Below are 56,690 nucleotides of genomic sequence, written 5' to 3' on the forward strand. Positions count from 1 at the left end.
AGCCTGATCGACGATCTCATCCGCGCACCGTGGACGGGCGAAGTCCGCGCGGTTTTATCCGGCTATCTCGGCGCCGCCCATCAGGCCGAAGGCGTTGCGCGGCTGGTCGAGGCGCTGCGGCAGAAAAACCCCGATCTTTTCTATGCCTGCGATCCGGTGATGGGCGATGCCGGCGGCCTTTATGTGCCGGAGGCCACCGCGATTGCGATGCGCGACCGGCTGTTGCCGCTCGCCTCGCTTGCCACGCCCAACCGGTTCGAGCTGTCCTGGCTCTGCGGCGCGGCGCTCGACAGCAATGCCGCCATTCTCGAAGCCGCCCTGTCGCTCGGACCGGCGCGCATGCTGGTGACCTCGGCCATCCCGATGATGCATGGCAGCATCGGCAATCTCTATCTGTCCGGCAATCACGCGCTTCTTGCCGAGCATCGGCTGATCGACAATCCGCCCAACGGCACCGGTGATCTTCTGGCGGCGCTGTTCGTCGCGCGGCTTCTGGAAGGGTTGAACGAGGAGCGGGCGTTGCAATTGGCAACGGCGAGCGTCTTCGAGATCATCGCCCGCACCGGCAAGCGCGGTGCCGATGAACTGACGCTGGAGCGCGACGCATCGAGCCTGGCGACGCCGATGGCCATGGTCCAGATGCGCCGGCTGATGCACCCCAGCCAGAAGCGACGATCCTGATCCTGATGCGGATCCTGTGCGGCACCGCATATCCTGCTTGCCACCCCCTGCCTTCAGCGCATAAACCGTTTGGCATTACGCAACAGGGATGAGTTCTTCACGGATGTCACCGGCGGCGCGGGCTGCCGTAAATTTGCATGCGCGCAGCTTGCAAAGGCTGTATGCCCTGACCGGCGGCCATGCCAATGTACATCTCAACTGTCTTAAATAGTCGGAGTCATCGAGCACCATGCAGCGTTTTCCGGACCATTTGCTGAACGGCTACAACAATTTCATGAGCGGGCGCTTCAACGAGCAGCAGCAGCGCTACAAGGCCCTGGCTGAAAAAGGCCAGCAGCCGCATACCCTCGTCATTGCCTGTTGCGACAGCCGGTCGGCGCCGGAAACGATCTTCGACAGCGGTCCGGGTGAGCTTTTCGTCGTGCGCAACGTCGCCAACATGATGCCGCCCTATGAGCCGGATGGACATTATCACTCGACTTCGGCGGCGCTGGAGTTTGCAGTCCAGGTCTTGAAGGTGCGTGATATCGTCGTCATGGGTCACGGCCGCTGCGGCGGCATCAAGGCGGCACTCGATCTCGATGCCGAGCCGCTGTCGCCGGGCGATTTCATTGGCCGCTGGATGCACCTGCTGAAGCCGGCCGCCGAGCAGATCCAGAGCAACGACATCATGACCCCCGGCGAGCGCCAGCGGGCGCTGGAGCGGGTCTCGATCCGCAATTCCATCGCCAACCTGCGCACCTTCCCCTGCGTTCAGATCCTCGAACAGCGCGGCAAGCTGCAGCTGCACGGGGCCTGGTTCGACATTTCGAGCGGCGAGCTCTGGGTGATGGACGCCAAGACCGGCGATTTTGCCCGCCCGGGCATGTGATTTTTCCCGGGAGTTGCGTGGGACGTTTGGCTGGCTTGATTTTGACCGGCGGACTGGACGCGAAGTCTGAAGCCAACTCAACACTCAAAAGTCGGCTTTTGTCTCCAGCCGTCCCCCTCACCCTCCGTCATCCTCGGGCTTTGACCCGAGGATCCATCCCACCGGACGTCCGCGGTAAAGAAACTCAGCAATGGAATTGCCCTCAGCCCTTGAGCGACCGCCGCTGGATCCGCGCCTCAAGCGCAAGGATAGCTGAGAATGAGGCTAACGCCCCTCGCCAGCGTCGATCCCCCCTTGAAGGGAGATGTCGGTATGGCCGACTGAGGCGGCGGAACGCGAGGGCGTTCAAAACATAAAAAATCCGCAGCCCGTTTCCGGACTGCGGATGATTGAGTTCCCGACAGTACGATCGTATCAGCCGCCGTCGATTTCCGCGCCGATGATGGCGATCGCCTGCTGGTAGACGCTGGCGGCGTTCCAGCCCTGGATCGCGGCGAAATTGGTCTGGCCGGGCTGATAGCCGCCGCCGGCGCTCCAGCCGTGACCGCGCAGGAAGTTGGCGGTCGAGGCAAGCGCGTCGGCCTTGGAGCGGACCATGTCGATATGGCCGTTGCCGTCGCCGTCGACGCCGAATTTCAGGACGTTGGCCGGCAGGAACTGCGTCTGGCCGATTTCGCCGTGCGCCGCGCCGCGGGCGTCGGGGCTCAGGTCGCCGCGCTGGACGAGCGTGAGGGCCGCATAGAGCTGATTGGTGAAATAATCGGAACGGCGGCAGTCGAAGGCGAGCGTCGAGACGGCGGACAATGTGTGTTCCTTGCCCATGAAGCTGCCGAAGCCGGTCTCCATGCCCCAGATCGCGATGATCGGGCCGGCCGGAACGCCGTAGCGGCTTTCGATCGACTTGAAGAGCGCGGCGTTCTGCGCCTTCATCTTCTTGCCGCGTGAAATGATCGTCTGGCCACCGCGCTTCTGCATGAACTGGTTGAGCGACAGCTTGAAGCTCTTCTGGCCGCGGTCGGCGCTGATGGTCGCCTTGTTGTACCTGACATTGGCGAAGGCCTTGTTGAGCACGGCCGGGCTGATGCCACGGCCAGCCGCCTCGCCCTTGAAGGCCTCGACCCAGGCGTCAAAGCCCGCCGATGTGTTGCTGCATTGCGCGGCCGATGCGGCTGCGGGAAAGATCGCCGCTGCAACGATTGCTGTGAAACCTGCCAGTACGCACTTCACCTTGTGCATGAAAAAACCCCGTGATCGCCCGAATCCAAAATCGCTGTCCGCAAAATGCCAGTCTTTGCGGGTTCTGTCACGATGTTACCACAGCATTCGGAAGATCGTGTTTCACGTGAATCCTCCCAAATGACGTGCATTATCGTCGCAGATCGCTCCCATAAAGAAGCCCCGCATACCGTTTAACGGATCATGCGAGGCTTTTATTGTTTAAAACTTTATATTTCCTGATCAGGCAGCCTGTTTCTTCGCCTTGATCAGGCCGCGATTGACGAGAAGCTCGGCAATCTGGATGGCGTTGAGGGCGGCACCCTTGCGCAGGTTGTCGGAAACGACCCAGATATTGAGGCCGTTCTCGACGGTTGCGTCTTCGCGGATACGCGAGATGTAGGTCGCATCCTCGCCGGCGCTTTCGTAAGGCGTGATGTAGCCGCCGTTCTCATGCTTGTCGATGACGAGGCAACCCGGTGCTTCGCGCAGGATGTCGCGGGCCTGATCGGCGGAAATCTCGTTTTCGAATTCGATGTTGATGGCTTCCGAATGGCCGATGAAGACCGGAACGCGCACGGCCGTGCAGGTCAGCTTGATCTTCGGATCAAGGATCTTTTTGGTTTCGGCCATCACCTTCCACTCTTCCTTCGTATAGCCGTCTTCCATGAACACATCGATGTGCGGGATGACGTTGAAGGCGATGCGCTTGGTGAACTTCTTGCTCTCCATCGGATCGGCGACGAACACGGCGCGGGTCTGGTTGAACAGCTCGTCCATGCCGTCCTTGCCGGCGCCGGAGACCGACTGGTAGGTGGCGACGACGACGCGCTTGATGTTGGCGAAGTCATGCAGCGGCTTCAGCGCGACAACGAGCTGGGCGGTCGAGCAATTCGGATTGGCGATGATGTTGCGGCGTGTGAACATCGAAATCGCATCCGGGTTTACTTCCGGAACGATCAGCGGCACGTCCTGATCGTAGCGCCAGGCCGACGAGTTGTCGATGACGACGCAGCCCTGCGCGCCGATCTTCGGCGACCACTTGAGCGACACGGCGCCGCCGGCCGACATCAGGCAGATGTCGGTATCGGAGAAATCGTAGTTCTCGAGGTTCTTGACCTTCAGCGTCTTGTCGCCGAAGGAGACTTCCGTGCCCTGGCTGCGGGCAGAGGCCAGCGCCACGACTTCATCGGCCGGAAAGCCGCGTTCGGAAAGGATGTTGAGCATTTCGCGTCCGACATTTCCGGTCGCGCCTGCGATGGCAATCTTGAAACCCATTGTCTTTGCTCTCTTTCTGTCTCTCCGCGGGCTTTGGGGAGAAACCCGCCGGCCAAAGGCGCGGGCTTCAGGTCCCCGGCCTAACCGGGGAGAGAGCGGTGGGCCAGAGACGTCAGACGGTTTTCGTCGTCGTTTTGGCCGTAGTTTTGGAAGATATCGAGAAAGAACGAACCTGCCCGGCAGCGAATGCCGGGGCGATCAGCGCAGCGATGGAATAACCAAAACGGTGCATGGCGCGGTTCCTTTTCCGCTGCTGCTCATACGCGCTTTTGGCATGGAGTCAATACAAAGCTGCGAAAAGCCGATCCTTAAACGCGAAGTGTCACGCCGATGTCATGACCAGTGACTATTGCCGGAGCCAGCCAATCCGAAAGCAATCCCAAAAAGGAGGTTCCCATGCGTCTGCTTCTCGCCGCTCTCGCCGCCACGACGTTCCTCGCCGGTGCCGCACAGGCCACCACCATCTATCCGCTTGATCGTGCAACCATTCTTGCTGGCTCACCATTCGACTTCAAGGTCGAGTTCAAGACCGTCGTCAAGCCGGAAGATGTCAAGATTTCGGTCAACGGTCAGGATTATAAGACGGTTCTGGGCAAGGATGCCGAGTTCGTCGCTGAAGAAAAGGGCAAGGAAGACAAGGTTCTCGGCTCGGCGCTGATCGCCCGCGGGCTGACCATCCCCGCCGAAGGCGCCTATACGATCGAGGTGACCGCCGGCTCGGAAACCAAGACCGTGACCTGGGACGTCTACAATACCGGCACGGCCCAGAAAGCGAAGAACATCATCTTCATCCTCGGCGATGGCCTCTCGGTTGCCCACCGCACCGGTGCCCGCATCATGTCGAAGGGGATGAGCGAGGGCAAGGCGAACGGCCGCCTCAACATGGACGATCTCGATCACATGGCCTTCGTCGGCACATCCTCGACAGAGGCGATCGCCACGGACAGCGCCAACACGATGTCGGCCTACATGACCGGTCACAAGACGGCCGTCAACGCGCTCGGCGTTTATGCGGACCGCACGCCGGATAGCTTTGACGACCCGAAGGTCGAGACCATCGCGGAAGCCATTCGCCGTCAGACGAAGAAGTCGATCGGCATCGTTTCGACCGCCGAAATCGAAGATGCGACACCGGCTGCCGTCGTTGCCCATACGCGCAAGCGCGCCGACAAGGAGCAGATCGTCGGCATGATGTTCGACGTCAAGCCGGATGTCATTCTGGGCGGTGGCTCCGCCTATTTCCTCGGCAAGGATATTCCCGGTTCCAAGCGCAAGGATGACAAGGATTATATCAAGCTCTTCCAGGAAGCCGGCTATACGCTTGCCACCGACAAGACCGAACTGCAGGCGGCGACCGGCACCAATACCGGCAAGATCCTCGGCCTGTTCCACACCGGCAACATGGATGTGACGCTGGACCGCGAGTTCCTGAAGAAGGGGACCGTCGACAAGTTTCCGAACCAGCCGGGCCTGGTGGACATGACCAAGGCTGCCCTTGGCGAACTGTCGAAGAACGAGGAAGGCTTCTTCCTGATGGTCGAAGGCGCCTCGATCGACAAGATGTCGCATCCGCTCGACTGGGACCGCGCACTGGTCGAAACCATCGAGCTCGACCAGGCTGTCGGCGTTGCCCGCGAATTCGCCAAGAGCCATCCGGATACGATGATCGTCGTCACCGGCGATCACACCCACGGCGTTTCGATCATCGGCACCATCGATGACGAAAAGCCGGGCACCGAGATGCGCGAAAAGGTCGGCACCTATGCCGACGCCGGCTTCCCCAACTACACGGATGAGAACAAGGACGGCTATCCGGACAAGATCGACGTCACCCGCCGCCTGTTCCTGGCTGCCAACAACGGTCCGGATCATTACGAAACCTTCCGTCCGAAGCTCGACGGTCCTTTCGTTCCGGCGATCCAGAACGAAAAGAAGGAATATGTCGCCAACGAGGCCTACAAGGATGTTCCCGGTGCCGTCTTCGTTCAGGGCAATATTCCCAAGAGCGGCGATAGCGGCGTCCATGCCGTTGACGACGTCGTCCTGCAGGCCACCGGCCCGGGTGCCGAAGAGTTCAAGGGCTATATGGAGCAAAGCGACATCTACCGTGTTCTGGCAGATGCATTTGCTCTCGGCGTCAAGGAAACGAACTGATCGTTTGTCCATAGTTCCGGCGGGCTGCCTGCAGCCCGCCGTATTCCGTTTTCTAGCGCGCCGCCGAGCCAGTCATATGCCGCGTCTGTTCGTCAGGGAGATCGTTCGATGCCCCGTCCTTTTGTCAAAACCACGCGTCGCGGCGTGCTTGCCCTGATGGCCGGCCTGCCGCTGATGAGTTTGGCCCGCCCGTCCCAGGCTGCTGCCCCGACGCTGACCTTCGATGAGCTTTACGGCAAGTTCGGCGTCCTCGGGCTCGAGTTTTCGCAGAAGGTGAAGACGCTCGCGGGACAGGAGGTATCGGTCCGCGGCTTCATGGCACCGCCGCTGAAAGCAGAGGCTTCCTTTTTCGTACTGACGCAGATCCCCATGTCGATCTGCCCGTTCTGCTCGTCCGATGCCGACTGGCCGGACAATATCATCGTCGTCTATCTCGGCGAAAAACAGACCTTCGTGCAGCCGTCGCAGGCGATCGACGTTCGCGGTGTGCTGGAGTTCGGCTCCTGGACAGATCCGGAAACCGGTTTCGTCAGCCTCTTGCGTCTGCGCGAGGCAGATTATGCTTCGGTCTAGGGTGGTTTGATGCTGTCGCTCGCACTTTCCGGGGTTTCCGTGTCCTATCCGGGCCTGTCTGCCCCCGTCCTCGATATTCCCGCCCTTTCGATCGTTGCGGGCAGCCGTGTGGCCATCACCGGCGCGTCTGGATCGGGGAAAAGCACCTTCGTCAACATCGTGACAGGGCTGGAGCGCGTGCGAAACGGTACCGTGGCGTGGGGCGGCATGGATCTCGTGCCGATGACCGAGCGCAGCCGGGATCGCTGGCGTGGTGCCCATATCGGCCTTGTCATGCAGGATTTTCATCTGTTTGCAGGTTTGAGCGCTCTGGACAATATCCTGCTTCCGGCCCGGCTGTCGCGCGCCCTGGCCACGGGTGACAGGGACCGGGCCATGCAGCTTCTGGACGCCGTCGGGCTTTCGCGTGCCGATCAGAAGATCGAAACCATGTCGCGCGGCGAGATGCAGCGGGTGGCGATTGCCCGGGCGCTGCTGCGCAAGCCGGGCGTGCTGATTGCCGACGAGCCGACCGCAAGCCTCGACAGCGACAGCGGTGAGACCGTCGTGCGGCTGCTCATCGAGCTTTCGCTCAGCAATGACAGCACGCTGATCGTCGTGTCGCACGATCCCCGCCTGACCGGCCGTCTGGATCGCTGCATCACCCTCGCCGCCGGGCGGATCACCGCCGATGTGCAGCGACAGGAGATGGCGGCATGACCGGTTTCATTCTTGCGGATCTGCGCCGTCTCTGGGCCGGCTCGCTTGTCGTCATTCTGCTGATCGCTTTTGCCACGGCGCTCGGCGTCGCGGTCACGCTGCAGGAGCGGGCGCTGAGGCTCGGCAGCGCACGGGCCGCCGACCGGTTCGATCTCGTGGTGGGCGCGCCCGGCAGCGAGACGCAATTGCTGCTGTCTTCGGTCTTCCTCCAGCCCTCGCCCCTGCCACTGATGCCGGGCGATGTGCTGGCCAAGCTCGCCGCCGATCCGCGTGTCTCCTGGGTGGCCCCCATCGGTTTCGGCGATTCCTTCTCCGGCTATCCGATTGTCGGCACGTCGGCGGCGCTGGCCGGCAATCTCTCGGGCCTGGCGGAGGGCGCTACCTTTGCCAGGGCGGGCGAGGCCGTCGTCGGGGCAGCCGTCCATCTGCCGATCGGTTATGCGGTGAAGCCGACCCACGGCCTTGCCGACCATGGCGGCGAAACCCATACCGAACTGGCCTATCGCATCACCGGCCGCATGGCTGCGACCGGAACCTCCTGGGACCGGGCGATCCTCGTGCCCATCCAGTCCGTCTGGAGCCTGCACGGCATGGGCGGTCATTCCGATGAGGCGGCGGCAGACCATGATGGCGAGCCTCATGATGCCCAAGCGCATGCGGCCGATCATGGCGCGCAACCCGACGGCGATCACGACCACGATCACGCAGCTCTCGACCCCGACGCCCCGCTTGACGAAAACTGGACGGCAGAAACCCCCGGTCTCCCGGCTGTCCTGGTCAAGCCGAAAACCATTGCCGATGCCTATAAGCTCAGGCAGGCCTATCGCGGCAACGGTACGCTCGCCGTCTTTCCCGGCGAAGTGCTGACCAGCCTTTATGCAACGCTCGGCGATGCCAAGCGGGTGCTTTCGGCCGTCGCCATCGGCGCGCAGGTTCTCGTCGCCGCCGCCGTGCTTCTGGTCACCGTCATCCATGTCGGCCAGCGCCGCCGCCAGATCGGGGCTTTGAGGGCTTTCGGCGCACCGCAACCGGCCGTGCTTGTGATCGTCTGGCTGGAGCTGTTCATTCTCGTGGCGCTTGGCATCGTCCTGGGCTTTGCCATCGGCTATGGCGCGGCAGTGTTTCTCTCCCGGCTTTTCTCGGGCGAAAGCGGCGTTGTCCTGCCGGTGATGTTTGCGCGCGAGGATCTGGCCAGCGCTGCTGCGATCACTGCCTTTGCCGCCGTGCTTGCCCTTGTGCCGGCGCTGCTTGCCTATCGCCAGTCACCGGCGGCTGCGCTGCGGTCCGCAGCCTGAGCGCGATATTCGACTAAAGTCATAATCCCAAAGCATCGCTGACGATGGATGGCGTTTTCTGTCATTTTGTCGCCATCGCGTGTTCCGCTTCGAGATCAGGGAGGATTTCGGGGCAATCGGGGGATGCGTACAAGCCGTTTTTGAGTGGAGGACAAACGAAATGGCAAATGTCGCAGCAGCGGCGGTCGAAAAATCCGGCCCCATGACCGCGGAGCAGAAGAAGGTGATTTTCGCCTCCTCGCTCGGCACGGTCTTCGAATGGTACGATTTCTATCTCTACGGTTCGCTGGCCGTCTATATCGGCGCGACCTTCTTTTCGCAGTATCCTGAAACCACCCGCAACATCTTCGCGCTGCTTGCCTTTGCAGCCGGCTTCCTGGTGCGGCCGTTCGGCGCGCTGGTGTTCGGCCGTCTCGGCGATCTCGTCGGCCGCAAATACACCTTCCTCGTCACCATCGTCATCATGGGCCTGTCGACCTTCCTCGTCGGCATCCTGCCCGGCGCCGCCTCGATCGGCATCGCCGCTCCGATCCTTCTGATCGTGCTGCGCATGCTGCAGGGCCTGGCGCTCGGCGGCGAGTATGGCGGTGCCGCGACCTATGTGGCCGAGCATGCGCCGCAGGGCAAGCGCGGTTACTTCACCTCCTGGATCCAGACGACGGCGACGCTTGGCCTGTTCCTGTCGCTGGTGGTCATTGTTCTGGTGCAGATGCTGCTCGGCAAGGAAGCCTTCGCCGCCTGGGGCTGGCGCATCCCGTTCCTGTTGTCCTTCATCCTGCTCGGGGTTTCCGTCTGGATCCGCCTGAAGATGAATGAATCGCCCGCCTTCAAGAAGATGAAGGAAGAGGGCAAGGGCTCCAAGGCGCCGCTCACCGAGGCCTTCGGCCAGTGGAGAAACGCCAAGATCGCCCTGCTCGCCCTGTTCGGCGCCGTCGTCGGCCAGGCCGTCGTCTGGTATTCCGGCCAGTTCTACGCGCTGTTCTTCCTGCAGAACATCCTGAAAGTGGACGGCCAGTCGGCCAATATCATGGTCGCCGCCTCGCTGATCATCGGCACCGGCTTCTTCGTCGTCTTCGGCTGGCTGTCCGACAAGATCGGCCGCAAGCCGATCATCATGGCCGGCCTGGCGCTGGCGATGCTCACCTATTTCCCGCTGTTCAAGGCGCTGACCTGGGCGGGCAATCCGGCGCTGGCCGAGGCGCAGGCCACCGTGCGGGCCACCGTCACGGCCGATCCGGCGGACTGCAAGTTCCAGTTCAACCCGACCGGCACGGCCAAGTTCACCACCTCCTGCGATATCGCCACCTCGTTCCTGACCCGAAACTCGGTGCCCTATGACGTCGTTCCCGGCCCTGCCGGCACGCCGGCAACGGTCAAGATCGGCCAGGAAACCGTCAGCAGCTACGATTCCGTCGCTGCCGGCGATCAGGCCAAGGCGATGAACGGCGCCTTCGAAAAGCAGATCAACATCGCGCTCCACGATGGCGGCTATCCGCTCGTTCGCGGCGCGGCCAAGGTTGCGGAAAGCAAGCTCGACGGCTTCGTTGCCGCCAATCCGGAGCTGGCGCTCGATGCCGCTGCGGTTCGCGGCGGAGACAAGGCAACGATGACGGGCGAAGAGCTGGTCGCTGCCAAGCTTCTGACGGCGGAAGAAGCAGCCGGTGTCACCGACATGCCGGTCTATACGATCGACAAGGGCGGTGCCTTTGCCATGGTTGCCGATCCGGCGCGCGTCAACTGGGTGATGGTCATCGCCGTGCTGACCGTGCTGGTCATCTACGTGACGATGGTCTACGGCCCGATCGCCGCCCTGCTGGTTGAGCTGTTCCCGACCCGCATCCGCTATACCGGCATGTCCCTGCCCTATCATATCGGCAACGGCTGGTTCGGCGGCCTGCTTCCGGCAACGGCCTTCGCCATGAGCGCGGCCAAGGGCGATATCTATTACGGCCTCTGGTACCCGATCGTCTTTGCCGGCATCACGCTGGTGATCGGCATGCTGTTCCTGCCCGAAACCAAGGACCGCGATATTCACACCATGACCTAGCCGACGTCTTCTCCCGCCAGACTGAGCCCGGCGCAGCCTCTGTGCCGGGTTTTTTCATGCCTGTTTTTTCAGGCGTGATCGGCCGCCACCGTTCCGGCTGTTTGCGGCTGCGGGGGGATGTGCGGATAGCGTGGCTCTGGCCAGCCGCCCGCGTTGATGGTGAAGAGAATGCCGTAGCGGGCGAACTGGGTGGCGACGGCGAGCGCGAACCAGCCGCCGAGCGCCAGCCCGGCGATGACATCGCTGGGATAGTGGGCGCCGACGATCACCCGTGCCAGCCCGATCCAGATGCCGGCGATGAACAACGGTATGCGCAGCTGCGGCACGAGAAATCCCAGGCCGACGAAAAAGGCGGCGGCGGTGGTGGCATGGCCGGAGGGAAAACTTTCATAGGCCGTGCTGTTGGCAAACGGCGAAAAGCTGAAGATCCCCTGCTCTTCAAAGAGGTGCGGCCGGGCCCGGCCGATCACCCGTTTGAGCATATTGGCCGCCAGACCGGACAGCGCGACCGTGATGAAGACATAGGCCGCCGCAGCCGTCAGCAGCCGGGCCGTCTCCGGCGCCTTGCCCGCCGTACTCCGTTTCAGCGTGGCGAGACCGGCAAAGCATACATAGCCGGCAATGAGCAAAATCCAGCCGGAGTTTCCGGCATGGGTGAAGGTTCGTCCGAATTCGATCGCCAGCGCCGGAAAGCGGCCGGCGGCGGCGCCAACACAGGTATCGAACAGCGCAAAGGCAATGAAAACGAGATTGAGACAACAGAGATGATAGAGCGGGTTGACGAGCGCCAGGCACCGGATTTCCGGCAATCGCGGCCTGATCCCGCAAGCCGCGAGCAATGTGTCCACCATCCCGATCCGCGCTCCTGCCGCCGCAACTGGGTTGTTGCTGCAACGGGTCTAATCGAGCTGTGTTACAACCAGATCACACCGGTTTGACAGAGAGGTAAAAGGGATTGCCGTTCGCGCGCTGGCTAGACTTTCGTTCGGGGCCAGCCCGCGTCGTCCAGCCGGAACAGCCAGTTCTGCCGGGCAAAGAGGAAGGCGATCATCAGGGCGCTCCAGAAACCGAGCGAGAGCCCGGCCACCACGTCGCTTGGATAATGCGCGCCGACGATGACGCGGCTGATGCCGATCGTCAGCGCGCCCAGCGCAAAGACGGGCCGGAACCGCGGTGCGAGCATGGCAAAGGCCCCGAAGAAGGCTCCGACTGCCGCCGAATGGCCGGACGGAAAGCTCTCGAACTGCCATTCCCGCGCAAACGGCGTCAGGCTGTGGGCGCCGTATTCGAGGTAAAGCGCGGGCCGCGCCCGTCCGATGATCAGTTTGAGCGCCTGAACGAGCAGGCCGGCACTGCCGATCGTTCCGAGGAAATACAGGGCCAGCCGCCAGCCTGTCCCGGCTTTCGAGGAAAAACCCTCGCTGCGGGAAACCCGGTGCAGGATATAGGCGATGATGACGATCGAGCCGGAGCTGTAGATCATCCAGGCGAAGGTGCCGAAATCGGTGATCCGCTTGTTGAAGGCGACAACGCCGTGGGGCAGCGCCTGCGCCCATTGCGAAAGGGCGCCATCGAAGGGAAGCAGCGCCGCGATCAGGACACTTGCTGCCAGGAGAAGCCAGAGAGAGGTGGAAAGCAGTCTGTTCATGGATACCCTGTTTGATTGGTCTTCTTTCCTGTGGCGACCAAAATAGGGATTTCCATGGCGTGCCGAAAAATGCCCCGAAGAACCGGGAGGCCCTCCCCGCTTGCGGGGAGGGAAACAGGCAGCTTTTAAGCCGAAAGCGCCTTGAACTCGGCAAGGATGGCATCGCCCATTTCGACGGTGCCGACTTGGGCGCAGCCATCGGCCATGATGTCGCCGGTGCGGATACCCTTGTCGAGCACGTTGGCAACAGCCTTTTCCAGGTTGTCGGCCTCGGTCACGAGGTTGAACGAATAGCGCAGGCACATGGCAAACGAGGCGATCATGGCGATCGGGTTGGCGATGCCCTTGCCGGCAATGTCCGGTGCCGAACCGTGCACGGGCTCGTAGAGCGCCTTGCGCTTGCCGGTCTTGGCATCCGGGGCGCCGAGCGAGGCGGATGGCAGCATGCCGAGCGAGCCGGTCAGCATTGCGGCCACATCCGACAGCATGTCGCCGAACAGGTTGTCGGTAACGATCACGTCGAACTGCTTGGGCGCACGCACCAGCTGCATGCCGCCGGCATCGGCCAGCATGTGGTCGAGCGCGACATCGGAATATTTCGCCTTGTGCGTCGCCGTCACCACCTGGTTCCACAGAACGCCGGACTTCATGACATTGCGCTTTTCCATCGAGCAGACGCGGTTGTTGCGGGTGCGGGCCAGTTCGAAGGCGACGCCGGCGATGCGCTCGATCTCGTAGGTGTCGTAGACCTGCGTGTCGATACCGCGCTTCTGGCCGTTGCCGAGATCGATGATCTCCTTCGGCTCGCCGAAATAGACGCCGCCGGTCAGCTCGCGCACGATCAGGATATCGAGGCCCTCGACCAGCTCGGCCTTCAGCGACGATGCGTTGGCGAGCGCCGGATAGCAGATCGCCGGGCGCAGGTTGGCAAACAGTTCCATGTCCTTGCGCAGGCGCAGCAGGCCCGCTTCCGGGCGCACGTCATACGGAACGGCATCCCATTTCGGACCGCCGACGGCGCCGAACAGAACGGCATCCGCCGCCATCGCCTTGGCCATATCCGCGTCGGAAATCGCCGCGCCATGCGCATCATAGGCCGATCCGCCGACCAGGCCTTCGTCGGTGGTGAAGCCACCGGCCATCTCGGCGTTCATATAGGCGATGATCTTGCGGACTTCCGCCATGGCTTCCGGACCGATGCCGTCGCCGGGCAGAAGGAAAAGATTGCGCACTGTCATGGGGCATTCCTTTTAAGTCGATGGGTGTCAGATGTTGGCGCGTTCTTAACGCAACTTCCGTTCAAGGAAAATGCGGTTTCGGAAAGAATTGTGCGCGCACCGATCTCCCTCTTCTCCCCGTTGAGGAGAAGAGGGAGCAAACCCTGTTCCATCCGGAACAGCGCGGATGTCCGGCCTGTGGGATTGTCGGGTCACTGGATGAGGGAGGCTCATCCACACGAGATCTCAAGGAGAGACCCGCATGCGCACGTTCGTTTTGACCGCCATTGTCGCTGCCATCGCCGCCGTTTCCTTCGCCGCCCCGTCGCAGGCCGGCTATTACAGCGACGACTGCCAGCCCTATTGCTTCATCAAGAAGGTCAAGACTTACGATTCCTACGGCAACGTCATCATCAAGAAGATCCGCGTCTGCGAATAGGCGCCCGCCGTTTCTGACGTCCTCCGCCAAAGCCCGGCTGTCCCTGCAGCCGGGTTTTGGTGTTTGAGTCGTTGTCTGCGCCACCGCCCTCGTCTGCGCTCCTGGGCCGATAAAGCTGCCGCACCGGCTTCTGTCCTGGCAGCTTTGCCCCTCACCCTAGCCCTCTCCCCGTTTTGACGGGGAGAGGGGACGACAGAGGTTGCCGCTTGGTCCTTCTCCCCGTCAAAACGGGGAGAAGGTGCCCGACAGGGCGGATGAGGGGCAGATCACGCCGCCGCCAGCCTACCCCTTGAAAAAAGCCAGCATATCGGGATTGAGAATCTCCGGATGCGTCGACAGCATGCCGTGCGGAAGCCCGTCATAGCTCTTCAGCGTTCCGTTCTTGAGGAGCTTCACCGAGAGCGGTGCGGAGTCGTCATAGGGCACGATCTGGTCGTCGGTTCCGTGCAGGACCAGCACCGGAACCTCGATCTTTTTCAGGTCCTCGGTGAAATCGGTTTCGGAAAAGGCCTTGATGCATTCGTAATGGGCATTGGCGGCGCCCATCATGCCCTGCCGCCACCAGTTGTCGATGAGCCCCTGGGACACTTTGGCGCCCGGGCGATTGAAGCCGTAGAACGGACCGGTCGGGACATCGATGAAGAACTGGGCGCGGTTTGCGGTGAGCGCGCTGCGCAGGCCGTCGAATACATCGATCGGCAGCCCGCCGGGGTTCCTGTCCGATTTCACCATGACTGGCGGTACGGCCCCGACGATGACGGCCTTGCCGACCCGGCCCGGCTTGGCGCGGGCCACATAATGGACGACTTCGCCGCCACCGGTGGAATGGCCGACATGGAAGGCGTTCTTGAGGTTAAGCGCATCGGCGAGTGCTGCCACGTCGGCGGCGTAGGTATCCATGTCGTGGCCGGTCGATGTCTGGGTCGAGCGTCCATGGCCGCGGCGGTCATGGGCGATGACGCGAAATCCCTGCGCCAGAAAGTACAGCATCTGGGCGTCCCAGTCGTCGGCGCTCAGCGGCCAGCCGTGATGGAAGACGATCGGCTGCGCATCGCGCGGGCCCCAGTCCTTGTAGAAGATTTCCGTTCCGTCGTTTGTGGTGATGATGCTCATTCGTGCGTTTCCTTCCGAGAGGGACGAGGTGAAAGGCAAGGCCGTAGAATGCGCCTCATCCATGTCAGCCGCAACACGCTCAGCTCCAGTCCCTGTCACCCCGGCGCCATTTGTGCAGGTCGTACCAGGCGACGAGAAGAAAGGCGCCGGCCAGTCCCAGATGTTCGAAGAATGTATTCATCGCCGCAAACCGGGCCGTGCCCAGGGGCATTTCCCAGAACCGCAGGGCAATAAAGGTTGCCAGCACGGTGAAGACGGCAAGGGACAGCGCGCCGATCCAGCGCAAGAAGCCGCTGATTACCATCGCCGAGGCGCTCAGCTGGAAAAGGATCACCACCGCGGCGATGGGTCTGGGCGGCAGAAGCCCGTAATGCTCCATTTCAGCGACGGCGCTGCTGAAATCCATGAGCCTGGTCGCCCCGCTGACGATATAGGCGGAGCAGAGCGCCAGGAGCCCAAGCCAGCGGGCCGGATGGCTGGTGAAAACCGGCGTGCAGACGCCGGCAAGTTTTGCTTCCATTCTCAACAGCATGATTTTCCCTTTCCGGCGGGCATGTTCAAACGGGATTTTATATGCCCCCGCGTTGATATTGAACGATTTTATCGGAATTGTCTTCGCCCAGAATCCCCGCCTTGAAAAGCCGTGTCATGATGGCAACGTTCTGTCACGGATACACCGCAAGACGTTTGCGGCGAGGCAGGGCTGGCGCTCCACGCAAAGCCTCGTGGTCTCAATGAAGAGGCTGCGAACGTCAGGCGGACCGGAAGGAGAGCCCCCGGAAACTGGATTCCCCCTGTCCTTCTGGGGCGGGCGCATCTGTGTGATGCACATGCCGGGATGAGAAGCGTGATGTACCGGAACCGTGATGCTGAATGCCGGAACCGGAAGCCTATGTCGCGACGATCGTCCCGGGTCAGAGAATCCGCAGTCGGGGTCTGTAGGGAGGAGAGCTCCCGAGAGAACGCCAAACGGGGCGCTGGGAAGCGTCAATTATATTAACTCATTAGAGGCGGTTTCCAGTGCCCCGTCCGATTGAGTGCAGGTTTGAAAACCACGGCGGACACCGCGCGGGGATGTTTCCTGCTGTTTTCCGCTTCCGATCAGCCGACAAGAGGAAGAACCGTTATGCCCTATATCAAGCCCCCGCCCCGCTCGCCTTCGTCGGATGTCTTCCTGCGCTTGGCCGCGACGGTCTGGCTCAATCATCTCCGTTGCCGTGTACGGCGCTGCCGGCGTGATGGCCGTTGCCTCGGCAGGGTGGCCGCAAGCGGATTGTTTTTCTGCATCCGCCTCATGAAACCCGGGGACACCACAGAGATGCTGGATTTTGTGGCCGATACGATCGAGCTGGCGACCCCGGAGTTATTCGCGGCGGGCCTTGCAATGGCAAAAACGGATGAAGAGCGCGAAATGATCACATTCCGGCGCCAGGTCTTTCTCTATTATTACAGCGAATTGGCAAAGGCGGGGCTGACCGAGCCTTTGGGGCCACCCTTCATCGAAGGCCGATCGGGCGTTACCCCTTGAAGGCGGTGACTTCGATCTCGATGAGCATTTCCGCACGGATGAGGTCGCAGACCACCATCGTCGCTGCCGGACGGATATCGCCGAAGGTCTCGCCCAGGATCGGGAAGACCCTGTCGGCAAAAGCGGCGTCGGTCACGTAATAATGATTGCGAACGACGTCGTTCAGCGAAAACCCGGCATCCGCCAGCGCCGCCGCGATGGTCTTCAGGCAGTTGCGGGTCTGCTCCTCCACCGTCTCCGGCATGGTCATCGTCCGGTAGTCGTAGCCGGTGGTGCCGGAGACGAAGCACCAGTCGCCCTGCACGACAGCCCGCGAATAACCCGCCGTCTTTTCAAACGGCGAGCCGGAGGAGATCCGTCTGCGCGGGCTTGCCATCGGGCGTTACGCCCAGGGATGCGAAGCGGCGTTGGCCTTTTCGAACGTGTCGATGGCACCAGCCTTTTCCAGCGTCAGGCCGATATCGTCGAGGCCGTTCAGCATGCAGTGGCGCTTGAATTCATCCAGTTCGAAGGTGATCTTGCCGCCGTCCGGACCGGTGATTTCCCGGCTTTCCAGGTCGACCGTCAGGATGGCGTTGGAGCCGCGCGAGGCGTCATCCATCAGCTTTTCCAGGTCTTCCGGCGAAACGACGACCGGCAGAATGCCGTTCTTGAAACAGTTGTTGTAGAAGATATCGGCAAAGGACGTCGAGATGACGCAGCGGATGCCGAAGTCGAGCAGCGCCCAGGGGGCGTGTTCGCGCGACGAACCGCAGCCGAAATTGTCGCCGGCGACCAGGATCTTGGCGTTCTGGTAGGCGGGTTTGTTGAGGACGAAATCCTCGTTCACCGAGCCGTCTTCATGATAGCGGGCTTCGGCGAAAAGGCCGGTTCCAAGGCCGGTGCGCTTGATCGTCTTCAGGTAATCCTTCGGAATGATCATGTCCGTGTCGATATTGACGACGGGGAGCGGCGCGGCAACGCCGGTGAGCTTGACGAACTTGTCCATGGCAATGGCCTTCGATTTCAACGGAACGGGAAAAATTTCCGCCCAGCGTTTAGAGCAATTTTGCGCCGAAATGAAGGAGAATCTGCGCGCCGGGCGCCTGAAAGGCGGCTTTGCGCCCTTCAGAGGTCGATGATCGTGCCGCGTCCGTCGTTCCAGATGCGCGGTTCGCGCGGCTGGCGGCCGGAATTGGGGTTGCCAGGATTCCGGTTGACGGAATTCCGGTTGACGGTGGCGCGAACCGGCTTGGGCGCAAGCCGCGCGGCAATCGTCGTGCCGATCATCACCACCGAGACGATGCCGATGAGGGCGAGGCCAAGGGACGCGGTAAAGACGAAGGCCATCAGCGTGAACGCGATGCCTGCGGCAGTCAGGAGGAGATTACGGATGCTTTGCATGGTCGTCACCTTTCGTTGCCCAGAATGTGGTCCCGCATGGCCCCCGTTGCAAGGGGCCTGTTGCAAGGGGACATGGCCCGATTGCATCTCTGCCTTGCGAAAACGGCGAAAGGCGGGCAAAACAGGCCCATGACGTCATCCAGCGATCGCCACCCCGCCCGCCTGCGCCGTTCGGTTCTCTGCGTTCCGGCCGACAATGCCCGCGCCCTTGCCAAGGTTGCCGCGCTGGCCTGCGACGCGGTGATCTACGATCTCGAGGATGCGGTTCTTCCCGCCAACAAGGTTTTGGCGCGCGATACGCTGGCCGCGCATCTGCAGGAGGCTCGCCGGTCCGATATCGAGATCGTCATCCGCATCAACAGCCTCGCCTCCGGTCTCAGTGAACAGGATCTGGCGGCCGCTCTGGCGCTCGCGCCCGACGCCATCCTGCTGCCCAAGGTCGAAAGCCCGCAGGACATCCAGACGGTGGCCGATATCCTGTCGGAAAACGATGCGCCGGATATGCTGCGCCTCTGGGCGATGATCGAGACCCCGCGCGGCGTGCTCAATGCGGCTGCGATCGCTGAAACCGGCCGCACCCGCGGCGGCAGGCTCGATTGTTTCGTGCCGGGGCTGAACGACCTGCGCAAGGAAACCGGTCTGCCCGCCCTGCCCGGCCGCACCTATCTCGTGCCCTGGCTGATGCAGATCCTGCTGGCTGCGCGCGGCAGCGGCCTCGATATCATCGATGCCGTCTTCAACGATTTCCGCGATGGTGCGGGGTTCGAGGCCGAATGCCGGCAGGGCCGCGACATGGGGTTCGACGGCAAGATGCTGATCCACCCGGCCCAGATCGGCCCGGCCAACGATCATTTCGGCATTGATAAAGCCGCGCTTGCCGAGGCCCGCTCCATCATCGATGCCTTTGCGCTGTCCGAAAATGCGGATAAAGCCGTCATCAATCTCAACGGCCTGATGGTCGAGCGTCTTCATCTCGATCAGGCCCTGCGGCTCGCCGCCAAGGCCGATGCCATCCATCAAAAAGGAACAATATTGTGAAACTGTATCGCTTGCTGACCGCCGTCGACGACGCCACCTTCTGTCACAAGGTGACGGCTGCCCTCAACAAGGGCTGGGAGCTGCATGGATCGCCGACCTATGCCTGGAACCAGGAAACCCGCGCCATGATGTGCGGCCAGGCCGTCGTCAAGGACGTCGAGGGCAAGGAATACACCCCCGACACCAAGCTTTCGGAACACTGAAGCCTCGCGGCCGGCCGGGGCGGCTCACGCCGTCTCAGCCGCCGACATGCTCGACGCTGGCCTCGATCCGCTCCATGTCGTCGTCCGACAGGCCGAAATGATGGCCGATCTCGTGGATCAGCACATGCGTGATGATATCGCCCAGCGTCTCCTCGTTTTCCGCCCAGTAATCGAGGATCGGCCGGCGGTAGAGAATGATCCGGTTCGGCATCTCGCCGGTTTCCATGGTGAAGCGCTCGCCGATGCCGCGTCCCTCGAACAGGCCGAGCAGGTCGAACGGCGTTTCCAGCGCCATGTCCTCGAAAACGTCCTCGCTCGGAAAATCGTCGATCTCGATGGTCAGATGGGTGGCAAGCGCCCGGAATTCCTCCGGCAGATGGCTGTAGGCCTCCAGTGCCAGGGATTCGAATGTGCTGATTGTCGGCGCGTGGCGTTCCCGCCAATCGTCGGTCTGGTCAATGCGGGCCATAGGCACTCCTTACTTGCTCCCTGATATAGCCATTTCGTCAGCGTTTTTCGAGAGTTGAATTTGGATGTGCTCCGTCAAGGAATAAATTCTTAGAAATTGCCGTTGACTCTTCCGTGAAGCTCTGGAATCTATAAGAACATAACAGGAACATTTTGAATTGGAGTGACGTCATGGTGCAGACGCCCATGACGCGCGAGCGTCTGTTTGCGCTCCGCGAAGAGATCGCAAGACTGGAGGGCAGTTCCGTGGCTGCCGCCAGGCAGGAAGCTCTGGCCGGCGAGAACGGCCATGGAAAACGAAAGGAAAGCCATCGTCTGCCTCTGGGCGTTCCGGCGCTCGATGGGGCTCTGGAAGGCGGGTTGCCGCTCGACGGCATCTGCGAAATCCGCTCGCAGCTGATGCGCGATGCGCCGGTGGTCACCGGTTTTGCGCTGGCGCTTGCCGCCCTGCTTCAGCGCAAGGCGGATGAGGACCGTTCGCCGGTCCTGTGGATCAGCGATCCGGTCACGTCGATGGAAACGGGCATTCCCTATGCGCCGGGCCTTGCGGATTTTGGTCTGAGGCCAGAGCGCTTCCTGCATGCGGCCCCGCGCCGGCTGGAGGAGGCGCTGTGGCTTGCCGAAACGGCGGTCGAAAGCGGCGCCTTCCTGGTCAGCATCCTGGAGGTCAAGGGCAATCCGGCGCAGTTCGGCCTGACCGAGAGCCGGCGCCTGAGCCTGCGGGCAAAGGCGGCGGGGCGCCCTCTCCTGGTGTTGCGCCAGTCGGCGCAGGAAGAGGCGAGCAGTGCTGCTTTTCGGTTTTTGCTTGAACCCGCGCCGGCGGCAATCCGGTTTCTGCCGGATCGATCGATGCTTGGCGGCAGCATCGGCAATCCGGTTTTCCGTCTCACCCTGGAGAAGAGCCGAAATCCGGCGCCTCTCTCCCTGTTTCTGGAGTGGAATTCCCATGACCGTCAGTTTTTCTCCGTCGACAAGCCAGAACATGCTCGGGTTCCGCTCAAGCGCGCAGCGCATTCTGGCCCTCGCCTTTCCGCACCTGCCGACCGACCGGATCGCCCGGCAGAAATGGGGCCTGTCCTGGCGTTCGATCAGGCATCCTGAAGCGGTTCCCCTCGTCTGTTCCGGGCGGCGCGACAATGCCATGCGGCTGACGGCGCTCGACGAGGCGGCGGAGGCGCTCGGGCTGAAGAAAAACCAGGGCGTCGCCGAAGCGCGGGCGATCTATCCGACGCTGGAAATCGTCGAGGAGGACGTGGGTGCCGATCGCCGCCTGCTCGACGGCATCGCCGACTGGTGCGACCGCTACACGCCGCTGGTGGGGCTGGATGGCCGGGACGGGCTGTTTCTCGATATTACCGGCTGTTCGCATCTGTTCGGCGGCGAAAAGGCGCTGCTCAAGGATATCCTGTCGCGGCTCTTCCAGCTGGGGATCGACGCCCGCGGCGCCATATCGTCGGCGCCGGGCCTCTCCTCGGCCGTCTCCCGTTTCGGCAGCGGCGGCGTCATCGCGCCGGAAGAGATGGAGCCGGTGCTGGCCCCCCTGCCCGTCGCTTCTCTGCGGCTGGAGGCAAACACCGTTGCCGCGCTGCAGAAGCTCGGATTGAAGCGGGTGGGCGACATCATCGCCGCACCCCGGGCGCCCCTTGCCCGCCGTTTCGGCGCGCATCTGCTGCTGCGGCTCGATCAGGCGCTCGGCCGTGACGAGGAGCCCGTGTCGCCGCGCCGGCCGGTCGCCAGCCTCTCCGCCGAACGGCGGCTGGCCGAGCCCGTGCAGACGCAGGAGGATATCCTCTCCCTGACCGGGCAGATTGCCCTGTCGCTGAAGGCCAGCCTGGAGGAGCGCGGCGCCGGCGGGCGGGTGTTCGAGCTGTTGCTGTTCCGGGTCGATGGCCGGGTCTTCCGCATCGCCGCCGGGGCGTCGCAGCCGCTCCGGGACCCGAAGCGGATCGCCGCGCTGTTTTCCGAGCGCCTGCAGGCGGTTCATGACGATCTCGACGCCGGCTACGGTTTCGAAATCCTGCGGCTGAATGTGATGCGGCACGAGGCCTTCGATGCCGCGCAGGAGGATTTCGACGGCGCCCGGCAAAAGGATGTCTCTCTTGCCGTCTTTGTCGATCGCGTTTCGGCCCGTCTCGGCGCCGATTGCCTGCAGAGTTTTCAGCTGCGCGAGAGCCACGTGCCGGAGCGGGCGGTGACCATGGCTCCGGCCATGGATGCATTGCCGCCGGCCAGGCGGCCGGCGCCAAGCGGCTTTTCCTGGTCCCGCAGCGAGCGGCCGCTCAGGCTGTTCCCAAGGCCGGAATCGGTGGATGTCTCCGTGGCCGAAGTGCCCGAGGGGCCGCCCGAAAGCTTCCGCTGGCGGCGCATGTTGCATCGTGTCTTGCGCAGCCAGGGGCCGGAACGCCTCGCCATGGAATGGTGGATCGACGGCGCCGATGCCCGGGCGCGGGATTATTTCCGCATCGAGGACGATACCGGCCACCGGTTCTGGATCTACCGCGAGGGCCTCTATGGCCAGATGCCGCCGCCGCGCTGGTTCGTGCACGGGGTCTTCGCATGAACGCCACCCCGGCCTTTTTCGAGATCGGCGCCCGGTCGAATTTCTCCTTCCTCGAGGGCGCATCGAAACCGGAGGACATGGTCGTTCAGGCCGCGATCCTGAAACTTTCCGGCCTTGGCCTTGCCGACCGGAACTCGGTCGCCGGCGTGGTGCGGGCCCATGCGCAGATCAGGGCGATGAAAGAGGAATACGAAAAGACGATTGCGGAAAATCGGGCGCTTTTCGACAAGGGAGGACAGCCAAAGGCGCTTCTGCAAGCCGTCCCCTTTCAGCCGGGCGCGCGGCTGGTCTTTTCCGACGGGACCCCGGATATTCTCGCCTACCCGCAAAACCGAAAGGGATGGGCGCATCTCTGCCGCCTGCTGAGCGCCGGCAATCTCAGAGCGCAAAAGGGCGCGTGCATCCTGAACGAAGCGGACCTTGCCGAATGGGGGGACGAGATGATGCTCGCCCTTGTTGCCGATCCGTCCGTGCTCGACGATGCCGGCAAACAGGAAAGGCTGGAGCAATGCCTCGATCGCCTGAGACAGCGCTTCCATGCGGCATTTCACATGGTCCTGTCGCCATCCTATGATGGCCGGGATGCTCAGGTTTTCGCCGCGTTTTCCACACTGGCCACCCGCAACCGCGTGCCAGTGATCGCCAGCAACCAGCCGCTTTATCATCACACCGCCCGCCGCCCGCTTGCCGACATCGTCACCGCCATCCGCGAGCATGTGACGATTGCCGAGGCCGGCTTCCGGCTGGCCCCCAATGCGGAACGTTATCTCAAGGATGCGCGCGAGATGACGCGCCTGTTCGGCGCCTATCCAAAGGCGGTCGCCAATACGGAAAAATTCTTCAAAAGCCTGTCATTTTCGCTGGATGAGCTGAAGCACAACTATCCGGACGAAGGCGTCGCGGGCGAGACACCGTCGGAAACGCTGGGGCGTTTGACCTGGGAGGGGGCGCGAAAACGCTATCCGGAAGGCATCCCGGTGAATGTCGAAAAGCAGATCGACTACGAACTGAGGCTTATCCGGGACAAGGAATACGCCTCCTATTTCCTGACGGTCTACAAGATCATCCAGCATGCCCGTTATGAACTGAAGATCCTGTGCCAGGGGCGCGGTTCGGCGGCAAATTCGGTGATCTGCTATTGCCTTGAAATAACCGAGGTCAATCCGGAGAAAAGCACGCTTCTCTTTGACCGGTTCATTTCCATGGATCGCGATGAGCCGCCGGATATCGATGTCGATTTCGAGCATGGCAGACGCGAAGAGGTCATCCAGCATATCTACAGGACCTATGGCCGGGAACATGCCGGCCTGACGGCGGCGGTGACGAGTTATCGTGCCCGTTCCGCCGGCCGCGAAGTGGCCAAGGCTTTCGGCCTGTCGGAGGATGTGCAATCGGCGCTCGCCAGCACGGTCTGGGGCTGGTCGGCGGAGGATCTGTCCGAACGCGAGGCAAAGGCCGCCGGGCTCGATCTGTCCGACCCGATCACCAAGAATGTTCTTCACTATGCCACCGAACTGATGGGTTTTCCCCGGCACCTCACGCAGCATGTGGGTGGCTTCGTCATTACCAGGGACCGGCTCGATGAGGTGGTGCCGATCATGAACACGGCCATGCCGGATCGCTACATGATCGAATGGGACAAGGACGATCTGGACAATGTCCGGATTCTCAAGGTCGATATCCTGGCTCTGGGAATGCTCACCTGCCTGCGCAAAGCCTTTGAGCTTCTGGAGCTTCACTATGATGTGAAGAAGACGCTCGCCGATCTCGGCAACAGGGATCACGAGGATGGAGAGCCGGTCTACGGCATGATGTGCCGGGCCGATACGATCGGCGTCTTTCAGATCGAAAGCCGGGCGCAGATGAGCATGCTGCCGCGTCTTCGCCCGCGCATATTTTACGATCTGGTCATCGAGGTGGCGATCGTCCGGCCGGGCCCGATCCAGGGAGATATGGTGCATCCCTATCTCAAGCGGCGCGGGCAATCCCATCTTCCCGGCTTCAAGATCGATTATCCCAAGGATGAGATGAGACCTATCCTGGAACGGACGTTTGGTGTTCCGCTCTTTCAGGAACAGGCCATGCAGATTGCCATTACGGCGGCAAAGTTTTCACCGGCAAAGGCGGATCGTCTGCGGCGGTCCATGGCGACATTCAAGCGCTCCGGGCAGGTCAATACGTTCAGGGACGACATGGTCAACGGGATGGTGGAAAATGGCTATACGCGTGAATTCGCGGAGCGTTGTTTCAAACAGATCGAGGGTTTCGGCGAATACGGTTTTCCCGAAAGCCATGCGGCCTCCTTCGCGCTGCTCGTCTATGCCTCGTCCTGGGTCAAGGCCTACTATCCCGATGTCTTCTGTGCGGCGCTTTTGAATTCGCAGCCGATGGGGTTTTATGCGCCGTCACAACTGGTGCGCGACGCCCGTGAGCATGGGGTCGAGATCCGGCCCGTCGATGTCAATTTTTCCGATTGGGATTGCCTGCTTGAGGCGAGTGAATTCAAGAGGGATGCGATCGACCGGCGGCATGCCTCGATGCGGGATATCATCAAAACCGGGAGGGCGGTCCGGCTCGGCTTCCGGCAGGTGAAGGGGCTTTCGGAAGCCGATATGATCGCGCTCGTCAAAGCCCGTGGCCAGGGCTACACCTCTGTGCGCGACCTCTGGCTTCGGTCGGGACTGCAGAAACCCGATATCGAACGGCTGGCGGATGCCGATGCCTTCGGCTCCATCGGGCTTTCGCGGCGCGAAGCGCTCTGGGCCGTGCGGGCGCTGGATGCCAAAAGCGCGGCGGAAAAGCTGCCCTTGTTCGACCGGGCCGATCGGGCCGATCTTCAGGTCGAGCCGGAAACCCGCCTGCCGGACATGTTGCCGGGCGAGCAGGTGATCGAGGATTACCGTTATCTTTCGCTGTCCTTGAAGGCGCACCCGGTGTCTTTCCTGCGCGATGAATTCGCTGCAATTGGCATCCTCAAGAACGGGGATCTTCTGACGGTCCCGAGCGGGCAGATGGTCACCATTGCCGGGCTTGTGCTGGTGCGCCAGAGGCCGGGTTCTGCCAGAGGGGTCGTCTTCATGACGCTGGAGGACGAGACGGGGGTTGCCAATGCCATCGTCTGGAACAGGATATTCGACCGCTACCGATCCGTCGTCATGGGCGCCCGGCTGGTGAAGATCAGGGGCAGGCTGCAGAGCGAGAGCGGGGTGATCCATGTCGTCGTCGATCATATCGAGGACATGACGCCGATGCTTGGCCTGCTGCAGCGCGAAACCCGCCGCTTTGGCGTGTCCGAGCGGGCCGATGAAGCCCTGCGCCCGACAGGCGATCACCGGCAGAGGAAGCGCATCGCCGCGCCGGAGCGCCCTCTTCCGGTGAAGGACGGAGCGGGCGGGCTCAACCGGAGCGAGGTTGCCGCAACGGCCAGTGTCATGCCGAAGGGGAGGAATTTCCACTGAGGCGGATCGCGGCAGGCAGGGACTTCACTGGTCCTGTAACAATAATTGTCTGATTTTGCGAAAAGTCAAAAAATATTGATGAGTGCGAAAAGGCCAAATCCGGTGGCATCGATCGCCAATAAGTCAATGAAAATACGATAGATTTTGTCAAGTTTAGAATTGATCTAATATTTGTCCGGAAATCCCGCCGCGACATTTTTGTTGACACTAAATGTCCGCTTTTGCTTTATGAAGAGAATTCAGTGCATTGCGTATCACGGACAGAAGAAATGCTGGTTTGTAGCTGCAATTTCATCACCGAAAAGGACATACAGGAAACCATCATCGAGATGCTCGATGAGGACTGTTGGCAGCTGATCGTGCCCGCGAAAGTGTACCACGCGATGGAAAAACGTGGCCGTTGCTGCGGCTGTTTTCCCAATGTCGTTGACATCATCATCCGCACCACCGAGCAATATCATGCCGGCCGCCCCTCGACGGATGACCAGATTTTTGATTTCATGACCCGCCTCAAACAATTCCATGAAGAAAACAGGAGAGCGGATCTTGAAAGGCGACAAAAAAGTCATCGAGCAGCTTAACGAAGCGCTTTATCTCGAACTCGGTGCGGTCAACCAATATTGGCTCCATTATCGCCTGCTCGACGATTGGGGCTACACGCTCCTGGCAAAGAAGGAACGTGCCGAATCGATCGAGGAAATGCAGCACGCCGACAAGCTGGTTTCGCGCATCATCTTCCTCGAAGGTCATCCCAACCTCCAGACGGTTGCGCCCCTTCGCATCGGCCAGACCGTCAAGGAAGTGCTGGAGGCGGACCTTGCCGGCGAATACGACGCCCGCGCGGCCTATAAGAACTCGCGCGATATCTGTTACAGCGCGGGCGATTATGTTTCCATGAAGCTGTTCGAAGAACTGCTGGCCGACGAGGAAGGCCATATCGACTTCCTCGAAACCCAGCTCGATCTCTTCAACAAGATCGGTGCTGAAAAATACGGCCAGCTCAACGCCGCGCCGGCAAACGAAGCCGAATAGGCTTTCCGGCTTTCACACAGGCCCGCCCCGGTTTTTCCCGGGCGGGCATTTTTATGCGCAGTAAACAGGCCGCAGGCCGTTCGGGCAGCGTTTCAGCCCCTGTTCCCGCGGGAACACGATCGGCCTTGCGCCGCTGGCTATATGGTCAGCGTCCGGACAAGCGCGTGATATTATATTGCAAGCACCGCCCCGGAAAAATGGTTCATCGGGAGTGAGACATGAAGCAACATCAAGATTAGTTTTCCGAAATTCTATTGAACAACGGCGCTTCTTCACCAGAGGATTCTTCAATCCATCGGGCTGAACAGCATCCCGGAACCGGTCTTTCAGGCGCGGCGACGGGATAGGTGCGCCGTTCAAACATCATTCAGGAGACCAGAATGGCAAATATTATTGGAACAGCCGGCAATGACATATTGCTCGGCAACGATCTCGAAGACGATTTCATCATGGCCCTTGCCGGCCTCGACACGATCAACGGCGGCATGGGGTCCGACTATATCCAGGCCGGGGACGGCAACGATATCGCCGACGGGTCGTTCCAGGGAGACTATATCCTTGGCGAGGCCGGCAACGATACCTTGAACGGCAACAGCGGCGACGATTATATCGACGGCGGAGCCGGCAAGGACAAGCTCAATGGCGGCAGCGGCCAGGACAACATCCTTGTCGGAACGCTGGCAACGGCAGCCGGCGACATCGCAAACGGCGGTTCCGGTACAGATCGCCTCACGGTCGACTATGCGTCGGCAACCGCCAAGCTCAACATCGCGATCAAGGACTGGATCGCGCCGCAGACGCTGACGGGCGGTATCCAGGCCACCAATGTCGAATCGTTTTCGATCACCGGCAGCAAGTTCGACGATACCATCACCGGCGGCAACTATTCCGACTTCCTGACCGGCGGTGCGGGCAACGATGCGCTCTCGGGCGGCCGTGGTTTCGACATGCTGATGGGAGGAGACGGCAACGATGTGCTGCGCGGCGGTTATGGCATCGACTATCTGACGGGCGACGCCGGCAATGACGTGCTCTACGGCGATCAGGGATTCGATCTTCTCTACGGCGGCGCCGGCAACGACAAGCTCTTTGGTAACGCCGATGCCGACACGCTCTCCGGCGGCGATGGTGTGGACTATCTTTCCGGCGGCACCGGCGATGATTCCCTCGCGGGCGATGCCGGCAACGACACGCTCAAGGGCGATTCGGGCAACGATATGATCGACGGCGGTGCCGGCGACGACATCATCGAGGGTGGCAGCGGCAATGACACCATCAGCTATTATTACGGCGAGGGCAAAGACACCATCACCGACAGCAGCGGCAGCGATCGCCTGATCCTGCGCAATTTCTCCGGCAATTTCACCGCCAAGGCCGCCACCGAGGTCAATACGCTGACGGGCGGCACGACCTTCACCGGCATGGATCACTACACGATCTATGCCACCGGCACCGGTGCCAACAGGATCACCACCGGCACCGGCAATGATCAGGTTGATTCCGGAGACGGCAACGACCGGATCGATGGCGGCGCCGGCGACGACTGGCTCGATGGCGGTCTCGGCAAGGACACGATCTTTGGCGGGCTCGGCAACGATGTCGTCAGGTTCGGTGACGGCGGTGCCGATACCGGCGATGGCGGTGCCGGCACCGACAGCGTCTCGGTCGACCGCCGGTCGCTGACCGCAAGCCAGACCTTCTCGGTCACCGGCAACACGGCAACGCTGACGGACGGCACCAGCCTGAAGAACTTCGAGCATTACGAGGTAGCCTTCGGCAAGGGCAACGATATCGTCAAATCCGTCGGCTCGGCGCAGAGCGTCACCTTCTATGGCTATGACGGCAACGACACGCTGATCGGCACCAGCGGCTCGGATGAGCTGGATGGCGGCAACGGCAACGATACGCTGACATCCGGCGCCGGCGCGGACTGGATCTATGACAATGGCGGCACCAATGTCATCAAATCCGGCGATGGCGCCGATACCGTCCGGGTTGGCGATGCCTATAGCGGCGGCGCTATCGGCCACAACACCGTCGATCTCGGCACCGGCGACGACAGCTTCTACCGCACCGCCTCGACCGGCAAGCTGTCGCTCGATGGCGGCACGGGAACGGACTTCGCCTCCATCGACTTCAGCAAATACACCGCCGGCATCACCTTCAAGCTGTCGGCCAGCGTGACGGCCACCAATGCGCCGGTGACGGTCAAGAATGTCGAGCGGGTGGCGCTTGTCGGCGGCAGCGGCAACGACATCTTCACCGGCGGCAGCCTCAATGACGACCTGCGCGGCGGTGCGGGCAACGACACGCTGACCGGCGGCGCCGGCAACGACGTCATCAGCGGCGACCTCGGCAATGACATGCTGCGGGGCGGCACCGGTGACGATACGATCTACGGCGACGGCCTCACGCTGACCGGCGGCAAGGATACGATCTATGCCGAAGACGGCAACGACATGGTCTATGCGGGTATCGCCGACCGTTCCGACGGCGGCACGGGGACGGACCGGATCAGCCTGAACGTTTCCGAGCAGACGAAGGACATTGCCTTCACCTTCTCCACGGGAACGGTCAATGTCGATACGGCAACCTCGTTCAAGGCCTTCGAGGCGCTCGATTATATCGGCAGCAAGGGCAAGGATACGGTCACCGGCGGCAGTCTTGACGACAATCTCGACGGTCGCGCCGGCAACGATATCCTGCGCGGCGGCAGCGGCAACGATACGCTGAAGGATGGCGCCGGCAACGACCAGCTGTTCGGCGATGCCGGCAACGACACGCTGACCCGCACCGATGCCGTCGGCAAGGATGTCTTCGATGGCGGTTCCGGCACGGACACGCTGTCCTTCAGCGAAGGGGCGACCTCCGTCGTGCTGGATCTGATGACCCAGAGCAAGAACAAGGGGCTCGCGCTCGGCCTGACGGTCAAGAACGTCGAGATCATCGAGGGCAGCTACAATGACGACGATATCCGCGGCGATGCCAATGCCAATGTCCTCAACGGCAACGGCTCCGACGACGTTCTCGATGGCCGCGACGGCAACGACACGCTCAACGGCGGCGCCGGCGACGACTGGCTGACGGGCGGCAAGGGCAATGACAGGTTCGTCTTCGACGTCGATGGCCGCGACGGCGAGGGTGACGTCATCACCGACTTCACCCGCGGCCAGGACAAGCTGGTGATCGACAAGAGCGACTACCAGATCGCCGCGGGGGATACGACCGTGACGCTGGTTGTCGGGGCCGATCCGGTGGCGACCAGCAGCAAGGGCACCTTCCTGTTCGAAAGCGACAACGGCCGCCTCTGGTTCGATGCCGACGGCAAGGGCACCGACGCCGATCTCGAACTCGTCGCCATCCTGCAGAACGTCAAGACGCTATCGACAAGCGATTTCGCCTTCATCTGAGGGTGATTTGAGGGATTGAGACGGGCGCCCGCCCCGGAGTTTTCGGGGCGGGCGTTTTGTGCGGGGATATCGGGAAGGCTCCCCTACCCCGCCAAATGCCCGAACGCTGCCACAACCTCCTCGTACACCCCGCGCTTGAACGTCACGATCAGGTCCGGCAGGTCGTGCATCGGCTTCCAGGCCCATTCGTCGAATTCGGGCTCGTGGCCGCCGGGGGGCGGGTTGATGGCGATTTCGGATTCGTCACCGTCGAAGCGGAAGGCGAACCAGCGTTGGGTCTGGCCGCGATATTTGCCTTTGAGGCCAATACCGATCAGATGGGCGGGCAGGTCGTAGTTGATCCAGTCCGGCGCTTCGGCGAGCAGCGACACGGTGGTCATGCCGGTCTCCTCGTAGAGCTCGCGATAGGCTGCCTTCAGCGGGTCCTCGCCCTTGTCGATACCGCCCTGCGGCATCTGCCAGAGCTGGGCGGAGCCGTCGTATTCGGAATTGCCGATCGGAATGCGCCGCCCGGCCCAGACGAGGCCCTGGCTGTTCAGCACCATGATGCCGACGCAGGGGCGATAGGGAAGATCATCAGCCTTGACCGGTTTCGATATGTCCTTGCTCATGCGAATGCCCCTTTGAGATCTTGTCTTGCATGCGGACAGGATGCGGTGCGTGCCGCATCCTGTCCGCGTGCCGTGTTACGCTATTGCTGTTGCGGATCCTTGACGAGCGCGGAGACGCCGACGAATTCGATGCCGCGCGTGCCCGCCTCGTCCATCCACTGGGCGATGGCTGCAACGCTTTCGTCGAAAGCCGAGGCGACGCCGATGGCGCTGCCGTTGCGCCGGGCGATGCGTTCGAGTTCGTCAAGTTTCTTGAGGATCGCGGTGCGGTCGATCTGATTGTCGACGACCATATCGGCAAAACCGTGCGGCACGCCGATCGTGCCGGCTAGCGTGCCCGTCAGCGATTGCGCCGATGTCGCATCGTCGAGGAACAGCAGCCCGCGCCGGCCGAGATCGCGCATCACCGGCTCCAGCGCATCGGCATCGGAAAGAAAACGCCCGCCGAGGAAATTCATGATGCCGGTATAATTGGTGATCTGGGCCAGCGAATAATGCAGTTCCGACAGGTTCTTCTTGGCGTCCAGCCCGATGCGCAGCGTATGCGGTCCGGGATTGTTATCCGGGTAATCGAATGGCTCGAACGGTACCTGCAGCAGAATTTCGTGGCCGGTGCGGCGGGCTTCCTGCATCCAGCGCTGCAGGCTGTTGCCGGTGGCGGCAAAGGCCATCGTCACCTCGGGAGACAGCTGGCGCAGCGCGTTCTGCGTGCCGGTCTGGCTGAGGCCGAGGCCGCCGACCACCAAAGCGATGCGGATGCCGCGGGCGCCCGACCAGGGCCGCGCATACTGATCCATCGGCCGCAGCCCATCCGGGCCGGTGATCGGCAGGCGCCCCTGCGGACTGTCCTCCAGCAGGGCATCGTTGGGGAATGTCGCCAGACGCGGGTCCTGGCCCTTCGTGCGGCCGACCTGAATGAAGGCGGGGCCGTCGCCGTCACGCTGCTTGGGCGAGAATTTGGTGACGATGGAGCCGTTGTTGGTCAGCGTTTCCTCGACATGGGCACCGGAGAGGGCGCCGCTTGTCTGCTGCTGTTTGGGCGTGTTGCCGTCCGCCGCTGTTTCCGTCGCCGTCGTGTCGCCCGGCTTGGCAGCGTCCGCCAGCACTTGCGTCTCCGGCTTTTGCTGAACGATCAGGCCGCTCGGCTTCAGGACGGACCAGGTGGAAATGCCGATCAGCGCGATCACGCCGATGCCCAGCAACAGACGGCCGAACGTCAGACCCGGCTTTTGCGCTCCGGCGGAGCGGGGCTTGCGGTCTTGACCAAGAGGAGCGTTGAGATCTGTTCCCAAAAGGGCCTCTGTCGATCCGGGTTGCGATGGTGGAAGCCCTGGGCGAAGAGGCATTCCCTTCAAGAATCGAAACCGCCGCCCGGCTGGAGCCAGGCGGCGAATATCGGTACGCAATCCGCTGTATCAGCGGATTTTTACGGCTTCAGTTCGGCTTTTTCCGGGCTGGCCGGGAAGGCCGGATCGGTCTTCTTGTTGCGCAGCAGATCCAGCGCGTAATTCAGCTGCAGGTCGTCCTTGGGTTCCGGCGGGACATAGGCAACCGAGCCGGAGCCTTCGTCATTTTCGCTCTGGCCCTTGATATGACCACGCAGGCTGGACTCGCTCGTCGTTTCGACCTTGCCGAGCAGTTCCGGCGGCAGCGGCTGTTCGACCTTGATATCCGGCGAGATGCCGGTGCCCTGGATCGATTTGCCCGATGGCGTGTAGTAGAGCGCGGTTGTCAGACGCAGCGCGCCGGCATCGCCGAGCGGGATGATGGTCTGGACCGAGCCCTTGCCGAAGGAGCGCGTGCCGAGAACGGTGGCGCGCTTCAGGTCCTGCAGGGCGCCGGCGACGATTTCCGAAGCCGAAGCCGAGCCGCCGTTGATGAGCACGATGACCGGCTTGCCGTCGGTCAGATCGCCCGGAGTGGCATTGAAGCGCCGGGTTTCGTCGGGATTGCGGCCACGGGTGGACACGATCTCGCCGCGCTCCAGGAAGGCATCGGAGACGTTGATGGCCTGATCGAGCAGACCGCCCGGATTGAGGCGGAGATCGAGCACATAGCCCTTCAGCTTGTTGGCCGGAACCTGGGCCTTGATCTTTTCGATCGCGTTTTTCAGATCATCATAAGTCTTTTCCGTGAACGAGATGACGCGGACATAACCGACGTCATCTTCCGTGCGGAACTTGACGGCGCGAACGGCGATGACATCGCGGACGATCGTCAGTTCGATCGGCTTGTCGGCACCCTTGCGCAGAATGGTCAGCTTGATCGGCTTGCCGACGGCGCCGCGCATCTTGTCGACGGCTTCCTCCAGCTTGAGGCCGCGCACGTCCTGACCGTCGATCTTGGAAATGAAGTCGCCGGCAAGGACGCCTGCCTTGGCAGCCGGCGTGTCGTCGATCGGGCTTGTCACCTTGACGAGATCGTCTTCCATGGTGACTTCGATGCCGAGGCCGCCGAATTCACCCTTGGTCTGGGTGCGCATGTCTTCCGCATCGGAGGAGTTCATATAGCTGGAATGCGGATCGAGCGAGGAAAGCATGCCGTTGATGGCGTTCTCGATCAGCTTGTCGTCCTGCGGCGGCGTCACGTACTGGGCGCGGACGCGTTCGAAAACGTCACCGAAGATCGACAGTTCACGATAGGTTGACGGGTTGGCCGCGACGGCCGGGACGACGGACGAATAAACAACGCCCATGGCAGTTGCACCCATGAGTGCCCCGACCAGAACAAGTGAAGCCCTACGAATCATTGCGTGCCTTTCCGGTATCTGCTGCGGTCCACCACGGTCGGGAATCAACCGGTTTTCCGTCTTTCCTGAATTCAATGTAAAGTGTTGGCCGTTCGGTTTCCAGCGCCAAAGCGGTCGCACTGGCCACTCTTTTGTTACCCATGGTGCCCAGCGGCTCGCCGGCGACGACGAATTGCCCCTGCTGCACCGTGACGCCTTCCAGTCCCGACAGCACCACATGATAGCCGTCGCCGGGGTTGAGGATGATCATCTGGCCGTAGCTGCGAAACGCGCCGGCAAAGACGATCCAGCCATCGGATGGCGCTGTGACCAAAGCCCCGGCATTGGTCTCGAGCATCATGCCCTGAAGCGAATGGCCCGTGCCGTCGGCATCACCGAACCGGCGCAGGATCGATCCGGCAACGGGAAGCGCGAGCTTTTTCTGCAGGTCCGAAAAGGCATATGCAGGCGCAATGCGGTTTTTGTCGGGCGTCGTGCTGTTGGCCAGTTCGCGGGCTTCGGCGCGCTGCGCATCCGACATCGCCCGGCGGTTTTCCTCTTCGGCTTTGGCGGCAGCGGCAGCATCGCGGGCCGAGGCGATCTGGGTTTCGATCGATCCGATCAGGCCTTCGAGGCTGGTCGCCTGCGCGGCAAGCTGCTCGGCCTTGCGGCGCTCGGATGCGAGCTCGGTGGCGCTGCGCTGCTTCAGCTTCTGTTTTTCGGCGATCAGCATGTTCATGCGCCGCTCTTCCTCGAGCCGCGCCGTCATGTCATCGCCAAGCGCCTGTTTCTGCGCGGTGATGTCCCGGCGCACGCCGGCAAGCGCCTTGAGATCGGCGGCCAGGTTTTCGGTCTCGTGGCGGATGCCGGGAACGACGGCGCCGAGCAGAATGGCGCTGCGCACGGATGCCAGCGCGTCCTCCGGCGTCACAAGCAGGGCCGGCGGCGGATTGCGCCCCATCCGCTGCAAAGCGGCCAGCACCTCGGCCAGCACGCCGCGCCGGGCCCGCAGCGATGCGTGAACGGCGTCTTCCTTGGTGCGCAATGTCGTCAGCTTGTCTTCGCCGTCGAGAATCTGCTGTTCCAGCGCCTTGCGCTTGTCGGCGGAACCGACGATCGCCGCCCTCAGTGATTCACTGGTTTTCTCGAGATCGTCGATGCCGGCCTGCAATTGCGCCGCGCGGTCGTTCGACAGGGTGATGGTCTTCGACAGGGCTTCCAGTTCGCTGCGGGTGCTGTCGCGCTTGAGGGCGAGATCGGCGGTCGGATCCGGCTGCGCTGGCGCCTGCTGCTCCGTGACGCCTTGCGGAGCGGGGTCCGGTGTTTCTGCCATCTGCGCGCAGACGCTGCCGGCGACAAGAAGGCCGGCTGCCAGCAGGCTCGCGCGCAAGCAGAGCCATCCGGTGTGTTCCGGCTGCCCTTTGTGTGTCCGCTTTGCCGCGCCTGTTATCATTTCGCCATTCGCTGTCAGCAGCCCGTTCGATCACAAAACCCTACGCTGATTTGGCCGTTTGCGCCAACAGCCATTCCCGGCAATTGCGGCATCCGCATGGCGGTGTACCGGCGATGCTTCAGACCCGGTGATAGGGGTGGCCGGACAGGATGGTGACGGCGCGGTAGAGCTGTTCTGCGATCAGGATGCGCACCAGCTGATGCGGCCAGGTCATCTTGCCCAGGCAGATGACGGCATCCGCCTTGCCATGCAGGGCGGGGTCGAGCCCGTCGGCACCGCCGATGGCAATCATCAGGTCGCGTTTGCCGCTGTCGCGGAACGATCCGATCAGCGACGCAAAACCTTCCGAATCGAGCGCCTTGCCGCGTTCATCGAGCAGAATGAGCAGGCTGGCGTCGGGCAGGGATTTTTCGAGCTGGGCCGCTTCCTCGCGCTTGCGCGTATCGGCGCTCGAGGCGCGGCTTTCGGGGACTTCGGTGACGCGCGACAGTTCGAGGCCGATCGCGGGGCCAGCCTTGGAGAAGCGGTCGAGATAACGGGCCGCAAGATCCTTTTCCGGGCCGGCCTTGAGGCGCCCGACGGCAAAGAGGCCAACCCGCATGTCATTTCCTCGATCTGATCCCGTCCGTGACGGCGTGGCCGTCTGTCTGCCGACGAGAGGCACATTCTTTCCTGTCCAGCGGGGCGCCGGACTGCATTCTGCAACGGGCCGCAATCGAACTGGAACACCTGCACGGCCATTGCAGGATTCAAATGTGTCACCGCCGTTCAAGCGTCCGGTCAAGGACGCCGGACGCTCAGTGCAATGTACCGTCTTCCATGTCCGGCGCGGCCCACATCTTTTCGATGTTGTAGAACTCGCGGATTTCCGGGCGGAACACGTGGACGATGATATCACCGCCGTCGATCAGCACCCAATCGCCGGTCTCCAGACCTTCGACGCGGGCATTGCCCTGGCCACCATCCTTGAGGTCGGTGATCAGGTGGTCGGCGATTGCCATGACATGCCTGCTCGACCGCCCGGAGACAACGACCATGTAGTCTCCCAGCGCCGATTTGCCGGCAATATTGATGGTGACAATATCTTCTGCCTTCGAGTCCTCGAGACTGCCGAGAACCAGGTGAAGAGCACGGGCAGCGGCTTCGTCGCTGCGTTCCGGGCTTTTAGGGAAGATGCGGGTGACATTTCCCTTGGCTTGTACTGTTGTCAGGGTTTTTCCTTTCCAGGTGAACAGAACAGGCATGGTGCGATTCGAATGTCGGTCGAGCCGCACTCCAAATGTAGGCATCAATGCCTTAACGTTTCAAGACATGAGAAGTAAATGACGGTTAATCATTGCCTCTATGCCGTCATGATTTTGCCCTCAGCGCCGTCGAACTCAGCGGCGAGCGCGGCCCGTGAATGAAGGTCCAGGCGGGCGCCTTGCGGAAGGCGAGCGCTGCGGCGCGGTCCTCGTCGACGCGGGCATAGTCGAAGGTCTTTGCCATTTTCGAGGACAGATAGGAGAGCGTGGCGCCCGGGCGGTCGATGACGGCGATCGGAAAGGTGCAGGCGATCTTCTGCCAGTCCTGCCAGTGGTGGAAGTTCCGCAGGTTGTCGGCGCCCATGATCCAGACGAAGCGGATATCGCGGTTTCTCTCTCGGATCTTTTCCAGCGTGCGCGCCGTGTAGCTTTGTCCGAGCGACTGCTCGAAGGCCGTCACCTTGATGCGCGGATCGTCGGCGATCGCTTCGCTGAGCGCAATCCGCTCGGCAAGCGGCGCAAGATGATTGCGGCTCTTCAGCGGGTTGCCGGGGGTGACCATCCACCAGAGCTGATCGAGGCCGAGCCGCCGCAGGGCGATATCGGCGACCAGCACATGTCCTTCATGCGGCGGATTGAATGAGCCGCCGAACAACCCGACGGTCATGCCGCTCTCGACATGGGGCATTTTCAGGTAGAAGGGATCGACGTCGCCCGGATGCACCTTAAGGCCGGACCTGACCGGTGCCGCGCACCCTGTATTTGAACGAGGTCAGCTGCTCGACGCCGACGGGCCCGCGCGCATGCATCTTGCCCGTTGCAATACCGATTTCGCCGCCCATGCCGAATTCGCCGCCATCGGCAAATTGCGTCGAGGCGTTGTGCAGCAGGATGGCGGAATCGACTTCTGCGAAGAAGCGTTCGACGACGGCCGGGTCTTCAGCGATGACCGCTTCGGTGTGCGAGGACGACCATGTGGAAATATGATCGATGGCGCCGGCAATGCCGTCGACCAGCGTCACCGAAATGATCGCATCGAGATATTCCGTCGCCCAGTCTTCTTCCGTCGCCGCGATCAGCCCCGGCACGATGGCGCGGATATCCTCGCTGGCACGGACCTCGCAGCCGGCATCGCGCAGGGCTGCGATCAGGGGAGCCACGAATGTGCTGGCAACCTTGCGGTCGATCAGCAGCGTCTCGGCAGAACCGCAGACGCCGGTGCGCCGCATCTTGGCATTGACGATGATTTTCCTTGCCATGTCCAGATCGGCCGATGCATCGACATAGACGTGGCAGAGGCCTTCGAGATGCGCAAAGACCGGCACGCGCGCCTCGTTCTGGACGCGGGCGACCAGGCTCTTGCCGCCGCGCGGAACGATGACGTCGATCGAGCCGCCGAGCCCCGTCAGCATCGCGCCGACGGCAGAGCGGTCGGCGACCGGAACCATCTGGATCGCATGCTCTGGAAGTCCGGCATCCTTCAGCCCCTGCACCAGGCAGGCATGGATAGCCTGCGATGAATGCAGGCTGTCCGAGCCGCCACGCAGGATCACGGCATTGCCCGCCTTCAGGCACAGTGCGCCGGCATCCGCCGTCACATTGGGGCGGCTTTCATAGATGACGCCGATGACGCCGAGCGGCGTGCGGACGCGCTCGATATGCAGGCCGTTGGGGCGGTCCCATTCGGCGATGATATCGCCAACGGGATCGGGCAGTTCGGCAATGGCGCGGATGGCGTTGGCCATATCGAGAACGCGGTTTTCCGACAGGGTCAAACGGTCGAGGAAGGATGCGGCAACGCCGGTTTCGCGGGCATTTTCAAGATCGAGCGCGTTGGCGGCGAGGATCTCGTCCTTGCGCGCGACGATGGTGCTTGCCATGCTGACGAGGGCGGCATGCTTGCGTTCGGCCGAGGCCATGGCAAGCGGCCGGCTGGCGGCGCGCGCCTGCCTGCCGATCACGGCCATCAGCTCCTGGATTTCTTTCTTTCTCGCATCATCAAGCATGCGCGTCGCTCCTCACCGCATCCGTATCCCGCCTGGCGGGCGCCGTCATGACCATGTCGTCCCGATGCACCATGGCGGCACGGCCGGCATAGCCGAGAATAACAGCGATTTCCGCCGATTTCTTGCCGGCGATCTGGCGGGCCTCGTCGGCGTCGTAACCGGCAAGCCCGCGGGCAATCTCGCGGCCTTCGATGCCGATGATGGCAATCGTATCGCCACGGCTGAACGAGCCGGTGATCTGGCGCACGCCGGCCGGAAGCAGGCTCTTGCCGGAACGCAGGGCGGTTTCGGCGCCCGCATCGATGGCAAGGCTGCCGGCCGGCAGCAACTGCCCGGCAATCCAGGTTTTTCGCGCCGTGACCGGCGAGCCGGAAGGCGCAAACCAGGAGGAGCGCGCACCTTCGGCGATGGCCGACAGCGGATGATCGACTTTTCCCGACGCAATGATCATGGCGCAGCCGGCGCCGGTGGCGATCTTGCCGGCGTCGATCTTGGTGCGCATGCCGCCGCGCGACAGCTCGGATGCCGCGCCGCCGGCCATGGCCTCGATCTGCGGGGTGATTTCCGCGATGGTTTCGAGAAAACGGGCATCGGGATCGAGATGCGGCGGCGCCGTGTAAAGGCCGTCGATATCGGAGAGCAGCACCAGGAGGTCGGCACCGGTCATGGTGGCGACGCGGGCGGCCAGACGGTCGTTGTCGCCATAGCGGATTTCGGTGGTGGCGACCGTGTCGTTTTCGTTGATGATCGGCACGGCGCCCATCTTGAGCAACTGGCTGATCGTGGCACGGGCGTTGAGATAGCGGCGGCGCTCCTCGGTGTCGCCCAGCGTCAAAAGGATCTGGCCGGCGACGATCGCGTCGGCCGACAGGCTTTCCGACCAGGCGCGGGCCAGCGCGATCTGGCCGACCGCCGCGGCCGCCTGGCTTTCTTCAAGCTTCAGCGCGCCGGGCGCCAGATCGAGCACCGAGCGGCCGAGCGCAATGGCGCCGGAGGAAACGACGAGAACGTCGATGCCCTTTGCCCGAAGGGCCGCAATATCGGCGCACATGGCGTTCAGCCACTGCTTCTTGAGGCCGGTCTTGCGATCGACAAGCAGGGCAGAGCCGATCTTGATCACAATCCGGCGGTATTTTTCCAGCGGTTTGCGTTGCGCCGTCATGTCAGTCTTCTTCTTCGCCTGTGTCGGTCTGGGCTGCCACGATGATATCGCGCAGGCCACGCAGCGTTTCCGTCATGCCGGTGCCGACGATTGCCGACAGCAAAAGCGGCGTCTGGCCGCTGGCCTTTGCCAGGGCCTTCTGCTTTTTCTTCAGCTCCGTCGGGTCGAGCACGTCGATCTGCGACAGGGCAACGATTTCCGGCTTGCCGAGCAGTTCGCCGCCATAGGCTTCAAGCTCGTATTTCACGGTCTTGTAGGCCTTTGCCACATCCTCTTCCTGCGCGGACACAAGATGAAGGAGAACGCGGGTGCGCTCGACATGGCCGAGGAACCGGTCTCCAAGGCCAACGCCGTCATGGGCGCCTTCGATCAGGCCGGGAATATCGGCAAGGATGAACTCGCGGCCATCGATGGTGGCAACGCCGAGGTTCGGATGCAGCGTCGTGAAGGGATAGTTGGCAATCTTCGGGCGGGCGCGGGTGACCGTTGCCAGGAAGGTCGACTTACCGGCATTGGGCAGGCCGACGAGACCGGCATCGGCGATCAGCTTCAGCCGCAGCCAGATGGTCTTTTCCTCGCCTTCGAGGCCGGGATTGGCCCAGTTCGGCGCCTGGTTGGTCGAGGATTTGAAATGGGTATTGCCGAAGCCGCCATTGCCGCCGGCTGCCAGACGGAAGCGCTGGCCTTCAGCGATCATGTCGACGATCAGGGTTTCTGAATCTTCCTCGAAGATCTGGGTGCCGACAGGGACTTTCAGCGTCACATCGGCGCCGCCGGCGCCAGTGCGGTTGCGGCCCATGCCGTGAATGCCGGTGCCGCCCTTGAAATGCTGCTGGAAGCGGAAATCGATCAGGGTGTTGAGGCCGTTGACGGCTTCCACCCAGACATCGCCGCCACGGCCGCCGTCGCCGCCGTCCGGTCCGCCGAACTCGATGAATTTCTCGCGCCGGAACGACACAGCGCCAGCACCGCCGTCGCCGGAGCGGATATAGACTTTTGTTTCGTCGAGAAATTTCATCGCACTGCCATCTGTTGGGTGTCTTCGTCTGTCCGGGATTTGCGCCATCGATATAGGCGCCTGCCCCGCAGGTCAAAGAATATCGTCAAGTTTTTGCGCCGTAACGCCTGCCAAAGCGCCGGTTTTTAAGAATGTTCCCCGCCCGGCGCACCGTTTTTCTCTTTGGAAAGACAATATCACGGTCTTGCGAACCAAGGGAGCGATACACCGCCGCATGACAATGTCCCATCGGGCATGTCCGTCGCTTGTGCGGTACGGCTGAAAATCCCGGCGGCAGGATCCTGCCTAAAAAACCATCCTGCCGGTCCTGTCCGGTCAAATATCGTGCAGATGCGGAGAGGCGGATCCTGAAAAATCCGAGGTTTAAAAGCTGGCACAAGTCTTGCTGTCCTTTCTTGTATGCAAGACAGCCCAACCACGATCACCCCGCGGGACACCATCGAAGAGGCCATTGTTTCGGGGATACTCAACGCCCGGATCAGGCCCGGGACCCGGCTCAGCGAAAACCAGCTCGCCGGCCTTTTCGGCGTTTCCCGCACCCGCGTGCGCGAGGCGATGATGCGTCTGGAAACACGCTGCATCGTCCATGTCAGCCCGCGCCGGGGCTGGTTCGTCGTTGAGCCTTCGGCGGAAGAGGCGATGATGGTCTACGGCGCACGGCGGGTCATCGAAGCCGGTCTTTTGCGCAGCATGCGGGCGTTGAGCGATGACGGCCGGGCGGCGATCCGGAGCCATCTGGCGGAAGAAAAGGCGGCCATGGAGGCCGGCGACCGCCAGCGGCTGACCTGCCTGATGGGCGATTTTCACATCCGCATCGCCGAGCTGGCCGGCAATCCGGTTCTCACCGAAATCCTGCGCGATCTGACCGCGCGGACCATTCTGATTTCGATGCTCTATCAGTCCGACTTTCATGCCCTGCAATCGCATCTCGGCCATTGCCGGATCGCCGACGCGATGGAAGACGGCGATTTTGCAAAGGCGGCCGCCCTGTCGATCGAGCATCTCGACGAGGTGGAAACGGGGCTGGATCTGACACAGCGCCCCGATCCGCTTTCGGAGCTTCGCAGCTCCCTTTCCCTTCCTCCCAGGAGCGTCCCCGTCCCCTGATGGCGGCACGAGAACCAAGCCCATCACCACAAAAGGAGAATGACCAGAATGTTTGCCAGAAAACTCTTTGTCGCCGCCGCGCTCTTGGCCGCTACCCTCGGCCTTGCCCCGGCATCGCATGCCGATGCCCTGAGCGACATCACCGCCCGGGGCACGCTGCGCGTGGCGGTGCCGCAGGATTTCCCGCCCTTCGGCAGCGTCGGCACCGACATGGCGCCGATGGGCTATGACATCGACATGGCCAATCTGATTGCCGAAAAACTCGGCGTGAAGACCGAACTGGTTCCCGTCACCAGTGCCAACCGCATCCCCTATCTGCAGACCAACAAGGTCGATCTCGTCATTTCCAGCCTCGGCAAGAATGCCGAGCGGGAAGCGGTGATCGACTTCACCGCCGCCTATGCCCCATTCTACAACGGCGTTTTCGCACCGGCCGAGGTGGCGGTTGCCAAGGTCGAAGACCTCTCCGGCAAGGTCGTCGGCGTGACCCGCGGCGCCGTCGAGGATCTGGAGCTGACCAAGATCGCGCCAGGCGATCTCACCATCAAGCGCTATGAAGACAATAACGGCACGATTTCGGCCTTCCTGTCCGGCCAGGTGGAGCTTGTCGCCACCGGCAACGTCGTGGCTGCGGCCATTCTGGCCAAGAACCCGCCGAAGCGCCCGGAGCTGAAATTCCTGATCAAGAACTCGCCCTGCTACATCGGCCTCAACAAGAACGAGCCGGCGCTGCTGGAAAAGGTCAACGCGATCATCGCGGCTGCCAAGACGGACGGCACGTTGAACGGCATCGCGCAGAAATGGCTGGGCACGGACATCCCCGCCGGTCTCTGATCGAAGCCGCCCACAAGGCTGTCATCCCGCAGAAACGGGGTGACAGCAGCGTCCCTGGTCCGAAGAGAGGGAAAACCGTCTTGAGTTACCATTTCGAATTCAACTGGCTGGCTCAGTATTATCCGGAGATCGTCAAGGGCATCGGCGTCACGCTGCAGCTGATCCTGATCGGCGCCGTGCTCGGTATCGCGCTGGGCATTGCCTGCGCCTGGGCCCGGGCGCTGGGGCCGGCCTGGCTGAAGCCGATCGTCGCGACCTATGTGGAGCTGATCCGCAACACGCCGTTCCTGATCCAGCTGTTCTTCATCTTCTTCGGCCTGCCGTCGCTGGGCTTGCAGCTTGGCGAACTGCAGGCGGCCAATATCGCCATGGTCGTCAATCTCGGCGCCTATAGCTGCGAGATCATCCGGGCGGGCATCCAGTCGACACCCAAGGGTCAGTTCGAAGCCGGCGCCAGCCTTGCGATGACGCCGTTCGAAACCTTCCGCCATGTCGTGCTGGTGCCGTCGCTGCAGCGGATCTGGCCGGCGCTTTCCTCCCAGGTGGTCATCGTCATGCTCGGTTCCTCGGTCGTTTCGCAGATCGCCGCCGAAGACCTGACATTTGCCGCCAATTTCATCCAGTCGCGCACCTTCCGCGCCTTCGAGGCCTACATGGTCTCCACCGTGATCTATCTCGTCCTGGCGATCCTGCTGCGTCAGGTGCTTGCCGTGATCGGCAGCTTCATATTTCCAAGGAGGACGGCGCAATGACCGAATTCACCCTGTGGGATATTCTTCGAAACCTGCTTTTGGCGACGCGCTGGACCATCGTCCTCTCGCTGGTGTCCTTCATCGGTGGCGGTGCCGTCGGGCTTCTTCTCTTGTTTGCACGGATCAGCGCCCGCAAGGCGCTGCGGACCTTCGCCCGCTGCTATATCGAACTGTTCCAGGGCACGCCGCTGCTGATGCAGCTCTTCATCGCCTTCTTCGGTCTGGGGCTCTTCGGTATCGATGTACCGGCCTGGCTCGCGGCGGGCGTGGCGCTCATTCTCTGGGCGGCGTCCTTTCTGGCCGAGATCTGGCGCGGCTGCGTCGAAGCCATCGCCAAGGGACAATGGGAGGCTTCGGCAAGCCTTGGAATGGGCCGGCTGCAGCAGATGCGCTACGTCATCCTGCCGCAGGCGATGAGGATCGCGGTGCCGCCGACAGTCGGCTTTTCGGTGCAGGTCATCAAGGGCACGGCACTGACCTCGATCATCGGTTTCGTCGAACTGTCGAAAGCCGGCACCGTCGTCACCAATGCCACGTTCCAGCCATTCACGGTCTACGGCCTCGTCGCCCTCATCTATTTCGCGCTCTGCTGGCCCCTGTCCAAGAGCAGCCAGATTCTCGAAAGGAAGCTCAATGTCGCTCATCGAAATCACTGAAGTCCGCAAGAGCTTCGGCGCCAACGAGGTGCTGAAAGGCATCAATCTCGATGTCGAGCCCGGCGAAGTGATTGCCATCATCGGCAAGAGCGGATCGGGAAAATCGACACTGCTGCGCTGCATCAACGGGCTGGAAATGATCAGCGGCGGCTCGATCTCGGTTGCCGGCGCCCAGTTGCTCGACGATCAGCTGCATCTGAAGACATTGCGGCTGAAGGTGGGCATGATCTTCCAGCAGTTCAATCTCTTTCCACACCTGACGGTTGGCGGCAATGTCATCCTGTCGCAGACCGTCGTCAAGAAAACCGCCACCAAGACTGCCGAAGCCATGGCGCGGAAGATGCTGGACCGCGTCGGCCTCGGCCACAAGTTCGATGCCTATCCCGACGAGCTGTCCGGCGGCCAGCAGCAGCGGGTGGCCATTGCCCGGGCGCTGGCGATGGAGCCGATCGCGCTGCTCTGTGACGAGATCACCTCGGCGCTCGATCCGGAACTGGTGGCGGAAGTGCTGGCCGTCGTGCGCGAGCTGGCCGCCGAAGGCATGACGTTGCTGATGGTGACGCATGAAATGAAGTTCGCCCGCGACGTCTGCTCGCGTGTCGTCTTCATGCACCAGGGCCGCGTTCACGAGATCGGGCCGCCGGGCGAGGTGTTTTCCAACCCGCAGACGCCGGAGCTGAAACAGTTTCTCGGCGTTCACTGAGGGCTGCAATGGGAATGGAGACCAACCCCGCGAATGCAGCAGCATCCGCGGGGTTGGTTTTTCGTGGAGATCAAGGCTTGCGCAGGTCGGCCGCCGTGATCCTGGTTTCGATATGGCTGACCATGCCGTTGCGCGCCAGAGCATAGACCTGGCTGCAGCCGGTGATCTCGAAGCCGAGCTTCTTCTGCAGCTTCAGCGATCCCGCATTGTCGGCAAAAACGCCGGAATGCAGGACGGTGCCGGGCATGCGCCGGAAGAAGCGTTCGATCGCCGCATGGGCGGCTTCGCTGGCGTAACCGCGGTTCCAGTAGTAGCGGTTCAGCCAGTAGCCGAGATGCCATTGGCCGTGCATGAGCTCGATGCCGACGCAGCCGATATGGACATCGTCGCCGGTTGTGATCGCCAGCGTCCAGCCGGCAATGAGGCCGGAGCCCTGCCGGGTGAGCCAGTCGAGCGCATCCTGCCGGTGATAGGGCATGGGCACACGCGCCAGCATGCGCGAGATCTGGTAATCACCCAGCGACTGCGCAATGGCGTCCGCATCGGACAGCTTGTGCGGACGCAGGATCAACCGCCCGGTTTCGATGACGGGGCAGGGGCCGGGATCGGGACGGAGCGCGATCTTCGGCCGTTCACGCAGGTGAGCGGTCATCTCAGGCCTCCCCAGCTGCGCAACGACATCCAGGTCTTGCGGTCGAGCCTGTACCATTCGACCGACATCATGCCGCCGAGCGCCAGGCTGTCGACCATGCCCGACCCCTGAAACTGGAAGCCGCACTTCTGGATGACCCGCCGCGAGGCGACGTTCATGACCCGGCAGCGCGCATCGATCTGGTCGATGTCGCGGGTGCGGAAGGCCATGTCGGTCAGCGCCTGCGCCGCCTCGGTGGCATAGCCCTTGTTCCAGTGCGGTTCGCCCAGCCAGTAGCCGAGCTCCGCCGTTCTGCCGTCGGGATGCGGCTCGACACCGCAGCAACCGAGAAATGCGCCATTATCCGCTTTGGTAATCGCATAGACGCACTTGCCAATCGTGCCCGTCTTCGTACGGCGTACGAAATCCGCGGCATCGGCCACCGTGTAGGGGTGCGGCATGCGCGAAACCATGGTGGCGATATTGGCGTTGTTGGCAAGATGGGCAAGGGCGTCGATATCGTCTTCGTGGGGGGCGCGCAAAACGAGCCTGGGCGATAACAATATCGGGCAATCGGTCCTTGACCGCTGAGGCCGCAGCCTTTCCTCAGGAGACCGTGATTGGCTCTCCCTCAACAATTCGCTTTGCATGTTCAGTCCTCCAAGACGTGAAAAAGGGGAGATCGGGCATCGCCCCATCTCCCCTTTTGATCTTGGCCTGAACGGTAAGCGTCAGCCGGGTCGATGAGACGCCGGCTGTTTTAGAGCGCTACCGGCTTATTCCGCTGCTTCGGCTTTCGGCATTACAGACACGTACACGCGGCCATTGGCCTTCGTACGGTAGTTCACGTTGCCCGCCGTCAGTGCAAAAATGGTGTGGTCCTTGCCGAGGCCGACATTGGCGCCCGGATGCCACTGGGTTCCGCGCTGGCGCAGAATGATGTTGCCCGGAATGACGACTTCGCCACCGAACTTCTTCACGCCGAGGCGCTTGGACTGTGAATCGCGACCGTTGCGCGAGGAACCGCCAGCTTTTTTATGTGCCATGGGTGTTCTCCTTTAAACCTTTAGATCCGTTGCTCAGTTTGCAGCTTCAGCGGCGGCGTCTTCAGACTTCTTGGAAGCCTTCTTCGCCTTCGCGCCGGCAACAGCAGCGATGTCCAGGATGCGGACGGTCGTGTTGTGCTGGCGGTGACCGCGGGTGCGCTTCGAGTTCTGGCGGCGGCGCTTCTTGAAGGCGATGACCTTCTTGGCGCGGCCATGTTCCACAACTTCGGCGCTGACAACGGCACCTTCGACAAACGGAGCACCGATGGTTGCATCGGCGCCGACGCCAACCATCAGGATCTCGGTGAATTCAATCTTGTCGCCTGCGGCGCCTTCCAATTTTTCAATCGTCAGAACGTCGTTGGCTGCCACGCGGTACTGTTTACCGCCGGTCTTGATGACTGCGAACATTTTATATCCTTTCATGTTCGTTCCGGCTCTCCGCTGTGCGGGGCCGTCTTTTTCTTCAGTCGGACATGGCAAGGTTTGAGGCCTTGCCGGTGAACGGGCGCAAAAGACACCCGGCGCGGTGAGGACATGCCACACCACTTCGATTGCGCGAATTACTGGAAGCCGGCAAAACTGTCAAGACGAAAGACGTGCATGCGCCTGATATTCCTTGATATGCCCCCTTGTCATCCGCGAAAACTGCCGCTATGAACCGCCTCGCGCTACGGCGCCGACCAGCATATCCGGAGAGGTGGCAGAGTGGTCGAACGCACCGCACTCGAAATGCGGCATACCTGCAAGGGTATCGTGGGTTCAAATCCCACCCTCTCCGCCATTCTGGGCTTGGGCTTGGGCTGCCGGCGCTTTCCGCGCACACCGATCTTCACACGAGCGCTTTTGCTACGCCTCTTTGAGTTGGAGATGACGCCAAGGCGTCACGTGGGTACGATTTAAGTTCAGTTTTGAGAAATTACGGGCAGGCTACCGCAGCTGACTCTGAATCGTAGATGTAGACGGAGGCCTGACGAGCGTGAGGTTTTTTTGATTATGCGGAGAACCTTCGCGGGCCGCTTTGGGGGCGACAGGAATCGGTCTGCCATTCGCTCTCGATGTAAAGGTGCCCGCCGGGCATTCTTGCGAATGTTCGTTCGGAGCCATCCCGGAAAACTGTTGTGTGGTAACGCCGCTCTCCTTGATCTGCATCCGAATGGATGCCCCCTGATCGCCCACACACCTATGTCAGCTGATCGACCGCGGCGATGACGCCGCGCAGTTCTGCGAGGCCTTTCAGGCGGCCGATGCAGGAATAGCCGGGGTTGACCGTCTTTTTCTGGTCGTCGATCAAAAGGTGGCCGTGGTCGGGGCGCATGGGGATGACGCTGTCGGGGCGGCCTTCCCTCTCCCGCCGCCGCTCTTCGGCGCGCAGAACTGAAATCAGCGAGACCATGTTGACGTCGCCGGCCAGGTGCTCGGATTCGATGAAGGAGCCGTCCGGTTCCTTGGTGACATTGCGCAGATGGGCAAAGTGGATGCGGTCGGCGAAGCTTCTGGCCATCTCCACCACGTCGTTGCCGGCGCGCGAGCCATAGGAGCCGGCGCAGAGCGTGATGCCGTTTTCCGGGGCATCGACGGCGCTGAGGATCGTTTGCACATCGTCGGCCGTGGAGACGACGCGCGGCAGGCCGAACAGCGGGAAGGGCGGGTCGTCCGGGTGGATGGCGAGCCGGACGCCGGTTTCCTGCGCGACGGGCACGACTTCTTGCAGGAACTCGATCAGGTTGGCGCGCATGTCGTCCGACGAGGTGTCGTCGAAGGCGGCGATATGGCCACGGATGGTTTCGCGCGTGTGGCTGTCCTCGCCACCGGGAAGGCCGGCGATGATGTTCTTTTCCAGCGTCAGGATCTCGTCCTGGCTTTTCGCCGCCAGCCGCTTGCGGGCTGCCTCGACCACCGGTGCGTCGTAGCTCTCCTCGGCGGCGCGGCGTTTCAGGACGAAGACGTCGTAGGCGACGAAATCGATCATGTCGAAGCGCAGCGCATAGCCGCCGGCCTCGGTCGGATACATCAGGTTGGTGCGGGTCCAGTCGACCACCGGCATGAAATTGTAGCAGACAACAGGCACGCCGGCCTTGCCGAGATTGGCAAGGCATTGCTTCCAGGCATCGAGATAACGCCGCCATTCGCCGTCGCGGCGCTTGATCGCCGAGTTGACGGGAATGGATTCGCAGACCGCCCATGTCATGCCGGCTTTGTGGATCAGTGCCATGCGCTCGGTGATATCATCCGGCGTCCAGATGCGGCCGTCATAGATGTGATGCAGGGCCGTGACGACCCCGTGCGCGCCGGCCTGTCGCGCATCCGACAGAGTGACCGGATCCTGCGGTCCGAACCAGCGCCAGCTTTCGAGCATGTCAGTGCCTCCCATTATAATGTTGGACAATTAAACGGATGATAGACGAAAATGCAAGATATGAGAGTTGATTGGCGTAATATGTGGGGCATATAGTGACTGCGCAGGTGAAGGAGCGGCCGATGAGGAATGGCATGGAAGAGGTTCCCCGGGCATCCGCCGTGGACGGTATGGTCCAGCATATTCGCGGCCTGATCCGCGAACGCGGGCTGACGGTCGGCGACGTGCTGCCGAGCGAAGGCGAACTCGCGGTCATGTTCGATGCCAGCCGCAACACGGTGCGTGAAGCCTTCCGGACGCTGAAGGCCTATGGCGTGGCCGAATCGCGCCAGAAGGTCGGAGCGGTGCTGACCGATCAGCATCAGTCGGCCATGCGCGATCTGTTTTCCTTTGCCATGGACATTTCCGTCGATGCGTTTCGCGATATCCAGGGCTACCGGCGGCTCACTGAAATGAACCTGTTCGATCGTCTTGCCGGCCGGATCAGCGAGGAGACCCTTCAGGAAATGGATGCGCTCAATATGCGCATTCGCCAGGCCACCACGCCCGAAGAGGCGTCGGACCTCGACTATCAGTTCCACAAGCTGATGGTGGATGCGGCGGGCAACCGGACGCTGTCGGAAACCTACGGCATGCTGAAACCGGTGATCCGGCGGCTGATGCTGGCGGGCAAGTCGCAGCGCCAGGTTCTGGAGGGCGTTGCGGCGGAACATGCCGATATCGTTGAGGCTTTGCGCCAAGGCGACAGGATCGGCTTTGCCTATCACATGGATCGGCATCTCGACGCGGGACTGGAGTTCATTCCGGCTGCTGATCGATCCGGCGGAATACAAACGGCAGGCCGGAAAAAGATGGAGCGGGAGGAGACGGGTCATGAGTGAGTTTGCCGGAAAGGTTGCGGTCGTGACCGGAACAACCGGGATCGGCCGTGCCGTTGCGCTGCACTTGGCCCGGCAGGGCGCCTCCGTGGCGTCGCTCGGGATCGATCTGGCGGCGAATGCCGAGCTGGAGGAGATGGCAGCGGCGGAGAACCTGTTTCTTGCCGTTTTGCATGCGGATGTATCCGTGCCCGAGAATGTTTCCTCCGCCATGGCGGCCGCGGTTGCGCGTTTCGGCGGCATCGACATCATCGTCAATTCGGCCGCCGTCCATCCGTATGGCACCGCCGAGACGACGCCGTTCGAGAGCTTCATGCGCTGCATGGCCGTCAATGTCGGGTCGATCCACCTGACGGCGGAATTCGGCGTGCCGGAGATGCGCAAGCGCGGCGGTGGCGTCATCGTCAATCTGTCCAGCGTGCAGGGACATGCCTGCCAGCGCGGCGTCTCGGCCTATGTCGCCTCCAAGGGGGCGATCCATGCTCTGACGCGGGCGATGGCGCTCGATTTCGCGCCTGATCGTATCCGCGTCGTATCGATCAGTCCCGGCTCGGTGCGCACGCCGATCCTGGAGCTGGCGGCCCGTACGTTCGAAGGCGAGGATGCCGATATCGAATCCGTTTTCCAGCGTTTCGGTGCTGCACATCCGCTCGGGCGCATCGGTGAGCCGGAGGAGGTGGCTGCGCTTGCGGCCTTTCTGGCGTCGGACAAGGCGGCGTTCATCACGGGATCGGACCACCGGATCGATGGCGGCCTGACGGCCGGCATCGGCGTTCGCTGAGGGAGGATATCATGACACATCCGATGAAACGCAGCGCCATCAACGCGATCATGCGCGAGGGCGAGGCCTTCATGCGCTCGTTCGGCTTCGTCCTGCCGCCGTTTTCGCGCTGGTCTCCGGACGAGATGCGGGCGCGCAAGGCGGAGATCGACGGGATCACCGGCGCATCGCTCGGCTGGGATATTACCGATTTCGGTCTTGGCGATTTTACGAAAACCGGGCTGTTCCTGTTCACCGTGCGCAATGGCCGCTTTGCCGATCTGCAACGGGGGCGCGGCATGCTTTACGCCGAAAAGGCGATGATTGCGCGCAAGGACCAGGTGACACCGGCACACCGGCATCTGTTGAAAGCCGAGGACATCATCAATCGCGGCGGCGGCACGCTGGTGATCGAGCTGTTCGGCGATACGGACGGGCAATGCGATCGCAGCAAGGGCGTGCGGCTGGCGACGGATGGTCTCTGGCGTGATTTCGCCCCCGGCCACAAGCTGCGGCTTGCGCCCGGAGAAAGCGTGACGCTGATGCCGGGAGACTGGCATGCGTTCTGGGCAGAGGGGGCGGATGTCTTCGTCGCCGAGGTTTCGACCGTCAACGACGACAATACCGACAATATCTTCGAGGATCCGGCGGTGACGCGGTTTTCAGGGATCGAGGAGGATGAACCGCCGCTGCATCTTCTGGTGCCGGATTATGCGGACTGGTTGCGGTAACCGGCCAATAGAGGGAGCCGCCCCTTTGAGGCAGGCAGGCGGCCGGCTTCCCGGCCGCCTGTGTCTTTACCAAAGCGTCAAGCCCCGTAAACGATCAACAGATCCTTGGCGTCGATCTGGTCGCCGGTGCGCACCAGCACTTCGGCGATGGTACCGTCCTTTTCCGCGTGCAGCGCGGTTTCCATCTTCATCGCCTCGATCGACAACAGCACGTCGCCGGATTTCACCGTCTGGCCGGCAGTGACCGCGACGGCGGAAATGACGCCCGGCATCGGGGCGCCGAGATGGGCGCCATTGCCGGCTTCCGCCTTGCGGCGAACGGCGCTGGAGGCGCCGCGGTTGCGATCGGGAACCTTGATCGGGCGCGGCTGACCATTGATCTCGAAGAACACCTTGACCATGCCCTTTTCGTCGACCTCGGCCTGCGCCTGATTGAGGACGACGAGCGTCTTGCCTTTCTCGATATCGGCGAACAGTTCCTCGCCCGAGCCCAGCCCGTAGAAATAGGCCGGTGTCGGCAGCACGCTGACCGGACCATAGGTCTCGTGCGCCAGCGCATAGTCGGTGAAGACCTTCGGATACATCAGGTAGGAGGCAAACTCGAAATCGCTGACTTCGCGTTCGATCTTGGTCTCGATGCTTTTGCGCTCCGCATCGAGATCGGCATCTTCCAGAAGCGAGCCGGGACGAACCGTATAGGGCTTTTCGCCCTTCAGCGCCTTCTTCTGCAGCGCCTGCGGCCATCCGCCCGGAGGCTGACCGAGATCGCCCTTCAGCATCGACACTACCGATTCCGGGAAGGAGACGTCCTTGTCCGGATTGAGGACATCGGCGACCGTCAGGTCCTGGCTGACCATCATCAGCGCCATGTCGCCGACCACCTTGGAGGATGGTGTCACCTTGACGATATCGCCGAACATCTGGTTGGCATCGGCATAGGTCTGGGCAACGCGGTGCCAGCGGCTTTCCAGCCCCAGCGAACGGGCCTGTTCCTTGAGGTTGGTGAACTGGCCGCCCGGCATTTCATGCAGGTAGACTTCGGATGCAGGGCCCTTGAGATCGCTTTCGAAGGCCGCGTACTGGTGGCGCACGGCTTCCCAGTAGAAGGAGATGCGGCGGATCCATTCCGGATCGAGATCCGGGTCGCGCTCGGTGCCGCGCAGGGCTTCGACGATCGAGCCCAGGCAAGGCTGCGAGGTATTGCCCGACAGGGAATCCATCGCCGCATCGACCACGTCGGCCCCCGATTCCACGGCCGCAAGCACGGTCGCGGCGGAAATGCCGGATGTGTCATGGGTATGGAAGTGGATCGGCAGGTCGGTCGCCTCGCGCAGCGCCCGGAAGAGCACACGGGCGGCGGCCGGCTTCAACAGGCCTGCCATGTCCTTGACCGCGATGATATGGGCGCCGGCCTTGTCAAGCTCGGCGGCGAGGGCGGTATAATATTTCAGGTCGTATTTCGGGCGCGCCGAATTGAGGATATCGCCGGTGTAGCAGATGGCCGCTTCGCAGAGCTTGTTTTCCTCGGCGATGGCGTCCATCGACACCCGCATGTTCTCCACCCAGTTGAGGCAGTCGAACACCCGGAACAGGTCGATGCCACCCTTGGCAGCCTGGCGGACGAAGTATTTCACCACATTGTCGGGATAGTTCTTGTAGCCGACGCCGTTGGCGCCGCGCAGCAGCATCTGCAGGAGCAGGTTCGGCGCGCCTTCGCGCACCTTGGCCAGGCGCTCCCACGGATCTTCGGTGAGGAAGCGCATGGAAACGTCGAAGGTGGCACCGCCCCAGCATTCCAGCGAAAACAGGTTCGGCAGGGCGCGGGCGTAGGTGCCGGCGATCCGGGCGATATCGTACGTGCGCATGCGGGTGGCGAGCAGCGACTGATGGCCGTCGCGCATCGTCGTGTCGGTGATCAGCACGCGGTTCTGCGCACGCACCCATTCCCCGAATTTTTTCGGGCCGAGTTCGTCAAGCAGCTGCTTGGTGCCGGGCTGGATGTCGCCGGGCGTGAACGGCACCACCGGCGCGGCGATGTCCTTGGACGGCTTCGGCCGCCCCTTGGCTTCCGGATGGCCGTTGACGGTCACGTCGGCGAGATAGGTGAGCAGCTTGGTGGCGCGGTCCTGGCGCTTGACCTGCTGGAACAGTTCCGGCGTCGTGTCGATGAAGCGCGTCGTGTAGCTGTTGTCGCGGAATTTCTCGTGCGTGATGATCGCTTCGAGGAAGGTGAGGTTGGTGGCGACGCCGCGGATACGGAATTCGCGCAGCGCCCTGTGCATGCGCGCGATCGTTTCTTCCGGGCTCGGCGACCACGCGGTGACCTTTTCGAGCAACGGATCGTAGAAGCGGGTGATGACGGCGCCCGAATAGGCCGTGCCCCCGTCGAGCCGGATGCCGAAACCGGTGGCGCCGCGATAGGCGGTGATGCGGCCGTAGTCGGGAATGAAGTTCTGTTCCGGGTCTTCGGTGGTGATGCGGCACTGCAGCGCGTGACCGTTGAGCTTGATGTCTTCCTGCTTCGGAACGCCCGATTCCGGCGTGCCGATGGCAAAGCCGTCGAGGATATGGATCTGCGCCTTGACGATATCGATGCCGGTGACCACTTCGGTGACCGTGTGCTCGACCTGGATGCGCGGATTGACTTCGATGAAGTAGAACTTGCCTGAGTCCATATCCATCAGATATTCGACCGTGCCGGCCCCGACATAGTTCGTCGCCTTGGCAATCCGGGTCGAATAGCCGGCCAGTTCCTGGCGCTGGGCTTCGGTCAGATAGGGAGCCGGTGCGCGCTCGACAACCTTCTGGTTGCGGCGCTGGACCGAACAATCGCGCTCGAACAGGTGTACGACATTGCCATGGGTATCGCCCAGCACCTGGCTTTCGACGTGACGCGCCCGTTCCACCAGCTTTTCGAGATAGACTTCGTCCTTGCCGAAGGCGGCCATCGCCTCGCGCTTGGCTTCCGTGACCTCACGGGCAAGATCCTTCGGATCGCGGATGGCGCGCATGCCACGGCCGCCGCCGCCCCAGGAAGCCTTGAGCATGATCGGATAGCCGATCTCCTCGGCCATCCTGGCCACTTCAGCCATGTCGTCGGGAAGCGGTTCGGTGGCCGGAACGACGGGCACGCCGATTTCAATGGCGAGATTGCGGGCGGCGACCTTGTTGCCGAGCCGCCGCATCGTATCGCCGGTCGGGCCGATGAAAATGATTCCCGCCGCCTTGCAGGCATCGACGAATTCCGGGCTTTCGGACAGAAGGCCATAACCGGGGTGGATGGCATCGGCCCCCGAGAGCTTGGCGACCCGGATGATCTCCTCGATCGACAGGTAGCTTTCGATCGGTCCCAAGTCGCGGGCAAGGTGCGGCCCGCGGCCGACCTGGTAACTCTCGTCCGCCTTGAACCGGTGAAGCGCCAGCTTGTCCTCTTCCGCCCATATCGCAACCGTTTTTATTCCCAGTTCGTTTGCGGCGCGAAACACGCGAATGGCAATTTCAGAACGGTTGGCGACAAGAATTTTCGAGATGGGCAAGTCGGACTCCTCAAGACTTGAAACACGGTAATGTTGCACCGCGAAAAGAATTATTAGCGTTTCATGACTTGAAGTTCAATTTGAGAGTGACGCCATAGCGCGATTCATTTCCAATCAGGAAATCAGTCCCAGGCGGAACGACAGCGCCACGGCGTGATGGCGGTTCTTTGCTTTCAACTTTTCCTGGATACCGTTCATGTACCAGTCGACGGTGTGGGTCGAGATATCGAGGATCCTGCTGATCTCGTTCGAGGTCATTCCATCGGCCAGATAGTGCAAGGCCTCCATTTCGCGGCGTGTCATCTGCACATCGACGCTGGAGACCATGTCGGCAAGAACCGTCGGATCGCTCAATTCCAGAAGCCGCCAGAATATCTTCTTGGCGATGGCGTCGAACAGGCTCATTTCCACGGGGCTGAGATCGACGACGCGGCCGCCGAGCGTCATGTTGCCGAGCAATCCGCGGCGCCCGTGAACGGGGAAAATATAGCCATCATACAGGCCGTGGCCGCGTGCTTCCACCATCATGCGCTCCATGCGCTTGCGATGCGGGTCGGAACGGAAGGCAACCAGGGTATCGCGCCAGCGGAAGCCGCGCTGCGCGTGGCCGAGATAGCGGATCGTCGGATCGATGATGACGTATTTCTTCTTGATGTAGATCTGCGGCCAGCCGTCGGGCCAGCGTCCTGCAAGCAGCAGGCTCAGGGGATTTTCATCGGGCTTGGGCTGGCGGACGATCCCGTAATAGTCGAAGCCGTAACGGTCCAGGACCCGTTCGAATTCCTGAACGATTTCATCCCTGCTTCGCATCTCATCTATCAGTGCCAAAAATTGCACCAGCAATGTGATATTCATTAATGTTCCTTCAAAAAATCAATTTCAGTCTCTGACAGTAATCTGTTGCGCCGCAGCATGAATGTCCCGTTCAGCACCCATTCATGTTGCAATCGCGATAATCGCCATCGTCAGTCATGGAACCACCTAACACCGCATCGCCGTCCAACTGCAAGGTGCGAAAAATAGCAAGCTATGGATAAATCGATCGAGGCGATACGAGCCATTTTGTCTCATCTCGGTCCTTATCACAGATAAGCTTGCCCGTTCGACCTCAAAGTTGATTACAGACGATGTTTTGTTTGGCCATGGAAGAGAAAGAAGGTTCGGAGAATTGCCGAGAAAAATGAGTGTTTTTGTCATGAATAATGATCGAACCGACGCATTTTCCACGGAAATCCGGGCTTCTCTCTAAACTATACTGAGACACGAATGCCATGTTGCTTGTTGTTGCAACGCAATTCAACTTCCCAAGAGGGATAAGACAGTGTCATTGTTCCAGGTCTATGCGAGAGCGCTTCAGTATCTTGCCGTACACAAGCTCCGGGTATCCGCCATCGTTGTCGCCAATATCGTCCTGGCGGTCATCACGATTGCAGAGCCCATTCTGTTCGGCCGCATCATCGACGCCATCTCCTCCAAGCAGACCGTTACGCCCCTGCTTTTGATGTGGGCGGGCCTCGGTGTCTTCAATACGATCGCCTTCGTGCTGGTCGCCCGTGAGGCGGACCGGCTGGCGCATACGCGCCGCTCGACGCTGATCACCGAAGCTTTCGGCCGTATCATCTCCATGCCCCTGTCGTGGCACACCCAGCGCGGCACCTCCAATGCCCTGCACACGCTGCTGCGCGCCTGCGAAACGCTGTTCGGCCTCTGGCTCGAATTCATGCGTCAGCATCTGGCGACCGCGGTGGCGCTGATGCTTCTGGTTCCGACAGCCTTTGCCATGGACGTTCGCCTGTCGCTGGTTCTCGTCGTGCTCGGCGTGCTCTATGTCGTCGTCGGCAAGTTCGTCATGACGCGGACCAAGGAAGGCCAGGCCTCGGTCGAGGACCACTATCACACGGTCTTCTCCCACGTCTCCGACTCGATCAGCAACGTTTCGGTCGTCCATAGCTACAACCGCATCGAGGCCGAAACCCGCGAGCTGAAGAATTTTACCCAGAGGTTGATTTCCGCCCAGCTGCCGGTCCTCGACTGGTGGGCGCTGGCCAGCGCGCTGAACCGCATGGCCTCGACCATCTCGATGATGGCCATCCTCGTCATCGGTACTTTCCTGGTGCAGAAGGGCCAGCTCGGCATCGGCGACGTCATTGCCTTCATCGGCTTTG

54 protein-coding genes, 1 tRNA gene and 1 pseudogene (2 of these 56 cut by a window edge) are annotated in these 56,690 nt (G+C 62.0%); 28 read left to right on the top strand and 28 right to left on the bottom strand.

Annotation, left to right across the window (positions count from 1 at the left end; translation table 11 throughout):
- Together pdxY and ADU59_RS20510 are read left to right on the top strand one after the other, a co-directional pair.
- Positions 1-681, top strand: partial view of a pyridoxal kinase PdxY gene (gene pdxY, locus ADU59_RS20505; protein ID WP_068956018.1) — the 3' portion only. The gene continues 195 nt to the left of window position 1, outside the view; the window shows 681 of its 876 coding nt (coding positions 196-876); its start codon lies off the left edge, out of view; the stop codon is at positions 679-681.
- 229 nt (positions 682-910) lie between these two features.
- Positions 911-1,552 (top strand): carbonic anhydrase, encoded by a 642-nt coding sequence (locus ADU59_RS20510; protein WP_068956019.1) that lies wholly within the window; start codon positions 911-913, stop codon positions 1,550-1,552.
- Positions 1,553-1,966: 414 nt separating this feature from the next.
- On the opposite strand, the gene ADU59_RS20515 is transcribed toward ADU59_RS20510, so the two are convergent.
- Both ADU59_RS20515 and ADU59_RS20520 read right to left on the bottom strand, forming a co-directional pair.
- Entirely contained in the window at positions 1,967-2,788 is an 822-nt protein-coding gene (locus ADU59_RS20515) for a lytic murein transglycosylase (protein WP_068956020.1), read from the bottom strand.
- Positions 2,789-3,010: 222 nt separating this feature from the next.
- On the bottom strand, positions 3,011-4,045 hold the full coding sequence (locus ADU59_RS20520; protein ID WP_068956021.1) for an aspartate-semialdehyde dehydrogenase: 1,035 nt from the start codon (positions 4,043-4,045) through the stop codon (positions 3,011-3,013).
- 396 nt (positions 4,046-4,441) lie between these two features.
- Between ADU59_RS20520 and ADU59_RS20530 the strand changes: the two genes are divergently transcribed.
- The 5 genes from ADU59_RS20530 (at position 4,442) to ADU59_RS20550 (ending at position 10,813) form a co-directional block, all read left to right on the top strand.
- Complete coding sequence (locus tag ADU59_RS20530) at positions 4,442-6,199, top strand: alkaline phosphatase (RefSeq protein ID WP_068956023.1); 1,758 nt, start codon at positions 4,442-4,444, stop codon at positions 6,197-6,199.
- A gap of 156 nt (positions 6,200-6,355) precedes the next feature.
- Positions 6,356-6,772, top strand: a complete 417-nt coding sequence (locus ADU59_RS20535; protein ID WP_425332041.1) for a hypothetical protein — start codon at positions 6,356-6,358, stop codon at positions 6,770-6,772.
- Positions 6,773-6,781: 9 nt separating this feature from the next.
- Positions 6,782-7,471, top strand: coding sequence for an ABC transporter ATP-binding protein (locus ADU59_RS20540; RefSeq protein WP_068956025.1), 690 nt, complete (start codon positions 6,782-6,784; stop codon positions 7,469-7,471).
- Entirely contained in the window at positions 7,468-8,766 is a 1,299-nt protein-coding gene (locus ADU59_RS20545; RefSeq protein WP_068956026.1) for an FtsX-like permease family protein, read from the top strand. The genes ADU59_RS20540 and ADU59_RS20545 overlap by 4 nt, the downstream gene beginning before the upstream one ends.
- A 160-nt stretch (positions 8,767-8,926) precedes the next feature.
- On the top strand, positions 8,927-10,813 hold the full coding sequence (locus ADU59_RS20550) for an MFS transporter (RefSeq protein ID WP_068956027.1): 1,887 nt from the start codon (positions 8,927-8,929) through the stop codon (positions 10,811-10,813).
- Between the two features lie 68 nt (positions 10,814-10,881).
- On the opposite strand, the gene ADU59_RS20555 is transcribed toward ADU59_RS20550, so the two are convergent.
- From ADU59_RS20555 to leuB, 3 genes are all read right to left on the bottom strand, one after another.
- Positions 10,882-11,664: a phosphatase PAP2 family protein gene (locus tag ADU59_RS20555; protein WP_083198352.1), complete on the bottom strand. Its 783-nt coding sequence runs from the start codon at positions 11,662-11,664 to the stop codon at positions 10,882-10,884.
- 122 nt (positions 11,665-11,786) lie between these two features.
- Positions 11,787-12,461 (bottom strand): phosphatase PAP2 family protein, encoded by a 675-nt coding sequence (locus ADU59_RS20560; protein WP_068956029.1) that lies wholly within the window; start codon positions 12,459-12,461, stop codon positions 11,787-11,789.
- Positions 12,462-12,586: 125 nt separating this feature from the next.
- Entirely contained in the window at positions 12,587-13,699 is a 1,113-nt protein-coding gene (gene leuB, locus ADU59_RS20565; RefSeq protein WP_068956030.1) for a 3-isopropylmalate dehydrogenase, read from the bottom strand.
- A gap of 241 nt (positions 13,700-13,940) precedes the next feature.
- Between leuB and ADU59_RS30705 the strand changes: the two genes are divergently transcribed.
- Complete coding sequence (locus ADU59_RS30705; protein ID WP_158515742.1) at positions 13,941-14,117, top strand: hypothetical protein; 177 nt, start codon at positions 13,941-13,943, stop codon at positions 14,115-14,117.
- A 282-nt stretch (positions 14,118-14,399) separates the two neighbouring features.
- Here the strand turns inward: ADU59_RS30705 and ADU59_RS20570 are convergent, their stop codons facing one another.
- Both ADU59_RS20570 and ADU59_RS20575 read right to left on the bottom strand, forming a co-directional pair.
- A complete protein-coding gene (locus ADU59_RS20570) occupies positions 14,400-15,230 on the bottom strand; it encodes an alpha/beta fold hydrolase (RefSeq protein WP_068956031.1) in 831 nt (276 codons plus the stop codon).
- 79 nt (positions 15,231-15,309) lie between these two features.
- Positions 15,310-15,762 (bottom strand): DoxX family protein, encoded by a 453-nt coding sequence (locus ADU59_RS20575; protein WP_068956032.1) that lies wholly within the window; start codon positions 15,760-15,762, stop codon positions 15,310-15,312.
- A 594-nt stretch (positions 15,763-16,356) separates the two neighbouring features.
- Here ADU59_RS20575 and ADU59_RS20580 point away from each other — a divergent pair.
- On the top strand, positions 16,357-16,758 hold the full coding sequence (locus tag ADU59_RS20580; protein WP_068956033.1) for a hypothetical protein: 402 nt from the start codon (positions 16,357-16,359) through the stop codon (positions 16,756-16,758).
- Here ADU59_RS20580 and ADU59_RS20585 read toward each other — a convergent pair.
- Positions 16,748-17,134 carry a RidA family protein gene (locus ADU59_RS20585; RefSeq protein ID WP_068956034.1) on the bottom strand — a complete coding sequence of 129 codons (387 nt, stop codon included), beginning with the start codon at positions 17,132-17,134 and terminating at the stop codon, positions 16,748-16,750. The two genes, ADU59_RS20580 and ADU59_RS20585, sit on opposite strands and share 11 nt — an antisense overlap.
- A gap of 6 nt (positions 17,135-17,140) precedes the next feature.
- Positions 17,141-17,746, bottom strand: coding sequence for a 3-isopropylmalate dehydratase small subunit (leuD, locus tag ADU59_RS20590; protein WP_068956207.1), 606 nt, complete (start codon positions 17,744-17,746; stop codon positions 17,141-17,143).
- On the opposite strand from leuD, the gene ADU59_RS31335 reads away from it, so the two are divergent.
- Positions 17,745-17,879, top strand: coding sequence for a hypothetical protein (locus ADU59_RS31335; RefSeq protein WP_274534655.1), 135 nt, complete (start codon positions 17,745-17,747; stop codon positions 17,877-17,879). The genes leuD and ADU59_RS31335 overlap by 2 nt on opposite strands.
- Here the strand turns inward: ADU59_RS31335 and ADU59_RS20595 are convergent.
- Positions 17,866-18,141 carry a hypothetical protein gene (locus ADU59_RS20595; RefSeq protein WP_068956035.1) on the bottom strand — a complete coding sequence of 92 codons (276 nt, stop codon included), beginning with the start codon at positions 18,139-18,141 and terminating at the stop codon, positions 17,866-17,868. The genes ADU59_RS31335 and ADU59_RS20595 overlap by 14 nt on opposite strands.
- Before the next feature lie 129 nt (positions 18,142-18,270).
- Between ADU59_RS20595 and ADU59_RS20600 the strand changes: the two genes are divergently transcribed.
- Both ADU59_RS20600 and ADU59_RS20605 read left to right on the top strand, forming a co-directional pair.
- Positions 18,271-19,179 carry an HpcH/HpaI aldolase/citrate lyase family protein gene (locus ADU59_RS20600; RefSeq protein WP_068956036.1) on the top strand — a complete coding sequence of 303 codons (909 nt, stop codon included), beginning with the start codon at positions 18,271-18,273 and terminating at the stop codon, positions 19,177-19,179.
- Complete coding sequence (locus ADU59_RS20605) at positions 19,176-19,382, top strand: DUF1737 domain-containing protein (protein WP_068956037.1); 207 nt, start codon at positions 19,176-19,178, stop codon at positions 19,380-19,382. Before ADU59_RS20600 ends, ADU59_RS20605 begins: the two co-directional genes overlap by 4 nt.
- 34 nt (positions 19,383-19,416) lie before the next feature.
- On the opposite strand, the gene ADU59_RS20610 is transcribed toward ADU59_RS20605, so the two are convergent.
- A complete protein-coding gene (locus tag ADU59_RS20610; RefSeq protein ID WP_068956038.1) occupies positions 19,417-19,851 on the bottom strand; it encodes a metallopeptidase family protein in 435 nt (144 codons plus the stop codon).
- A gap of 170 nt (positions 19,852-20,021) precedes the next feature.
- Here ADU59_RS20610 and ADU59_RS30325 point away from each other — a divergent pair, with 170 nt between their 5' ends.
- The 6 genes from ADU59_RS30325 to ADU59_RS20640 all read left to right on the top strand — a co-directional run bounded on the left by ADU59_RS30325 (position 20,022) and on the right by ADU59_RS20640 (position 30,310).
- Positions 20,022-20,951 carry an ImuA family protein gene (locus ADU59_RS30325; protein ID WP_068956039.1) on the top strand — a complete coding sequence of 310 codons (930 nt, stop codon included), beginning with the start codon at positions 20,022-20,024 and terminating at the stop codon, positions 20,949-20,951.
- Positions 20,952-20,991: 40 nt separating this feature from the next.
- Positions 20,992-22,410, top strand: a complete 1,419-nt coding sequence (locus tag ADU59_RS20620; protein WP_068956040.1) for a Y-family DNA polymerase — start codon at positions 20,992-20,994, stop codon at positions 22,408-22,410.
- Positions 22,407-25,868 (top strand): error-prone DNA polymerase, encoded by a 3,462-nt coding sequence (locus ADU59_RS20625; protein ID WP_068956041.1) that lies wholly within the window; start codon positions 22,407-22,409, stop codon positions 25,866-25,868. The genes ADU59_RS20620 and ADU59_RS20625 overlap by 4 nt, the downstream gene beginning before the upstream one ends.
- Positions 25,869-26,089: 221 nt before the next feature.
- Entirely contained in the window at positions 26,090-26,449 is a 360-nt protein-coding gene (locus ADU59_RS29710; RefSeq protein ID WP_425332039.1) for a (2Fe-2S)-binding protein, read from the top strand.
- Entirely contained in the window at positions 26,415-26,900 is a 486-nt protein-coding gene (bfr, locus tag ADU59_RS20635) for a bacterioferritin (protein WP_068956209.1), read from the top strand. The genes ADU59_RS29710 and bfr overlap by 35 nt, the downstream gene beginning before the upstream one ends.
- Before the next feature lie 380 nt (positions 26,901-27,280).
- Positions 27,281-30,310, top strand: coding sequence for a calcium-binding protein (locus tag ADU59_RS20640; RefSeq protein WP_099050891.1), 3,030 nt, complete (start codon positions 27,281-27,283; stop codon positions 30,308-30,310).
- 83 nt (positions 30,311-30,393) lie between these two features.
- On the opposite strand, the gene ADU59_RS20645 is transcribed toward ADU59_RS20640, so the two are convergent.
- From ADU59_RS20645 to obgE, 10 genes are all read right to left on the bottom strand, one after another.
- Positions 30,394-30,921: an RNA pyrophosphohydrolase gene (locus ADU59_RS20645; RefSeq protein WP_068956043.1), complete on the bottom strand. Its 528-nt coding sequence runs from the start codon at positions 30,919-30,921 to the stop codon at positions 30,394-30,396.
- A gap of 80 nt (positions 30,922-31,001) precedes the next feature.
- Positions 31,002-32,213, bottom strand: a complete 1,212-nt coding sequence (locus ADU59_RS20650) for a divergent polysaccharide deacetylase family protein (protein ID WP_068956044.1) — start codon at positions 32,211-32,213, stop codon at positions 31,002-31,004.
- Between the two features lie 134 nt (positions 32,214-32,347).
- Positions 32,348-33,670 (bottom strand): S41 family peptidase, encoded by a 1,323-nt coding sequence (locus tag ADU59_RS20655; protein ID WP_068956045.1) that lies wholly within the window; start codon positions 33,668-33,670, stop codon positions 32,348-32,350.
- The gene (locus ADU59_RS20660) at positions 33,660-34,982 is read right to left on the bottom strand and encodes a murein hydrolase activator EnvC family protein (protein ID WP_244506474.1); all 1,323 of its coding nucleotides are present in this window, start codon (positions 34,980-34,982) and stop codon (positions 33,660-33,662) included. The genes ADU59_RS20655 and ADU59_RS20660 overlap by 11 nt, the downstream gene beginning before the upstream one ends.
- A gap of 238 nt (positions 34,983-35,220) precedes the next feature.
- Complete coding sequence (rlmH, locus tag ADU59_RS20665; protein ID WP_068956047.1) at positions 35,221-35,703, bottom strand: 23S rRNA (pseudouridine(1915)-N(3))-methyltransferase RlmH; 483 nt, start codon at positions 35,701-35,703, stop codon at positions 35,221-35,223.
- A 196-nt stretch (positions 35,704-35,899) separates the two neighbouring features.
- On the bottom strand, positions 35,900-36,391 hold the full coding sequence (rsfS, locus tag ADU59_RS20670; RefSeq protein ID WP_193427095.1) for a ribosome silencing factor: 492 nt from the start codon (positions 36,389-36,391) through the stop codon (positions 35,900-35,902).
- Between the two features lie 61 nt (positions 36,392-36,452).
- The gene (locus tag ADU59_RS20675; RefSeq protein ID WP_068956216.1) at positions 36,453-37,034 is read right to left on the bottom strand and encodes a nicotinate-nucleotide adenylyltransferase; all 582 of its coding nucleotides are present in this window, start codon (positions 37,032-37,034) and stop codon (positions 36,453-36,455) included.
- Positions 37,035-37,071: 37 nt separating this feature from the next.
- Positions 37,072-38,352, bottom strand: a complete 1,281-nt coding sequence (locus ADU59_RS20680; protein ID WP_068956048.1) for a glutamate-5-semialdehyde dehydrogenase — start codon at positions 38,350-38,352, stop codon at positions 37,072-37,074.
- Entirely contained in the window at positions 38,345-39,514 is a 1,170-nt protein-coding gene (proB, locus tag ADU59_RS20685) for a glutamate 5-kinase (RefSeq protein ID WP_068956049.1), read from the bottom strand. Before proB ends, ADU59_RS20680 begins: the two co-directional genes overlap by 8 nt.
- A 1-nt stretch (position 39,515) precedes the next feature.
- Positions 39,516-40,532, bottom strand: a complete 1,017-nt coding sequence (gene obgE / locus ADU59_RS20690; RefSeq protein ID WP_068956050.1) for a GTPase ObgE — start codon at positions 40,530-40,532, stop codon at positions 39,516-39,518.
- Between the two features lie 399 nt (positions 40,533-40,931).
- On the opposite strand from obgE, the gene ADU59_RS20695 reads away from it, so the two are divergent.
- From ADU59_RS20695 to ADU59_RS20715, 5 genes are all read left to right on the top strand, one after another.
- On the top strand, positions 40,932-41,639 hold the full coding sequence (locus ADU59_RS20695) for a GntR family transcriptional regulator (RefSeq protein ID WP_068956051.1): 708 nt from the start codon (positions 40,932-40,934) through the stop codon (positions 41,637-41,639).
- A 48-nt stretch (positions 41,640-41,687) separates the two neighbouring features.
- Positions 41,688-42,473: a transporter substrate-binding domain-containing protein gene (locus tag ADU59_RS20700; RefSeq protein WP_068956052.1), complete on the top strand. Its 786-nt coding sequence runs from the start codon at positions 41,688-41,690 to the stop codon at positions 42,471-42,473.
- Positions 42,474-42,553: 80 nt separating this feature from the next.
- Complete coding sequence (locus ADU59_RS20705) at positions 42,554-43,225, top strand: amino acid ABC transporter permease (RefSeq protein ID WP_068956053.1); 672 nt, start codon at positions 42,554-42,556, stop codon at positions 43,223-43,225.
- Positions 43,222-43,881, top strand: a complete 660-nt coding sequence (locus ADU59_RS20710; protein WP_068956054.1) for an amino acid ABC transporter permease — start codon at positions 43,222-43,224, stop codon at positions 43,879-43,881. Before ADU59_RS20705 ends, ADU59_RS20710 begins: the two co-directional genes overlap by 4 nt.
- Complete coding sequence (locus ADU59_RS20715) at positions 43,859-44,584, top strand: amino acid ABC transporter ATP-binding protein (RefSeq protein ID WP_068956055.1); 726 nt, start codon at positions 43,859-43,861, stop codon at positions 44,582-44,584. The genes ADU59_RS20710 and ADU59_RS20715 overlap by 23 nt, the downstream gene beginning before the upstream one ends.
- Positions 44,585-44,654: 70 nt before the next feature.
- Here the strand turns inward: ADU59_RS20715 and ADU59_RS20720 are convergent, their stop codons facing one another.
- The 4 genes and pseudogenes from ADU59_RS20720 to rplU form a co-directional block, all read right to left on the bottom strand.
- The gene (locus ADU59_RS20720; protein WP_068956056.1) at positions 44,655-45,236 is read right to left on the bottom strand and encodes a GNAT family N-acetyltransferase; all 582 of its coding nucleotides are present in this window, start codon (positions 45,234-45,236) and stop codon (positions 44,655-44,657) included.
- On the bottom strand, positions 45,233-45,865 hold the full coding sequence (locus ADU59_RS20725; RefSeq protein WP_068956057.1) for a GNAT family N-acetyltransferase: 633 nt from the start codon (positions 45,863-45,865) through the stop codon (positions 45,233-45,235). The genes ADU59_RS20720 and ADU59_RS20725 overlap by 4 nt, the downstream gene beginning before the upstream one ends.
- Positions 45,866-45,991: 126 nt before the next feature.
- A complete protein-coding gene (rpmA, locus tag ADU59_RS20730; RefSeq protein WP_037096930.1) occupies positions 45,992-46,261 on the bottom strand; it encodes a 50S ribosomal protein L27 in 270 nt (89 codons plus the stop codon).
- A gap of 102 nt (positions 46,262-46,363) precedes the next feature.
- Positions 46,364-46,672: pseudogene (gene rplU / locus ADU59_RS20735) on the bottom strand (50S ribosomal protein L21); the annotation flags it as partial.
- Between the two features lie 283 nt (positions 46,673-46,955).
- Here rplU and ADU59_RS20740 point away from each other — a divergent pair.
- Positions 46,956-47,045 (top strand) — tRNA-Ser (locus tag ADU59_RS20740).
- Positions 47,046-47,444: 399 nt separating this feature from the next.
- On the opposite strand, the gene uxuA is transcribed toward ADU59_RS20740, so the two are convergent.
- Positions 47,445-48,620, bottom strand: coding sequence for a mannonate dehydratase (uxuA, locus tag ADU59_RS20745; protein ID WP_068956058.1), 1,176 nt, complete (start codon positions 48,618-48,620; stop codon positions 47,445-47,447).
- Positions 48,621-48,742: 122 nt separating this feature from the next.
- Here uxuA and ADU59_RS20750 point away from each other — a divergent pair, with 122 nt between their 5' ends.
- The 3 genes from ADU59_RS20750 to ADU59_RS20760 are packed head-to-tail and all read left to right on the top strand — an operon-like array spanning position 48,743 to position 50,989.
- The gene (locus ADU59_RS20750; protein ID WP_083198355.1) at positions 48,743-49,501 is read left to right on the top strand and encodes a FadR/GntR family transcriptional regulator; all 759 of its coding nucleotides are present in this window, start codon (positions 48,743-48,745) and stop codon (positions 49,499-49,501) included.
- Positions 49,494-50,279, top strand: a complete 786-nt coding sequence (locus ADU59_RS20755; RefSeq protein ID WP_068956059.1) for an SDR family NAD(P)-dependent oxidoreductase — start codon at positions 49,494-49,496, stop codon at positions 50,277-50,279. The genes ADU59_RS20750 and ADU59_RS20755 overlap by 8 nt, the downstream gene beginning before the upstream one ends.
- A gap of 23 nt (positions 50,280-50,302) precedes the next feature.
- Positions 50,303-50,989, top strand: coding sequence for a D-lyxose/D-mannose family sugar isomerase (locus ADU59_RS20760; RefSeq protein ID WP_068956218.1), 687 nt, complete (start codon positions 50,303-50,305; stop codon positions 50,987-50,989).
- Between the two features lie 77 nt (positions 50,990-51,066).
- On the opposite strand, the gene pyc is transcribed toward ADU59_RS20760, so the two are convergent.
- Positions 51,067-54,525 (bottom strand): pyruvate carboxylase, encoded by a 3,459-nt coding sequence (gene pyc / locus ADU59_RS20765; protein ID WP_068956061.1) that lies wholly within the window; start codon positions 54,523-54,525, stop codon positions 51,067-51,069.
- Positions 54,526-54,639: 114 nt separating this feature from the next.
- On the bottom strand, positions 54,640-55,380 hold the full coding sequence (locus ADU59_RS20770) for a LuxR family transcriptional regulator (protein ID WP_068956063.1): 741 nt from the start codon (positions 55,378-55,380) through the stop codon (positions 54,640-54,642).
- 466 nt (positions 55,381-55,846) lie between these two features.
- Here ADU59_RS20770 and ADU59_RS20775 point away from each other — a divergent pair, with 466 nt between their 5' ends.
- Positions 55,847-56,690, top strand: the start of a protein-coding gene (locus ADU59_RS20775) for a glucan ABC transporter ATP-binding protein/ permease (RefSeq protein WP_068956065.1). It continues 914 nt past the right edge of the window; the window shows 844 of its 1,758 coding nt (coding positions 1-844); it begins with the start codon at positions 55,847-55,849; its stop codon lies off the right edge, out of view.

The sequence above is a fragment of the Pararhizobium polonicum genome, assembly GCF_001687365.1.
GTDB lineage: Bacteria > Pseudomonadota > Alphaproteobacteria > Rhizobiales > Rhizobiaceae > Pararhizobium > Pararhizobium polonicum.

Coding starts and splice junctions, on each gene's coding strand:
- ADU59_RS20710 (WP_068956054.1), top strand. CDS start 43,222: ATGACCGAATTCACCCTGTGGGATATTCTTCGAAACCTGCTTTTGGCG.
- ADU59_RS20600 (WP_068956036.1), top strand. CDS start 18,271: ATGACGTCATCCAGCGATCGCCACCCCGCCCGCCTGCGCCGTTCGGTT.
- ADU59_RS20575 (WP_068956032.1), bottom strand. CDS start 15,762: ATGCTGTTGAGAATGGAAGCAAAACTTGCCGGCGTCTGCACGCCGGTT.
- ADU59_RS20530 (WP_068956023.1), top strand. CDS start 4,442: ATGCGTCTGCTTCTCGCCGCTCTCGCCGCCACGACGTTCCTCGCCGGT.
- ADU59_RS20550 (WP_068956027.1), top strand. CDS start 8,927: ATGGCAAATGTCGCAGCAGCGGCGGTCGAAAAATCCGGCCCCATGACC.
- ADU59_RS20510 (WP_068956019.1), top strand. CDS start 911: ATGCAGCGTTTTCCGGACCATTTGCTGAACGGCTACAACAATTTCATG.
- ADU59_RS30325 (WP_068956039.1), top strand. CDS start 20,022: ATGGTGCAGACGCCCATGACGCGCGAGCGTCTGTTTGCGCTCCGCGAA.
- ADU59_RS20680 (WP_068956048.1), bottom strand. CDS start 38,352: ATGCTTGATGATGCGAGAAAGAAAGAAATCCAGGAGCTGATGGCCGTG.
- proB (WP_068956049.1), bottom strand. CDS start 39,514: ATGACGGCGCAACGCAAACCGCTGGAAAAATACCGCCGGATTGTGATC.
- ADU59_RS20700 (WP_068956052.1), top strand. CDS start 41,688: ATGTTTGCCAGAAAACTCTTTGTCGCCGCCGCGCTCTTGGCCGCTACC.
- rsfS (WP_193427095.1), bottom strand. CDS start 36,391: ATGCCTACATTTGGAGTGCGGCTCGACCGACATTCGAATCGCACCATG.
- ADU59_RS20535 (WP_425332041.1), top strand. CDS start 6,356: ATGGCCGGCCTGCCGCTGATGAGTTTGGCCCGCCCGTCCCAGGCTGCT.
- ADU59_RS20520 (WP_068956021.1), bottom strand. CDS start 4,045: ATGGGTTTCAAGATTGCCATCGCAGGCGCGACCGGAAATGTCGGACGC.
- ADU59_RS20610 (WP_068956038.1), bottom strand. CDS start 19,851: ATGGCCCGCATTGACCAGACCGACGATTGGCGGGAACGCCACGCGCCG.
- ADU59_RS20715 (WP_068956055.1), top strand. CDS start 43,859: ATGTCGCTCATCGAAATCACTGAAGTCCGCAAGAGCTTCGGCGCCAAC.
- ADU59_RS20580 (WP_068956033.1), top strand. CDS start 16,357: ATGCCCTATATCAAGCCCCCGCCCCGCTCGCCTTCGTCGGATGTCTTC.
- ADU59_RS20555 (WP_083198352.1), bottom strand. CDS start 11,664: ATGGTGGACACATTGCTCGCGGCTTGCGGGATCAGGCCGCGATTGCCG.
- ADU59_RS20545 (WP_068956026.1), top strand. CDS start 7,468: ATGACCGGTTTCATTCTTGCGGATCTGCGCCGTCTCTGGGCCGGCTCG.
- ADU59_RS20515 (WP_068956020.1), bottom strand. CDS start 2,788: ATGCACAAGGTGAAGTGCGTACTGGCAGGTTTCACAGCAATCGTTGCA.
- ADU59_RS20770 (WP_068956063.1), bottom strand. CDS start 55,380: ATGAATATCACATTGCTGGTGCAATTTTTGGCACTGATAGATGAGATG.
- ADU59_RS20640 (WP_099050891.1), top strand. CDS start 27,281: ATGGCAAATATTATTGGAACAGCCGGCAATGACATATTGCTCGGCAAC.
- ADU59_RS20620 (WP_068956040.1), top strand. CDS start 20,992: ATGCGGCTGACGGCGCTCGACGAGGCGGCGGAGGCGCTCGGGCTGAAG.
- ADU59_RS20570 (WP_068956031.1), bottom strand. CDS start 15,230: ATGAGCATCATCACCACAAACGACGGAACGGAAATCTTCTACAAGGAC.
- ADU59_RS20595 (WP_068956035.1), bottom strand. CDS start 18,141: ATGCAAAGCATCCGTAATCTCCTCCTGACTGCCGCAGGCATCGCGTTC.
- uxuA (WP_068956058.1), bottom strand. CDS start 48,620: ATGCTCGAAAGCTGGCGCTGGTTCGGACCGCAGGATCCGGTCACTCTG.
- ADU59_RS20725 (WP_068956057.1), bottom strand. CDS start 45,865: ATGCAAAGCGAATTGTTGAGGGAGAGCCAATCACGGTCTCCTGAGGAA.
- rlmH (WP_068956047.1), bottom strand. CDS start 35,703: ATGCGGGTTGGCCTCTTTGCCGTCGGGCGCCTCAAGGCCGGCCCGGAA.
- ADU59_RS20585 (WP_068956034.1), bottom strand. CDS start 17,134: ATGGCAAGCCCGCGCAGACGGATCTCCTCCGGCTCGCCGTTTGAAAAG.
- ADU59_RS20755 (WP_068956059.1), top strand. CDS start 49,494: ATGAGTGAGTTTGCCGGAAAGGTTGCGGTCGTGACCGGAACAACCGGG.
- obgE (WP_068956050.1), bottom strand. CDS start 40,532: ATGAAATTTCTCGACGAAACAAAAGTCTATATCCGCTCCGGCGACGGC.
- ADU59_RS20675 (WP_068956216.1), bottom strand. CDS start 37,034: ATGCCCCATGTCGAGAGCGGCATGACCGTCGGGTTGTTCGGCGGCTCA.
- ADU59_RS30705 (WP_158515742.1), top strand. CDS start 13,941: ATGCGCACGTTCGTTTTGACCGCCATTGTCGCTGCCATCGCCGCCGTT.
- ADU59_RS20625 (WP_068956041.1), top strand. CDS start 22,407: ATGAACGCCACCCCGGCCTTTTTCGAGATCGGCGCCCGGTCGAATTTC.
- ADU59_RS20720 (WP_068956056.1), bottom strand. CDS start 45,236: ATGACCGCTCACCTGCGTGAACGGCCGAAGATCGCGCTCCGTCCCGAT.
- ADU59_RS20655 (WP_068956045.1), bottom strand. CDS start 33,670: ATGATTCGTAGGGCTTCACTTGTTCTGGTCGGGGCACTCATGGGTGCA.
- rpmA (WP_037096930.1), bottom strand. CDS start 46,261: ATGGCACATAAAAAAGCTGGCGGTTCCTCGCGCAACGGTCGCGATTCA.
- ADU59_RS20760 (WP_068956218.1), top strand. CDS start 50,303: ATGAAACGCAGCGCCATCAACGCGATCATGCGCGAGGGCGAGGCCTTC.
- leuD (WP_068956207.1), bottom strand. CDS start 17,746: ATGGACAAGTTCGTCAAGCTCACCGGCGTTGCCGCGCCGCTCCCCGTC.
- ADU59_RS20560 (WP_068956029.1), bottom strand. CDS start 12,461: ATGAACAGACTGCTTTCCACCTCTCTCTGGCTTCTCCTGGCAGCAAGT.
- ADU59_RS31335 (WP_274534655.1), top strand. CDS start 17,745: ATGGCAATGGCCTTCGATTTCAACGGAACGGGAAAAATTTCCGCCCAG.
- ADU59_RS20660 (WP_244506474.1), bottom strand. CDS start 34,982: ATGGCAGAAACACCGGACCCCGCTCCGCAAGGCGTCACGGAGCAGCAG.
- ADU59_RS20750 (WP_083198355.1), top strand. CDS start 48,743: ATGAGGAATGGCATGGAAGAGGTTCCCCGGGCATCCGCCGTGGACGGT.
- ADU59_RS20540 (WP_068956025.1), top strand. CDS start 6,782: ATGCTGTCGCTCGCACTTTCCGGGGTTTCCGTGTCCTATCCGGGCCTG.
- ADU59_RS20645 (WP_068956043.1), bottom strand. CDS start 30,921: ATGAGCAAGGACATATCGAAACCGGTCAAGGCTGATGATCTTCCCTAT.
- ADU59_RS20695 (WP_068956051.1), top strand. CDS start 40,932: ATGCAAGACAGCCCAACCACGATCACCCCGCGGGACACCATCGAAGAG.
- leuB (WP_068956030.1), bottom strand. CDS start 13,699: ATGACAGTGCGCAATCTTTTCCTTCTGCCCGGCGACGGCATCGGTCCG.